At 69.6% G+C, this 54,912-nt stretch carries 60 protein-coding genes and 4 pseudogenes (2 of these 64 cut by a window edge); 41 read left to right on the top strand and 23 right to left on the bottom strand.

Annotated features, from left to right (window positions below; translation table 11 throughout):
• From FHR32_RS29350 to FHR32_RS29340, 4 genes and pseudogenes are all read right to left on the bottom strand, one after another.
• Positions 1–573 carry the start of a glycoside hydrolase family 3 protein gene (locus FHR32_RS29350; protein ID WP_312882750.1) on the bottom strand. The gene continues 1,764 nt to the left of window position 1, outside the view, so 573 of the gene's 2,337 nt are visible here — the first part of the coding sequence; its start codon is at positions 571–573; its stop codon lies off the left edge, out of view.
• 87 nt (positions 574–660) lie between these two features.
• Complete coding sequence (locus tag FHR32_RS43175) at positions 661–1,047, bottom strand: family 78 glycoside hydrolase catalytic domain (protein WP_221466261.1); 387 nt, start codon at positions 1,045–1,047, stop codon at positions 661–663.
• 313 nt (positions 1,048–1,360) lie between these two features.
• Positions 1,361–1,591 (bottom strand): annotated as a pseudogene (locus FHR32_RS47715) (glycoside hydrolase family 78 protein); the annotation flags it as partial.
• Positions 1,592–1,629: 38 nt separating this feature from the next.
• Entirely contained in the window at positions 1,630–1,779 is a 150-nt protein-coding gene (locus tag FHR32_RS29340) for a hypothetical protein (protein WP_184757717.1), read from the bottom strand.
• 198 nt (positions 1,780–1,977) lie between these two features.
• Between FHR32_RS29340 and FHR32_RS46805 the strand changes: the two genes are divergently transcribed.
• The 4 genes from FHR32_RS46805 to FHR32_RS29320 all read left to right on the top strand — a co-directional run bounded on the left by FHR32_RS46805 (position 1,978) and on the right by FHR32_RS29320 (position 5,740).
• Positions 1,978–2,988, top strand: coding sequence for a LacI family DNA-binding transcriptional regulator (locus tag FHR32_RS46805; protein ID WP_184757716.1), 1,011 nt, complete (start codon positions 1,978–1,980; stop codon positions 2,986–2,988).
• Positions 2,989–3,367: 379 nt separating this feature from the next.
• Entirely contained in the window at positions 3,368–4,699 is a 1,332-nt protein-coding gene (locus FHR32_RS29330) for an IS110 family RNA-guided transposase (protein ID WP_184757715.1), read from the top strand.
• Positions 4,700–5,183: 484 nt separating this feature from the next.
• Entirely contained in the window at positions 5,184–5,471 is a 288-nt protein-coding gene (locus FHR32_RS29325) for a type II toxin-antitoxin system Phd/YefM family antitoxin (protein ID WP_184757714.1), read from the top strand.
• Complete coding sequence (locus FHR32_RS29320; RefSeq protein WP_184757713.1) at positions 5,468–5,740, top strand: type II toxin-antitoxin system RelE family toxin; 273 nt, start codon at positions 5,468–5,470, stop codon at positions 5,738–5,740. Before FHR32_RS29325 ends, FHR32_RS29320 begins: the two co-directional genes overlap by 4 nt.
• A gap of 184 nt (positions 5,741–5,924) precedes the next feature.
• Here FHR32_RS29320 and FHR32_RS29315 read toward each other — a convergent pair whose 3' ends face one another.
• A complete protein-coding gene (locus FHR32_RS29315; RefSeq protein WP_184757712.1) occupies positions 5,925–6,815 on the bottom strand; it encodes a TIGR03620 family F420-dependent LLM class oxidoreductase in 891 nt (296 codons plus the stop codon).
• Positions 6,812–7,717 carry an NmrA/HSCARG family protein gene (locus FHR32_RS29310; protein WP_184757711.1) on the bottom strand — a complete coding sequence of 302 codons (906 nt, stop codon included), beginning with the start codon at positions 7,715–7,717 and terminating at the stop codon, positions 6,812–6,814. Before FHR32_RS29310 ends, FHR32_RS29315 begins: the two co-directional genes overlap by 4 nt.
• A 130-nt stretch (positions 7,718–7,847) precedes the next feature.
• Between FHR32_RS29310 and FHR32_RS29305 the strand changes: the two genes are divergently transcribed.
• Complete coding sequence (locus FHR32_RS29305) at positions 7,848–8,426, top strand: TetR/AcrR family transcriptional regulator (RefSeq protein ID WP_184757710.1); 579 nt, start codon at positions 7,848–7,850, stop codon at positions 8,424–8,426.
• A gap of 733 nt (positions 8,427–9,159) precedes the next feature.
• A complete protein-coding gene (locus FHR32_RS29300) occupies positions 9,160–9,741 on the top strand; it encodes a CBS domain-containing protein (RefSeq protein ID WP_184757709.1) in 582 nt (193 codons plus the stop codon).
• A gap of 238 nt (positions 9,742–9,979) precedes the next feature.
• Here FHR32_RS29300 and FHR32_RS29295 read toward each other — a convergent pair whose 3' ends face one another.
• Positions 9,980–10,120 (bottom strand): hypothetical protein, encoded by a 141-nt coding sequence (locus tag FHR32_RS29295; RefSeq protein ID WP_184757708.1) that lies wholly within the window; start codon positions 10,118–10,120, stop codon positions 9,980–9,982.
• Between the two features lie 43 nt (positions 10,121–10,163).
• On the bottom strand, positions 10,164–10,598 hold the full coding sequence (locus FHR32_RS29290) for an STAS domain-containing protein (protein WP_184757707.1): 435 nt from the start codon (positions 10,596–10,598) through the stop codon (positions 10,164–10,166).
• A gap of 270 nt (positions 10,599–10,868) precedes the next feature.
• Here FHR32_RS29290 and FHR32_RS29285 point away from each other — a divergent pair, with 270 nt between their 5' ends.
• The 5 genes from FHR32_RS29285 to FHR32_RS29265 all read left to right on the top strand — a co-directional run bounded on the left by FHR32_RS29285 (position 10,869) and on the right by FHR32_RS29265 (position 14,056).
• The gene (locus FHR32_RS29285) at positions 10,869–11,333 is read left to right on the top strand and encodes an SPFH domain-containing protein (RefSeq protein ID WP_184757706.1); all 465 of its coding nucleotides are present in this window, start codon (positions 10,869–10,871) and stop codon (positions 11,331–11,333) included.
• 90 nt (positions 11,334–11,423) lie between these two features.
• Complete coding sequence (locus FHR32_RS29280; RefSeq protein ID WP_184757705.1) at positions 11,424–11,858, top strand: OsmC family protein; 435 nt, start codon at positions 11,424–11,426, stop codon at positions 11,856–11,858.
• Positions 11,859–11,898: 40 nt separating this feature from the next.
• The gene (locus FHR32_RS29275) at positions 11,899–12,255 is read left to right on the top strand and encodes a saccharopine dehydrogenase family protein (RefSeq protein WP_184757704.1); all 357 of its coding nucleotides are present in this window, start codon (positions 11,899–11,901) and stop codon (positions 12,253–12,255) included.
• A gap of 203 nt (positions 12,256–12,458) precedes the next feature.
• The gene (locus FHR32_RS29270) at positions 12,459–12,896 is read left to right on the top strand and encodes a hypothetical protein (RefSeq protein ID WP_184757703.1); all 438 of its coding nucleotides are present in this window, start codon (positions 12,459–12,461) and stop codon (positions 12,894–12,896) included.
• Positions 12,893–14,056: an epoxide hydrolase family protein gene (locus FHR32_RS29265; protein WP_184757702.1), complete on the top strand. Its 1,164-nt coding sequence runs from the start codon at positions 12,893–12,895 to the stop codon at positions 14,054–14,056. Before FHR32_RS29270 ends, FHR32_RS29265 begins: the two co-directional genes overlap by 4 nt.
• A 183-nt stretch (positions 14,057–14,239) precedes the next feature.
• Here FHR32_RS29265 and FHR32_RS29260 read toward each other — a convergent pair whose 3' ends face one another.
• From FHR32_RS29260 to FHR32_RS29245, 4 genes and pseudogenes are all read right to left on the bottom strand, one after another.
• A complete protein-coding gene (locus tag FHR32_RS29260) occupies positions 14,240–15,157 on the bottom strand; it encodes a tyrosine-protein phosphatase (protein WP_221466259.1) in 918 nt (305 codons plus the stop codon).
• Between the two features lie 230 nt (positions 15,158–15,387).
• The gene (locus tag FHR32_RS29255) at positions 15,388–16,203 is read right to left on the bottom strand and encodes a family 1 encapsulin nanocompartment shell protein (protein WP_184757701.1); all 816 of its coding nucleotides are present in this window, start codon (positions 16,201–16,203) and stop codon (positions 15,388–15,390) included.
• The gene (locus FHR32_RS29250) at positions 16,200–17,252 is read right to left on the bottom strand and encodes a Dyp-type peroxidase (protein WP_184757700.1); all 1,053 of its coding nucleotides are present in this window, start codon (positions 17,250–17,252) and stop codon (positions 16,200–16,202) included. The genes FHR32_RS29255 and FHR32_RS29250 overlap by 4 nt, the downstream gene beginning before the upstream one ends.
• Positions 17,253–17,947: 695 nt before the next feature.
• Positions 17,948–19,156: pseudogene (locus FHR32_RS29245) on the bottom strand (RNA-guided endonuclease InsQ/TnpB family protein); the annotation flags it as partial.
• Between the two features lie 113 nt (positions 19,157–19,269).
• Between FHR32_RS29245 and FHR32_RS29240 the strand changes: the two are divergent.
• The 9 genes from FHR32_RS29240 to mdcH are packed head-to-tail and all read left to right on the top strand — an operon-like array spanning position 19,270 to position 26,850.
• Positions 19,270–20,151 carry an alpha/beta hydrolase gene (locus FHR32_RS29240; protein WP_221466258.1) on the top strand — a complete coding sequence of 294 codons (882 nt, stop codon included), beginning with the start codon at positions 19,270–19,272 and terminating at the stop codon, positions 20,149–20,151.
• A 48-nt stretch (positions 20,152–20,199) separates the two neighbouring features.
• The gene (locus FHR32_RS29235; RefSeq protein WP_184757699.1) at positions 20,200–20,676 is read left to right on the top strand and encodes a RidA family protein; all 477 of its coding nucleotides are present in this window, start codon (positions 20,200–20,202) and stop codon (positions 20,674–20,676) included.
• A gap of 46 nt (positions 20,677–20,722) precedes the next feature.
• The gene (gene mdcA, locus FHR32_RS29230; protein WP_221466257.1) at positions 20,723–22,402 is read left to right on the top strand and encodes a malonate decarboxylase subunit alpha; all 1,680 of its coding nucleotides are present in this window, start codon (positions 20,723–20,725) and stop codon (positions 22,400–22,402) included.
• A gap of 7 nt (positions 22,403–22,409) precedes the next feature.
• Complete coding sequence (locus FHR32_RS29225) at positions 22,410–23,312, top strand: triphosphoribosyl-dephospho-CoA synthase (RefSeq protein WP_184757698.1); 903 nt, start codon at positions 22,410–22,412, stop codon at positions 23,310–23,312.
• A complete protein-coding gene (locus FHR32_RS29220) occupies positions 23,300–23,593 on the top strand; it encodes a malonate decarboxylase subunit delta (RefSeq protein WP_184757697.1) in 294 nt (97 codons plus the stop codon). The genes FHR32_RS29225 and FHR32_RS29220 overlap by 13 nt, the downstream gene beginning before the upstream one ends.
• Positions 23,590–24,489, top strand: a complete 900-nt coding sequence (locus FHR32_RS29215; RefSeq protein ID WP_184757696.1) for a biotin-independent malonate decarboxylase subunit beta — start codon at positions 23,590–23,592, stop codon at positions 24,487–24,489. Before FHR32_RS29220 ends, FHR32_RS29215 begins: the two co-directional genes overlap by 4 nt.
• A complete protein-coding gene (gene mdcE / locus FHR32_RS29210; protein WP_184757695.1) occupies positions 24,486–25,292 on the top strand; it encodes a biotin-independent malonate decarboxylase subunit gamma in 807 nt (268 codons plus the stop codon). The genes FHR32_RS29215 and mdcE overlap by 4 nt, the downstream gene beginning before the upstream one ends.
• Positions 25,293–25,294: 2 nt before the next feature.
• Complete coding sequence (locus FHR32_RS29205) at positions 25,295–25,897, top strand: malonate decarboxylase holo-ACP synthase (protein ID WP_184757694.1); 603 nt, start codon at positions 25,295–25,297, stop codon at positions 25,895–25,897.
• On the top strand, positions 25,894–26,850 hold the full coding sequence (gene mdcH, locus FHR32_RS29200) for a malonate decarboxylase subunit epsilon (protein WP_184757693.1): 957 nt from the start codon (positions 25,894–25,896) through the stop codon (positions 26,848–26,850). The genes FHR32_RS29205 and mdcH overlap by 4 nt, the downstream gene beginning before the upstream one ends.
• A 135-nt stretch (positions 26,851–26,985) precedes the next feature.
• Here the strand turns inward: mdcH and FHR32_RS29195 are convergent, their stop codons facing one another.
• From FHR32_RS29195 to FHR32_RS29180, 4 genes are all read right to left on the bottom strand, one after another.
• Positions 26,986–27,168, bottom strand: a complete 183-nt coding sequence (locus FHR32_RS29195) for a hypothetical protein (protein ID WP_246467467.1) — start codon at positions 27,166–27,168, stop codon at positions 26,986–26,988.
• 126 nt (positions 27,169–27,294) lie between these two features.
• Complete coding sequence (locus tag FHR32_RS29190; protein ID WP_184757692.1) at positions 27,295–28,272, bottom strand: acetylxylan esterase; 978 nt, start codon at positions 28,270–28,272, stop codon at positions 27,295–27,297.
• A gap of 41 nt (positions 28,273–28,313) precedes the next feature.
• The gene (locus FHR32_RS29185) at positions 28,314–28,766 is read right to left on the bottom strand and encodes a TLP1 C-terminal extension domain-containing protein (RefSeq protein ID WP_184757691.1); all 453 of its coding nucleotides are present in this window, start codon (positions 28,764–28,766) and stop codon (positions 28,314–28,316) included.
• The gene (locus FHR32_RS29180; protein WP_184757690.1) at positions 28,685–29,986 is read right to left on the bottom strand and encodes an aspartate aminotransferase family protein; all 1,302 of its coding nucleotides are present in this window, start codon (positions 29,984–29,986) and stop codon (positions 28,685–28,687) included. Before FHR32_RS29180 ends, FHR32_RS29185 begins: the two co-directional genes overlap by 82 nt.
• Before the next feature lie 135 nt (positions 29,987–30,121).
• On the opposite strand from FHR32_RS29180, the gene FHR32_RS29175 reads away from it, so the two are divergent.
• The 7 genes and pseudogenes from FHR32_RS29175 to FHR32_RS47375 all read left to right on the top strand — a co-directional run.
• Positions 30,122–30,982, top strand: a complete 861-nt coding sequence (locus tag FHR32_RS29175) for a fumarylacetoacetate hydrolase family protein (protein WP_312882749.1) — start codon at positions 30,122–30,124, stop codon at positions 30,980–30,982.
• 17 nt (positions 30,983–30,999) lie between these two features.
• Positions 31,000–32,091: a helix-turn-helix domain-containing protein gene (locus FHR32_RS29170; protein ID WP_184757689.1), complete on the top strand. Its 1,092-nt coding sequence runs from the start codon at positions 31,000–31,002 to the stop codon at positions 32,089–32,091.
• Between the two features lie 67 nt (positions 32,092–32,158).
• On the top strand, positions 32,159–33,112 hold the full coding sequence (locus tag FHR32_RS29165; protein ID WP_184757688.1) for a BadF/BadG/BcrA/BcrD ATPase family protein: 954 nt from the start codon (positions 32,159–32,161) through the stop codon (positions 33,110–33,112).
• Positions 33,109–34,425, top strand: coding sequence for a hypothetical protein (locus FHR32_RS29160; RefSeq protein ID WP_184757687.1), 1,317 nt, complete (start codon positions 33,109–33,111; stop codon positions 34,423–34,425). The genes FHR32_RS29165 and FHR32_RS29160 overlap by 4 nt, the downstream gene beginning before the upstream one ends.
• A complete protein-coding gene (locus FHR32_RS29155) occupies positions 34,422–35,162 on the top strand; it encodes an SIS domain-containing protein (RefSeq protein WP_184757686.1) in 741 nt (246 codons plus the stop codon). The genes FHR32_RS29160 and FHR32_RS29155 overlap by 4 nt, the downstream gene beginning before the upstream one ends.
• A 72-nt stretch (positions 35,163–35,234) precedes the next feature.
• Positions 35,235–36,128 carry an IS982 family transposase gene (locus tag FHR32_RS29150; RefSeq protein ID WP_184757685.1) on the top strand — a complete coding sequence of 298 codons (894 nt, stop codon included), beginning with the start codon at positions 35,235–35,237 and terminating at the stop codon, positions 36,126–36,128.
• A gap of 346 nt (positions 36,129–36,474) precedes the next feature.
• Positions 36,475–36,561 (top strand): annotated as a pseudogene (locus tag FHR32_RS47375) (PEP-CTERM sorting domain-containing protein); the annotation flags it as partial.
• Between the two features lie 40 nt (positions 36,562–36,601).
• On the opposite strand, the gene FHR32_RS29140 reads toward FHR32_RS47375, so the two are convergent.
• Genes FHR32_RS29140 through FHR32_RS29125 form a run of 4 tightly spaced genes read right to left on the bottom strand, consistent with a single transcriptional unit; the run spans position 36,602 to position 40,857 of the window.
• Positions 36,602–37,414, bottom strand: a complete 813-nt coding sequence (locus FHR32_RS29140) for an amino acid ABC transporter ATP-binding protein (RefSeq protein WP_184757684.1) — start codon at positions 37,412–37,414, stop codon at positions 36,602–36,604.
• Positions 37,411–38,325 carry an amino acid ABC transporter permease gene (locus tag FHR32_RS29135; protein WP_184757683.1) on the bottom strand — a complete coding sequence of 305 codons (915 nt, stop codon included), beginning with the start codon at positions 38,323–38,325 and terminating at the stop codon, positions 37,411–37,413. The genes FHR32_RS29140 and FHR32_RS29135 overlap by 4 nt, the downstream gene beginning before the upstream one ends.
• Positions 38,322–39,275, bottom strand: coding sequence for an ABC transporter substrate-binding protein (locus FHR32_RS29130; RefSeq protein ID WP_184757682.1), 954 nt, complete (start codon positions 39,273–39,275; stop codon positions 38,322–38,324). Before FHR32_RS29130 ends, FHR32_RS29135 begins: the two co-directional genes overlap by 4 nt.
• A 13-nt stretch (positions 39,276–39,288) precedes the next feature.
• The gene (locus tag FHR32_RS29125) at positions 39,289–40,857 is read right to left on the bottom strand and encodes an amidohydrolase (protein ID WP_184757681.1); all 1,569 of its coding nucleotides are present in this window, start codon (positions 40,855–40,857) and stop codon (positions 39,289–39,291) included.
• Positions 40,858–40,966: 109 nt separating this feature from the next.
• On the opposite strand from FHR32_RS29125, the gene FHR32_RS29120 reads away from it, so the two are divergent.
• A complete protein-coding gene (locus FHR32_RS29120; protein ID WP_184757680.1) occupies positions 40,967–41,842 on the top strand; it encodes a LysR family transcriptional regulator in 876 nt (291 codons plus the stop codon).
• 141 nt (positions 41,843–41,983) lie between these two features.
• Positions 41,984–43,165, top strand: coding sequence for an amidase (locus tag FHR32_RS29115; RefSeq protein WP_312882763.1), 1,182 nt, complete (start codon positions 41,984–41,986; stop codon positions 43,163–43,165).
• A 3-nt stretch (positions 43,166–43,168) separates the two neighbouring features.
• Here the strand turns inward: FHR32_RS29115 and FHR32_RS29110 are convergent, their stop codons facing one another.
• Positions 43,169–44,212 carry an Lrp/AsnC family transcriptional regulator gene (locus FHR32_RS29110; protein ID WP_184757678.1) on the bottom strand — a complete coding sequence of 348 codons (1,044 nt, stop codon included), beginning with the start codon at positions 44,210–44,212 and terminating at the stop codon, positions 43,169–43,171.
• A 118-nt stretch (positions 44,213–44,330) separates the two neighbouring features.
• On the opposite strand from FHR32_RS29110, the gene FHR32_RS29105 reads away from it, so the two are divergent.
• Positions 44,331–44,504, top strand: coding sequence for a hypothetical protein (locus FHR32_RS29105; protein WP_184757677.1), 174 nt, complete (start codon positions 44,331–44,333; stop codon positions 44,502–44,504).
• Positions 44,501–45,169 (top strand): annotated as a pseudogene (gene cuyB / locus FHR32_RS44850) (cysteate racemase); the annotation flags it as partial. The gene FHR32_RS29105 and the pseudogene cuyB, both read left to right, overlap by 4 nt.
• Positions 45,170–45,192: 23 nt before the next feature.
• Here cuyB and FHR32_RS43165 read toward each other — a convergent pair.
• Together FHR32_RS43165 and FHR32_RS29095 are read right to left on the bottom strand one after the other, a co-directional pair.
• On the bottom strand, positions 45,193–46,314 hold the full coding sequence (locus FHR32_RS43165) for a DUF4158 domain-containing protein (RefSeq protein ID WP_221466256.1): 1,122 nt from the start codon (positions 46,312–46,314) through the stop codon (positions 45,193–45,195).
• A gap of 219 nt (positions 46,315–46,533) precedes the next feature.
• Complete coding sequence (locus FHR32_RS29095) at positions 46,534–46,986, bottom strand: VOC family protein (RefSeq protein WP_184757676.1); 453 nt, start codon at positions 46,984–46,986, stop codon at positions 46,534–46,536.
• Between the two features lie 21 nt (positions 46,987–47,007).
• Here FHR32_RS29095 and FHR32_RS29090 point away from each other — a divergent pair, with 21 nt between their 5' ends.
• The 10 genes from FHR32_RS29090 to FHR32_RS29050 all read left to right on the top strand — a co-directional run.
• Positions 47,008–47,610, top strand: a complete 603-nt coding sequence (locus FHR32_RS29090; protein ID WP_184757675.1) for a CGNR zinc finger domain-containing protein — start codon at positions 47,008–47,010, stop codon at positions 47,608–47,610.
• 5 nt (positions 47,611–47,615) lie between these two features.
• On the top strand, positions 47,616–48,011 hold the full coding sequence (locus tag FHR32_RS29085; RefSeq protein ID WP_184757674.1) for an SRPBCC family protein: 396 nt from the start codon (positions 47,616–47,618) through the stop codon (positions 48,009–48,011).
• A 205-nt stretch (positions 48,012–48,216) separates the two neighbouring features.
• Positions 48,217–49,215 carry a recombinase family protein gene (locus FHR32_RS29080; RefSeq protein WP_184757673.1) on the top strand — a complete coding sequence of 333 codons (999 nt, stop codon included), beginning with the start codon at positions 48,217–48,219 and terminating at the stop codon, positions 49,213–49,215.
• Positions 49,216–49,512: 297 nt separating this feature from the next.
• Entirely contained in the window at positions 49,513–50,082 is a 570-nt protein-coding gene (locus tag FHR32_RS43160) for a hypothetical protein (RefSeq protein WP_221465294.1), read from the top strand.
• A complete protein-coding gene (locus tag FHR32_RS43155; protein ID WP_221465293.1) occupies positions 50,079–50,504 on the top strand; it encodes a tyrosine-type recombinase/integrase in 426 nt (141 codons plus the stop codon). The genes FHR32_RS43160 and FHR32_RS43155 overlap by 4 nt, the downstream gene beginning before the upstream one ends.
• The gene (locus tag FHR32_RS29070) at positions 50,501–50,833 is read left to right on the top strand and encodes a helix-turn-helix domain-containing protein (protein ID WP_184753529.1); all 333 of its coding nucleotides are present in this window, start codon (positions 50,501–50,503) and stop codon (positions 50,831–50,833) included. The genes FHR32_RS43155 and FHR32_RS29070 overlap by 4 nt, the downstream gene beginning before the upstream one ends.
• The gene (locus tag FHR32_RS29065; RefSeq protein ID WP_184753528.1) at positions 50,830–52,413 is read left to right on the top strand and encodes a site-specific integrase; all 1,584 of its coding nucleotides are present in this window, start codon (positions 50,830–50,832) and stop codon (positions 52,411–52,413) included. Before FHR32_RS29070 ends, FHR32_RS29065 begins: the two co-directional genes overlap by 4 nt.
• Positions 52,331–53,737, top strand: a complete 1,407-nt coding sequence (locus tag FHR32_RS43150; RefSeq protein ID WP_312882762.1) for an IS701 family transposase — start codon at positions 52,331–52,333, stop codon at positions 53,735–53,737. The genes FHR32_RS29065 and FHR32_RS43150 overlap by 83 nt, the downstream gene beginning before the upstream one ends.
• A 164-nt stretch (positions 53,738–53,901) precedes the next feature.
• Positions 53,902–54,510, top strand: coding sequence for a helix-turn-helix domain-containing protein (locus FHR32_RS29055; RefSeq protein WP_184752715.1), 609 nt, complete (start codon positions 53,902–53,904; stop codon positions 54,508–54,510).
• A protein-coding gene (locus FHR32_RS29050; RefSeq protein ID WP_221465620.1) for an IS630 family transposase crosses the window boundary here: on the top strand, positions 54,396–54,912 show its 5' portion. Its footprint extends 125 nt past the window's final position; only the first 517 of its 642 coding nucleotides appear in the window; it begins with the start codon at positions 54,396–54,398; its stop codon lies beyond the right edge, outside the window. The genes FHR32_RS29055 and FHR32_RS29050 overlap by 115 nt, the downstream gene beginning before the upstream one ends.

Genomic DNA, 54,912 nt, shown 5'->3' with positions numbered 1-54,912 from the left:
CAGGAGCGGCCGGTTCTCGGTCATGGTGGTGCCGTTGACGCGGTTGTAGGCGGCCATCACCGCCCACGCCCCGCCCTCGCGCACCGCCGCCTCGAACGGCGCCAGGTACACCTCGCGCAGCGTGGCCTCGTCGATGCGGGCGTCGTAGGTCATCCGCTCGGTCTCGGAGTCATTGCCCACGAAGTGCTTGACGGTCGCCCCCACGCCCGCCGACTGCACGCCCTGGACGAAGGCGACGGCGATGCGGGATGTGAGCAGCGGGTCCTCGGAGTAGCACTCGAAGTGGCGGCCGCCCAGGGGCGAGCGGTGCAGGTTGACCGTCGGCGCGAGCAGCACGTGGATGCCCATCTCCCGGGCCCGGGCGCCCATAAGCCGCCCGGTCTGGCGGGCGGTCTCCTCGTCCCAGGCCGCGGCCAGCGACGTCGGGCTCGGGAACAGCAGCGAAGCAGGGGTGTCACCGCCGAAGGAGGTGCCGCGCGGCCCGACAGGGCCGTCAGACAGGGCCAGCGCGGCCAGCCCCGCCGAAGCCACCGGGGTCAGCGTCCAGGTGTCCGCTCCGGTCAGCAGAGCCACTTTCTCCTTCAACGTCATAGCGGCAAGGCGGCGCAACAGATCCGCCTCAGTGAATGAGGGCACAGACAAGTCCTTTCCGATAAGGGATCACAGGGAGATGGGCCCGCCGGACAGACCGGCGCCGACCCACGCGATTCGACATGCACCCCGGCCTTCGCGGCCCGGGGGGGGGGTGGGTGGCGGGCGCCGAACCGGTGCGGAAGCGCCCAGGATGTTGGGCACGATGTACAGCACCAGGCCGTCCGTGCCCTGCTCGGCGGCCAGGTCGGCCAGGTCGGCCAGGTCGGCCAGGTCGGCCAGCAAGGACGTCAGGAACCCTGCGCAGTTGTACAGGAACGACGCCGTCACCTCGTGCACCGAGCCGGAGATCTCGGCATAGCGGAAGCCGTGGAAGGTGAAGCGTGGCTCCCCCTCCTCCACGCCGCCGCACAGCGTGTAGACGTCGGTGGCCCGGGCGGTGCGCGGCGGAGCCACGCTCAGCTCGCCGTCCTGCAGCGCCTCGGCGTGGCGCTATGGTCTGCTCCCCCGCCTCTCCCCGGGCGGTGATCCGGAGCTGGCCGACCAGGTTCTGCCCGAAGTCGTAGATCGTCGCGCCGCTCGGGGTGGCGCGCCACTCCACGTACACGCCCAGCGCTGTGGCGTACAGACGGGCCGCGCGCACCTGGAACTCCCCACGCACCAGCGAGCCCTCCCCGGGGCCGACGGGCCGGGCCGACCGGTTCCTCGGCTCCAGCAATCCCGCTTCCACGTCCGTCGGCTCACTCCACGCCGACCAGCCGTCCTGGCCCTCCACCCGCCCCCGGACAGCCACGTGCTGCCGGCTGGCCAGGGGTGTGAACGGCCAGGGCGCCGGCATCGACTCAGCGGACTCGACCCGCACCCACTCGCCACGCGCCTCGACCTCGTAGGCCGTCTGCCGCCAACCGGGAGTGTCCGTCTCGATGGTCCAGGACAGGCGGGGCCTCGCGGTGCTGTTGCCCAGCGGCTCACGCAGGTGCTCGAATCGGATGGCGATCACGCGGGAGAACCCTCCATGCTTACACGTGTTAGTAGCCGTCACCGTACACCCCGGATGAGCCGTACGGTCAAACCACCGGCGATCGCGATCGCCCCCGCCACCAGGAACGAGCCGGGAGGTGGTGTGTCGCCGAGCAGGCCAATGACGGGCCCCACGACGATGGTGACCAGTGTGCCGACCCCGGACATCACACTCTCCGTTAGATCGTTTCAACAGCCGGGAGCGGCTGCGGGGGAATCGGGAGACGGGCGCGCGGTGGGGTGGCGGGGATGAAACGCGAGCGCGATTGCACTAACACGTATAAGTCCTGAATGCGAGGACGGTAACATCGTTGTCGTGTACCAGCAATAGCGTGCCGGGTCACGAAAGAGAAAAGGGGCGCCGGGGTGTCAGGGAAGAAGCCTGCTCGGAGGGTCACCAGCACCGACGTGGCACAGGCCACCGGGTTGTCGCGCGCAACCGTGAGCTTCGTGCTCAACGACACACCCAACCAGTCCATCCCCCAGGCCACCCGCGAGCGCGTGCTCCAGGCTGCCGCCAGGCTCGGCTACACCCCCTACGCCCCCGCTCGGACGCTGCGCAGCGGCCGCAGCGACGTCGTGGTGCTCGTGCTGCCCGGCTGGCCCCAGGGGCCCACCATGACGGACCTGGTCGACCACGCGACCGAGGCGTTTTCACAGGCCGGATACGCGCTCGTCACCCACGTGCACTCCGGCGATCCGGACCGCCTGGCGAGCCTGTGGGCGGCGCTCACCCCGGCCGCCGTGTTCGGCATGGAACCCTTCAGCGCAGAGGAAGCGGAAGGGATGCGTCGGGCGGGCATCACCGCTGTCGTGCCGCCGCCGACGTCCTCCCCCGAGGAGGACCTCGCCGCCAGCGTGTGGGTACGCGGCACCGGCCGGGCGCAGGCCGAGCATCTGATCGCCCGCGGCCACACCCGCCTCGCCTACGCACTGCCCGATGACTCCCGCCTGGCCGTGCTGGCGGCCGGCCGGGCTGCAGGCGCCGCGGAAGCGTGCGCCGACGCCGGGCTCCCGGCCCTGGCGGTCGCGACGGCCGCAGCAGACGCCGCGGCGGCGGCCCAGGTGTTGGCATCCTGGCGCGCCGCCCCCGGCTCGCCCACTGCCGTGTGTGCCTACAACGACGAGGTGGCCTTGGCCCTACTGGCCGGGATGCGTGAGCTGGATCTCGCCGCCCCGGCAGATATGGCCGTCATCGGCGCCGACGACATCCTCGCCGCCCGCTTCGCCGTCCCGCCGCTGACCACGGTCGCCATCGACAGCGCCGAACTGGGCGCTCGCATCGCCCAGGCCCTGCTACGCGTTCTGGCCGGCGAATCCGTGGACCCGGCGTTCTTCCCGCACGACGTCCGCGTGGTCCTGCGCGCCTCCACCTGAGCGGCGCGTGCGCCCTCCTTGGTGGGTGTTTGATCCTATTTATTCCGTTTTACCTGGCGTCCCCTCTGGGTGAGAGTCGTCCGCAAAGCCCGCCGTCATCGAGGCCGCCGAGGGTGTCTCGATCGCACCTTTGCAGGTCAGTCCTTCTGATCCCTGCCGGGAACGCCTTGCGGACGTGAAAACATGGGTGCGGCGCCTGCCCGCCGACCCCGATGGTTTCTTGGGACGCTGATCCCGCAGGTCAGTCTGGCGCCGGGGCCGCAGCGGGGCCACGCACTGTTGCCATCGAGCACGCCGGTCAGATTCAGCCCTCCCCGCCGGCCCCTTGGGCAGGCACCGCCCGGTACCTGTACGGACACGGCACGAAGGGGAGTCGCCCATGGCGGAACCGGACGGCGTCGAGGAGATCGAGCAGACCGGGGAGATCGTGGAGCGCGTCGCGGCGATCGACATCGCCAAGGCCTCCGGCATGGTCTGCGTGCGTACCCCGCACGAGGACAAGCCGGGCAAGCGCGTCCAGCGGGTCTTCAACACCCTCGCGACCAGCGGAGCGATCCTGGAGGCGGCCGACCACCTGATCTGCCAGGGGGTCACCCGCGTGGTGATGGAAGCGACCTCGACCTACTGGAAATCCTTTTTCCTCCTCCTGGAGTCCCGCGGCCTGGAGTGCCGGCCGGTCAACGCCCGCGACGTGAAGAACGTCCCCGGGCGTCCGAAGACCGACAAGCTGGACGCCATCCGGCTGGCCAAGCTCGCCGAACGCGGCATGCTCCGCCCCTCCTTCCCACCCCCGAAGCCGATCCGCGAGCTCCGCGACTTCACCCGGGCACGGGCGGTGATGACCCACGAGCGCACCCGTCACAAGCAGCGCACCGAAAAGCTCCTCGAAGATGCCCAGATCAAGCTGTCCACCGTCATCTCCGACATCTTCGGCGTCTCGGGGCGGGCCATGCTGGAGGCGATGATCGCGGGCGGGCGCAGTCCCAAAGCCCTGGCGGACCTGGCCCACGGCACCATCAAGGCCGGCCCCGCCGCCCTCGCCCAGGCACTGACCGGCCGGTTCGAGGAGCATCACGCGTTCATGTGCCGGATGCCGCCAGACACCGTGGACTACCTCAGCATCCAGATCGACAAGCTCACCGCCCGGATCACCACCCGCCTCGCCGGGCCGTCCACCACCGAAGACGACGACGGCCCCGGTCAGGGCACGCTGATGCCGATCACCGATGTCGAGCGCCTCGACGAGATCCCCGGCATCGGCCCGAACACCGCCCAGGTCATCCTCGCCGAGATCGGCCTGGACATGAGCGTCTTCCCCACCGCCGGCCACCTGGTCTCCTGGGCCAAGCTGTCCCCGCGCACCATCCGGTCCGGCGGGAAGAACACCTCAGGCCCCACCGGCAAGGGCAACCCCTGGCTCCGCGGTGCCCTCGGCGAGGCGGCCATCTCCGCCGCACGCACCGATACCTTCCTCCGCGCCCGCCACCGCCGCATCGTCAAACGCCGCGGCCACATGAAAGCCCTGGTCGCCGTCGCCCGCTCGATCCTGGTCTCCGTCTGGCACCTGATGAACAACCCCATCGCCCGCTACCGCGAACTCGGCCCGGACTACCACACCCGCAACCTCGACCCCACCCGGAAAACCCGCGACCTGATCCGTCAGCTCAAAGCCCTCGGCCACGACGTCACCCTCGCCCCGGCGACCGCCTGACCAGCCTCACCAGCAGTCGCGAACCAGCGGGAAAGAGCCCCCGGCCGTCACCGCCGAGGGGCTATCTCGCCGTACCCATCTGACCGTGGAGCTTTCCGGTCAGACCTATATGGTTATCCGACAATCGTGCCGCCGACCGACCACCGCTACCCGCACATGGGCTGACATCCCGCGGACCGGCCGGCAGCAGCCCAGTCTCGATAAGCTCGGCTATTCCGAGTAGCTCGCGACAGATGACGACGCCCGGGTCTTGCATTCGAGACCCGGGCGTCGTCCGTTGCGAAGCGGCATCCTGAGGACCTCACCGGAAGCCGCATCGGCGGGTCACGGGCTCAGGAGCTGCCTGCGCAGCGCCGCGATCAGATCGCCGACGGGTCTGTACCGCTTGCCGGCGGTGAGCCACTCGCTCGACCACGGGTCGCGGCATCGGGAGAATGGCCCGGACTTTGGCCGGTATTCCGGCCAAAGAGGTACCATGGACTCCATGGAGATCATCCCGATCAGCGAAGCGAAGGACCGGCTGACCGAGCTGGCCGACCGGGCTGCTCGCGAGCACGATCACTTCACGCTCACTCGGAACGGGCGGCCTCATGCCGTCATCGTGTCCGTGGCCGAGTGGGAGTCCCTGCAGGAGACGCTGGAGATCCTCGCTGACCCTGAAATGCGGGCCGACCTGGTCGAAGCCGCTGCCGCCGAGGCAAGCGGCGACGTGACCACCGAGGAGGAGATGGCCGCCATCATGGCGGCCCGCCTCGGCAAGGCGAGCGCGTGAGCGACCGATATACCGTCCTCCTGGATCCGCCTGCCCGCCGCGCGCTCGCCTCGGGCCTGCCCGAGACCGTGGCGGCCGCAGCCTGGGAGTTGATCACCGGTGCCATCGCACGCGAGCCGTGGCGTGTCGGCAAACCCCTCCAAGAGCCGTATGAGGGACTGCATGTCGCCCGACGTGGAACGTATCGCGTGGTCTACCGCATCGACGAGGACAAGCACACCGTGACGATCCAGACGATCAAACACCGCCGAGACGCCTACCGCCCATAACAGCTGATGGGCCGCATTCGTCGTGCGGTGACCGCCGTGCCGCCGATTGTTCAGGGACCATATAGGGGTGACATCCCTCAGAGCGGGTGGCAGCAGCCCAGCCTCAAGTCGCTGGGCTTCCCCGAGTAATCCCTCACGGCAAAGCGATGCCCGGGTCTCGAATCGAAGGCTCGGGCATCGCTCGTCACTGACGTCCGATCAGAAGTCGTTCGGCGAGTTCACGCCACTGACGCAGGGGTGGGGTCTGCGGTGTGGCCGTGACGACGAAGAGGCTCACATGGTCGGCTCCGGCCTCCAGGTGCTCCTCGACGCGGTGTGCGATGGCATCGGCGGGCCCGCGACTCACCAGCGCGTCGACAAGCCGGTCGTCGAGGGAGTCGACGTTCTCGAATCCCAGATCGTGCAGCAGTGCACGACGGTTGGGGAGGAGCGCGGCGGCATAGGAGCGGGCCAGGTCGGCGGTGGCGGAACGGTCCGGGTCCAGGACGACGAGCTGGGTGACGGCCAGCAGCGCGTCCGGACCGAGCAGGGCCCTGGCGGTCCTGGTGTGCTCGACCGGCATGCCCAGTGGGTGCGCCCCCCAGGCCCGCTCGCGGGCGAGGGCGAGCAGATCCGGACCCAGCGCGGCGAGCACCCGACGTGGCGCGGCAGGCGAACCGGGCGGCCCGAACGGGGCGGCATCCATCGTGTCGAGGTAGCCGCGCATGGTCTCCCGCGGAGGGCCGAAGCGATGGCCGCGGACGTCTTCGGCGAGGCTGGGGTGACTCTCCCAGAGCCCGAGCAGGAAGCGCCCGGGGAACGCCTCATCGAGGGTACGTTGCGCGGCCGCGGTGCTCACCGCGTCGCGCGCGTAGATGTCGGCGGTGCCGGCGGCCACCACGATCCGCCGGGTGGCCGCCAGCAGGATCCCGGCCTGCGCCATGGCCTCCCGCCCTGCCGTCTCGGGGAACCAGAGTGTCCCGTAACCGGAGTCCTCGATCGCCACCGCCGCCTCGCGGAGGGTGGCCGCGGGGTAGCTGTCGAAATCTCCCGCCCAGATCCCGATGTGCCCGAGATCGAGTCCATGGCCGTTCATGCGTCCTGCCGAGCGTCGAAGAAAGCTTCGATCTGAGCGGCGCCGGTCCGGTCGAGCCAGGTGTGCAGGTCCATCAGGCCGGGGTGGATTCGCCGCGCCGCAGAGATGTCGGCCCGCCAGCCGAGCGTGTTGAGCCACTCGTAGGCGAAGGCGAACTCCTCGCCGACCTGCCGGATCGTCTCGATCGGGAGCTGCATGTACGGCACGGGCCGCCCGATCGCCGCCCCGATGGCCTTCGCGATCCCCCGTGGGGTCACCTCGTCACCGGCCAGGTCGATCGCCCTGCCGATCCACTCCTCCGGGTGGGCGAACGCCAGGGCGGCGAACACGCCGACGTCGTCGACAGCCACGATCTGCTGCGGCACGTCCGGCTCGAACGCGGTGGTCACCGTGCCCTCGTGCAGGTGGTAGCCGCCGGTGTAGTTCTCCATGAAGGAGACCGGCCGCAGGATGGTCGCGGGCAGGCCGAGCTTGGCGATGTGCTGCTCGATTCGCCACTTGCTCACGACGTTGCGCGGCAGCACCTCTTCGTCGTGGCGGCCCGCGCCGGCGACGGAGGTGAAGACGAAGTGCCGGATGCCTGCGGCGCGAGCCGCTTCGGCCACGTTGACACCCCAGCGGACCTCGTCCTCGGCCGTGAAGTCCGGTGGGGTGCCGGGTGAGCCGACAGTGGGCTGGACGCCGAACATGCCGTAGGCGCCCTCGGCTGCCGCGACCAGAGAGCCAAGGACCCCCATCTCAGCGCGTACGAGCTCGGCTCCCGCCGCGGCCAGGGCCTGCGCCGATGCGCTGCCCGGATCGCGGGTCAGCGCCCGCACCCGCCAGCCGCCAGCGAGCAGATGCGCCGTCACGACCCGTCCCTGCAGACCGGTCGCGCCCACCACCACAACTGTCTTCCGCATACCCATACCTCTCCTGAAGCGTGCCACCCACATAAATGGGGGGGCACTCCGTTTGCGTTCGGCTAACATATGGGGGGCTACCCCGTTTAGCAAGTCGAGTGGAGATCCAGTGCCTCAAGAAGGTCGCCCGATGCGCGCCGACGCGCGCCGCAACTACGACCGGATCCTCGTCGCGGCCGGCGCGGCCATCGCTCAGCATGGAGCCGAGGCGTCCCTGGAGGAGATCGCCCGACACGCCGGCGTCGGCTCCGCCACCTTGCACCGGCACTTCCCCTCCCGTCAGGCGCTGCTGGAGGCCGTCTTCCGCGACCGGGTGGAGACCCTCTGCGCGAAGGCGTCCGAGCTGGCCGCCGACCTCGATCCCGGCCCCGCCCTGTTCACCTGGCTCCGCGCCGTGGGCACACATGCCGCGTCCAACCGCGGCCTGGCCGCGTCGCTGATGCACGGCGCCTACGACGGCGACCCGACGCTGGGCGCCACCTGCCACACGATGATCGTGAAGGCCGGCGGCGAACTGCTGGAGCATGCTCGCCAGGCGCACACCATCCGCCCCGACGTCGCCATCATCGATCTACTCAAACTCGTCAGCGCCATCTCGCTGGCCACTGAACAGGAACTCGGTGGTGCAGCCGAGGCCGACCGGCTGCTCGCACTCGCCATCGACGGCGTGCGCCCTCATGAAGTACCCCACGCCCACAGCGAGCAGTGAGCCCGCGTTTGTCATTCGGTGACTGCCGTCCCACCGACCGACCACCGCTACCCGCACATGGGCTGACATCCCGAGGACAGGTGGTCTGCGTTCCCATCCGCAGTCCAAACAGGATGATCGCGTAGACCAGATGGTCCTTCCATGAACGGGTTGGCGGTCAGGGGCGGCTCGGCGCCCACATGAGGACCAGCAGGAGGGTGCCGGTGACGGCGGCGACGCGGATGCCCGCGCCCAGGACCAGGGCGGCGCCGATGCCGAGCAGGCCGAGCATGAACAAACCAGCCGACCCAGGGCTGACCGGCCAGGCCTCCCACCTTCCCGTCGGCGTAGCCCGGCTGCGGCCGACCGGACGAGCCCAGGCCGGGCGGAGCGCATGCCCGGCTGTGACCCGCGCCCGGCATGGATGCCGAAGGTCGACCAAAGTCTCGTTTGTAAGGGCTTCCGCCTCTACTCCCCGGAAACTCGTGGAGATGGGATGCAGGTGAAGGCATCTGACGAAAGACGGGGCGGGCTGATGAGCACGCTCGTGCGCCGGGGTTCCACGGCATCGGCGCGGTACCGGTCGTCGACGGCGCCGACCACCTGGTCGGCGTGGTGTCGGAGGCCGGCCTGCTGCGCAAGTGGAGACCTCCGACGTCGGCGTCCACGTCACGCACGGCGTGATCGACAAGCTGGAGTGGAAACAAGCCGACCCTCCCAGCTGGAACGGACGGTGACCATGCTGGTCCGAGAGATGATGACCACAGACGTGATCACGGTCGGCCCGACCGATCCGGTACGGCGGGCCGTGCGCACCCTGTACGAGCACGGTGTCACCGCCGCACCCGTCCTGGACGAGCGCGGCCGCCTGGTCGGCATCGTCAGCGAAATGGACCTGCTGCGCGGCGAGTTCGAGCGCGATCCCCGCTCCAGCGCCCGGATCGTCCTCGGCCACTCCGCGCCTGTGCCGTACACGGTGGCCGACGTCATGACATCCGAGGTCACGACCGTGGCGGAGACGACCGACGTCACCGCCGCGATCGACCTCATGGTCTGCAAACGGGTCAAGAGCCTGCCGGTGAGCAGGAACGGCCGGGTGGTCGGCATGCTCAGCCGCCGTGACCTGCTGGCCCTGCTCGCCCGTCCGGACGAGGACATCCGCGCCGACGTGCTGGCCGCGTTGCGCGAGCAGTACCCTTCCGGACCGTCCTGGGAGGTGCGGGTGTGTGACGGGATGGTGGAGCTGCGCGGTCGGCACGCCGGGCGCACTGACGACATCGCCGACCTGCTCGCCCGCACCGTCCCCGGAGTGGCCCGGGTCAGACATCTCCAGTGAGGCTGTCGGCCCGTGCCGTGGAACCGGCGGCGGACTCGGCCAGGGATTCCATTAAGCGCCCACGCCGGTTTACGAGCGCGCGAAAGGTATTAAAACGCCTAGACGAGCTTGCCGTGGCCCGCGCGCCGGCGGATCTGCCGAGGAGGCTGCTCAGCGTCACCTCGGCCGACATCGCCCAGTTCGCCGGTCCTACCTCGTGGTGAGGGTCGCTTCACCCTCATGGTGAGGGCCGCTCAGATCACGCGGCGGGGATCAGCATGACGGGGACGTCCGCGTCGGCCACGATGCCGCGGACGGTCCTTGCTCTTCCCGCGCCGCCGTACTGGGACCATCCCAGAGTGATGAGGTCGATGTCCTCCTCGGCCGCCACGCCGATCAAAGGCCGGGAATTACCCGAATGTCGACGGGAGCGAAGTCCGCCGCTACTCACGATCGGACGAAGGTCGGCACGGGGGGCCGGATCGGCCGGATGCGCGGACGACGGGTGTGAAGGCACATCCGAGGCCGCTGATCTTCAAGAGCCACAGCATCCGCTCCGGCAGGCCGGTCAGCACCAGTGTGCCGCCCAGGGCTCGCGCGTCCTCGCCGCAGAGGTATAGCGCCTGCAAGCCTGATGTATCACAGAAAGTGACATCGGACAGGTCAAGCAGCGCATTCGGTGTATCGCGGGAGATGACCACGCCCACCAGTTCACGGAGCGGCCTTTCTGCGGCGATGTCCAGCTCGCCCCGTATCGAAAGCACGGTCATACCGTCTGATCCCACCTGCACGATCACCTGGAGTGGCACCCAGGAGGGCGGCAGCGTTTCGGCCCCGCCGGCAGGGCGGCCACTCGGCCTGAGTGTGGGTTCGTTCATCTCCATCAGGATCTCCGGTGTGAAACATCGGTCACCAGCATCTTTACGAGCGTGTCCGCCGGCCCATAGGGCCGAAGGTCCTGAAGATGGCGGCCGAGCGGGCCCGGTATCGGTTTGCCGGATCGGGCGGAAGCGTCCTTCGGAAAGCCGGTTGTCGGAACAGCCGGTCCCGGAGCTGACCTGGGACCGTACGGTCAGGGGCTTAGGTCCCTGGCATCCCGGCATGGGTCGGGTGCAGGGTGAGAGGGAAGGGCGACAAGGGGGGTTGCCGTGTCGAATCTTGGTATAGCGATCGTGCGGCGATACGAACGCGGGGTGGTGTTCCGGCCTGGACAAGTCCGCACGGTTCGCGAACCCGGGCTGCGGTTCATGATCCCGTTGGTGGACCGGATGCGTAAGGTGAGTCTGCGCACCGTGACGATGCCGATCCCGTCGCAGCAGATCATCACCCGTGACAACGTGTCCATCGGTGTCGCCGCGGTGGCCTGCTTCCGCCGGGTCGACCCGGCGAAGTCAGCCGATCACCCCATCGCGCTGCAGTTGCGCAACCTCCAAGTGCTGAGCGAGATCGCCGTGGAGCACGACTCCACCATCGTTTTCCCCGCCCAGTTCCTCACCCGCGTCCGTGAACTGTCCGACTTCGTCACCGCCGAACACGGCAAGGCCGATCCCCGTTCGCTCATGTCCTGGCGCGGCGCGGAGCAGCACAAAGGTGCGAAGGCTGACGTCTCATGAGAATGCGGACACGCCTCGGGTACGGGTGACGCTCCCACAGACCACCTCACATCCGGGCTCCTGAAATTCGAACACACCCGGGGAGCCGCTATGAAGCAGAACCACAACGGCACCGTGACGATCGTCTGGCAGGGCGGCGACCGCTTCGACATCCACATGCGCCAGCACACCGTCCGCGTCGACCAGCTCAAAGACTTCGGCGGTGGCGACACCGGCCCTGACCCGGTCGAGTTGCTCGTCGGGAGTATCGCCGCCTGTGCCGCCCACCGCGCCGAACGCTACCTTCACCGCTGCGAACTGCCCGCCGGTGTCACAGTCACCGCCCACTACGAACTCGGGCTGCGCCCGGCACGCGTCAGCCGGATCGAACTGGTCGTCGAAGCTCCAGGTGTGCCCGCGGGACTGTGGAACTCCTTCACCACCGCCATCGAGCACAGTGCCGTGTACAACTCCCTGCGACTGCCGCCGGAGATCACCTTCCGGCTCCAGGTAGAGGAAGGCCTACCTGCGGCGGGGCACACATAGCCCACAGGTCGTACAGGGTCTCCCGCAGAACGGGCAGCAGGTGCTCGGCCACCTCCGGTGGCACCCGGGTGTCCAGCGAGCCCTCCATATCACCCCGGCGATCATCGCCGGGCTGCCCGAGGGCCCCACCGAGGACAGCCGCCGCACCCAGCGGTTCACCTACGTGATCGACGCCACCGCCGTCGACGGCCGCCAGGCCCGTGGGGTGGTGGAGGGGCCCGATACCTACGGCACCACCGCGGTGATCGCCGTCGAGAGCGTCCGCCGTCTGGTCATCGACTCGGCCAAGCCGGGCGTGCTCGCTCCCGGTCAGGCCTACGACCCTGCCGGCTTCCTGGACTCCCTCCTCCCCCACGGCGTTCACTGGACCATCGACGAAGGCACGCCAGGGAACTGACATCGTCGCGTTCGACCGTCGCCGTACCGGGCCGACGCGGGGCATGGCGCGACGGCGCGGGTTGACCAAGCCGCTGGACTGGTTGCAGCGCCGGTCGGCGCAGCTCACAAACAGCTGACTACAGGAGACCCGCAAGTCGAAGTCAGATCAACTTGACGTCAAGAAGGCTTGACGTCAAGTTGATCTGACGAAATACTCGAGCGATGTCTACTCCCGACGAGCTTGAACGCCAGTTCACGCTGCTGACCGCAGCCGCGCGCTATGACGCGCTACGTGCCCGTGATGCCCTGGCGTCACCGGCCGATGAGGACGACTCCGCGCTCACGCCGCCTGATCCCGGAGCGGAGCCCCTGACACGGGGCGAGGCGCTGGAGCTTCTCGCGCTGGGTGAGGTGATCGCACGGAAGGCGGGCTACGGACGTCAGCTCTCCGTGCGCTCCGCCCGCCAAGCCGGTGCTTCGTGGTCGCAGATCGGTGCCGCGCTGGGAACCAGCAAGCAGGCGGCGTGGGAGGCCCACAGTCGATGGATCGACGAACAGGCCAAGGAGCACCAGCACAACGGCCACTGGGGCTGGGACGAGAACGACGTGGCGGCCGCACGCACGCTCGCCGGCGCCCCTGAAGGCGAGGGCGCGGGATGAGCGAGCGCGCCGAGACCGCCGTCCGCCCTTTCATCCTCGACATCCCGCAGGCCGACCTGGACGACTTGGCCGACCGCCTGGCCGCAACCAGATGGCCGGATGAGCCAGCCGGCGCCGACTGGTCCCAGGGCGTGTCGATGGCCTACCTCAAGGAGCTGACCGCATACTGGCGCACCGTCTACGACTGGCGGGAACACGAGGCACATCTCAACCGGTTCCCACAGTTCACGACCACGATCGACAACACCAACGTCCACTTCCTGCACATCCGTTCCGCCCAGACCGATGCGCTGCCACTGCTGATCACCCACGGCTGGCCCGGATCCATCGTGGAGTTCCTCGACGTCATCGGACCCCTGACCGACCCCCGGGCTCACGGTGGCGACCCGGCCGACGCCTTCCACCTGGTGATCCCCTCCATCCCGGGATACGGACTGTCCGGGCCGACCCACGAAGGCGGCTGGGATGTGCACCGGATCGCCAAGGCCTGGGCCGAGCTGATGCGGCGCCTGGGTTACCACCGCTACGGCGCGCAGGGCGGCGACTGGGGCCACGCGATCACCCGGGAGTTGGCCGCCATCGACACCGACCATGTCGTCGGAGTCCACCTCAACACCCTGCTGACGCCGCCTCCCAGCGACCCTGCCGAGGCCGCTGGACTCACCGATGATGACAAAGCACGGCTTGACCGGCTGATCAGCGCGGAACCGGAGATGTCGGGCTACGCGAAGATCCAAGGCACCCGGCCGCAGACACTGGCCTACGCGCTCACCGACTCCCCGGTCGGGCAGCTCGCCTGGATCGTCGAGAAGTTCAAGGAGTGGACGGACTGCGCCGACGTGCCCGAGGACGCGGTCTCCCGCGACCGGCTCCTGACCAACGTGATGCTCTACTGGCTTACCGCGACCGCCGGGTCATCGGCCCGACACTATTGGGAGGCCTTCCATCCCTCCCAACCACCGCGCACCGAGCCGTTGGCAACGCCCACCGCAGTGGCGGTCTTCGCCGCCGACCTGGCCCGCCCTGTCCGGCGACTCGCCGAACGCGACAACAACATCGTCCACTGGTCGGAGTTCGACCGAGGTGGCCACTTCGCCGCGATGGAAGAACCCGACCTGTTCACCGACGACGTCCGCGCGTTCTTCCACCAGTTCCGCTGACGGACTCCGAGGCAAGCCCAATTAACGCGGCCGTGATCGCGGAGGTCGGCGACCTGGCCTGCGCGACCGGACGCGACCTCGGGCGCATCCCGAGTCTCCGCCCGTTCGCCTGCTACGGCCGCACCAAGAACATGAACGCGATGTCCGTCTACGGCCTCGCCCGCAGGCTCGAAGGCACGCGGATCACGCGCTCAGGAGGTGTCCGCGCAACGCCACGATCAGTTCATCGTCGACGCCCAACTGCGTGACGGCGTAGTCGCGTACGGAACCGTGGTCGATGGCCAGGTCCGCCAGGAAGAGACGCATGATCTCGGCCGGCGCCTGACCATAACCGGGCCACGTCAACGTCCGGCCGGGGTTGACGGCGTGCCAGTCGGCGATGAGCCGGTCGGTGGCCAGCCCGGTGAGCGCGAAGTCAGCGATGACGGTGTCCTCATCCACCCCCAGCAGGGACAGGACGAGCGCGGCGAGCATTCCGGTGCGGTCCTTGCCCGAGGCGCAGTGGATGACCAACGGCGCGCTGTCATCCGAGGCGATGACCTCCAACGCCTGCCGTAGTTCCCCGACCCCGTCAAGAGCGACCTCTGCGTACCGGTCGGCGAGGAAGCGCGCGGTCTCGATGTCCGAGGAGAGTCCGGCCTGGTCGTAAGGGCGGTGTTCGATGCTGAGATTGTGGTAGGCGAGTCCGTCGTCGTGCGGGACACGCCCCTTGGCGGCGATCTCCCACGGATAGCGCAGGTCGATCACCGTCCGCACGCCCAGGTCGAGAAAACGGCTCCAATCCTCGCCTCGCAGCTTGGACAGCGAGTCAGATCGATACAGGCGGCCCCACCGCACCGTACGGCCGTCCTCGGTGCGGTAACCGCCCAGATCCCGGAAATTATGCAAGCGCTCGAACGCGATATGTCTCCTCACCCGGGACACTCTACGAGGCCGGCCAACCTCGCGACCACGTCCCCGGCACGCCTCCGGCCCGTACGCGACCGACGTGAGAGCGTCCAGCGACAGCGCGGACAGCCCCTCCGCCGGAGTGATCTGCTCCTTGGACACCTCCCGCACCCGCAGAGGCGGCCCGATCAGGAACCGCCACACCGAAGTCATGACACCCGCAGGCTTGAGCGTGCGCCCATGCGGTTGCGCCACCTGCTGCCAGCCGTACTGTGCGAGGAGTTCCTGGCCATACGCTTCGACACGGTGCCACCTGCGTTGATGTCGACCGTGCTGGGGCAGCGCCGTCGACTCCTCTTCGCCGCCTCTACATCACCAGCCACGCGAGAGGTATGCCGGTCATGCCAGGTAGCCATGCATGACCGCCGAGCCCGCCGCCCATTTCAACCGGCGGGCCGGGGCGGTACCGTGAGCGTCACCACGGCCTCGCCGGTGTACGCGAGGAAGGTCAGCGTTTCCTGGAAGTACAGCTGGATGCTCGTGGCGTCGTGGGACAGGTAGCCGATGGACAGGTCCTGGCCGATGCGCAGTTCGAAGTCGCCGCCGCGGGTGGACAGCAGGAAGGCCCCGTTGATGGCGGGTGCCCAGATGATGTCGCCGTCCAGCAGGCGGGCGATGTGCTGGTGGATCGGATAGCCGTGATCAGAGGTCTCGCTCACAGCGGTGTAGGTGTCGGCGCTGAGAGCCAATGTGTACGGGCCGTCGACGCCCGCCAGCCGGAGCGCGGTCACGGCCTGGCTGATGGCGTCGGGGTAGTCTCGCACCTCGGCGGGTAGCGTGATCGCCGGGTTGGAGGAGCTGTCGCGGATGCCGGTGATGTCGGCCGCGGCGTACCCTTCGAAGATCGCGCGGTCTTCTGCGAAGGCGATCTGGCGGGCGGCGTCCTTGACCGGCTGCCAGTCGGTGTCCTTGGCGCCGCGCTCGACGTCGTCGACCTGCTGCCGGTCGACGGTGAACGGCACGCGCAGTTCGACGATGGGCTGAAGGCGGCGCGTGCGGGCGACGACGCCCTCGGCGGGAGCGGTGACCGCCTCCAGGTGCCCGGTCGCGACCGACGACAGCTGGGCGCCTCCAGGGGCGGGAACGTCGACGATGCGGCGGCCGGCCACGTGGCGCTCGAAGGTGCGCCGGGCCTCTTTCTCAAGGTCGGCCCACGCGGCAGCGGAGATCGGCGCCAGTTCGCGGTGCAGGTTGTTCATCGGGCGGTGCTCCCTTTCAGATCGCCGATCCTCAGGGAACCCTCAGACGGGGCCCGGGTGTCGGCTGCCGTGTCGGCTCCGCTCGTGGACTCGGCCGTGGCGCCTGGCGGGTCAGGCAGGTCGTCGAGGAAGTCGGCGTCCGGGACGAAGAACAAGGTGCCGGTCACGGGGATGGAAAAGTCCAGGATCCGGTCGTGGCTCGCCGGCGGATCACCCAGGAACATCCGCTCCAGCATCCGCTCGGTGACCGCCGGTGTGCGCGCGTAGCCGATGAAGTACGTGCCGAACTCACCGCGCCCGACAGCGCCGAAGGGCATGTTGTCCCGCAAGATCTGCCGCTCGGTGCCATCGGGGTCGACGATCGTGGTCAGCGCGACGTGCGAGTCGGCCGGTTTGACGGCGTCGTCCAGTTCGATATCGGACAGCTTCGTGCGTCCGATCACCCTCTCCTGGGCTTCGACGGACAAGGCGTTCCACGCCCGCAGATCGTGCAGGTACTTCTGCACGATCACGTAGCTGCCACCGGCGAAGCCGGGGTCCTCGCCGCCGATCAGGACCGCCGCGTTCGCCGCCGGGCCGACCGGGTTCTCGGTTCCGTCGACGAAACCGAGCAGGTCTCGTACGTCGAAGTACTTGAATCCATGCACCTCGTCTTGGACCGTCACCGCGCCGTACAGCCGCTCCATGATCTCCGAGGCCAGCCCGAAGCACAGGTCCAGCCGCTGTGCCCGGATGTGGAACAGCAGGTCACCGGGCGTGGACACCGCCCGGTGCACGGGACCGACCAGTTCACGGAAAGGATGCAGCTCGGCCGGACGCGGCCCGCTGAACAGCCGGTCCCAGGCCTGCGACCCGATCGCGGCGACACAGCTCAGCCTGCCCTCCGGCACCCGGAAACCTACGGCCCGCTGCAACCCCGACACGTTGGACAGCAACTCCCGCGCGACGGACTCACCGCCCGGATCGACCGTCATCACCAGGAAGATCGCCGCCCTCGTCAGCGGGCTCAGCACCGCCTGCGGAACCGCCCCTTGGCCGGACTCCGTCATCGCGGCCCCCTCCTCATGTGTCTCGTATTCGAGACCAACCATGCGCCGAGGTCGTCGGCGCCGTCCCGATTTGGCCCGGGCCCGGCGGAGGCGCGTCCACGCACCATATGCATGGAAGACTACTCTGCGTTGTGATACCCCGGTGCTACCGGCCTGTTCATGGCTGTGCAAAAGTGGCTCCGGCTCAAAGTCCGGCCCCCGTTGGCGATTGCCACGGCGCGTGAAGCGCTGCCGACCGAGCCCGGTCTCCCTGCCATCCCCTTCGACCTCCAGTGCCGGCTCCCGGCTCATCTGCGCCATAACGCGCCCACAGATCGGCGATGGGCGACCTCACAGCCGGAGCGGCACCTGGTCCGGCATGCCCGGATCGCCGACGGCACCAAGCAGGCCGACGATTTCGGCTGGCTAATACCCCCAGTATGGAGGATTACGACTTTCTGGAGAGGAAACTCGAAGGTGAGACCCGCGACGAGAGCCGCTGGCCGCAAGCAGGAACCACTCAAACATCTCCAACTCGAGGCTCCTCTCGTCCTCGGCCTCCGTTTCCCGATCCTGCCGGCCCGCTATGAGCAACCGGTCCGGCCCAGCCATCCCCACTCACCGGAGATCTGAAGAGCACCTGTCAGACCAAAGGAGAAGAATTGACTTCCTCCCCACGGCTGAAGCCGGAGGATTCCCACCCTCACGGGTGGAGTTTCCTGCTTCACCGCCAGTCGCCCGCCGGGCCTGCGCCCTTGAGGTCTTACACCGGCTCCACAGGCGTTTCACCTCTCCGCCAGCCCGGCGGCGAGGATGTTCTTCGCGGCGTTCACATCACGGTCATGGACCACGCCACAGGCGCACACCCAGTCGCGGACGTTCAGCGGCATGAACCGCTGGAGCGCGCCGCACGCCGAGCACAGCTTCGAGGAGGGAAACCACCGGTCCACCACCAGCAGCTCCCGCCCGTACCACTGCGCCTTGTACTCCAGCATGGTGCGCATCTGCCGCCAGCTCGCATCGGAGATCGCGCGGGCCAGGCTGTGGTTTTTCACCAGGTTACGCACGGTGAGATCCTCGATCACGACCACTTGGTTCTCGCGGACGATCGCGGTGGTGAGCTTGTGCAGGACATCGCGGCGACGGTCGGTGATCCGGGCATGCACCCGGGCGACCTTCACCCTCGCCCTGTCCCGATTCGCCGACCCCTTCTCCTTGCGGGCCGGTATCCGCTGCGCGCGGGCGAGTCTCCTGCGGTCGGCGCGTTCGTGGCGGGGGTTGGTGACCTTGCCGTCGTCGTCGGTCACGCCCGGAATCGGACGCGACAGGGTGACCAGCGCGGTGATCCCGGCGTCCACCCCGACCATGTCCGAGGTCGGGTCCAGAGGCCGGACGGTGTCCTCACACAGGATCGACACCGACCAGCGCCCGGCCGCGTCCTTCGACACGGTCACCGTGGACGGATCGGCCCCCTCGGGCAGCGGGCGCGACCACACGATGTTCAGCGGGGCGTCCATCTTCGCCAGGGTGAGCCGCCCGTCGTGGTAGCGGAACGCCGAGCGGGTGTACTCGGCCGACAGCCGGGACTTCTTCCGGGACTTGAACGCCGGGTACCCGGCCCGCTGGGCGAAGAAGTTCGCAAACGCCGTCTGCAGGTGCCGCAACGCCTGCTGCAACGGCACCGACGACACCTCGGCCAGGAAATCCAGCTCCTCGGTGCGTTTCCACTCCGTCAGCGCGGCCGACGATTCCACGTAGGAGACCTTGCGGCCTTCCGACCGGTAGGCGCGGGTCCGCTCCTGCAGGGCCTTGTTGTAGACGAGGCGGACGCAGCCGAACGTCCGGGCAAGCTCATCAGCCTGCTCGGGGGTCGGGTAGAAGCGGAACTTGAACGCCCGCTTCACGATCTGCGCCACGCCTCGCATCGTACCGAACGATCAGCTAAAAATCGCGCGCATGTTCGATTTAAACCGTGCGGCACCGTGCCGCGTTTCCTCCCCAGGGCCAAAGCCCGGGGTCTCCACGCTGGAGGTTTTCGATGAAACCTGCACACACCGGGCGACGGCTCAAGGTGATCGCACCCGCAGTAGTGATCGCCACGTCGGCGGTGGCGTTGTCGATGACCAACGCCCCGGCGGCTACGGCGACGCGTGCGTCATCCACACTCACGAGCCGGCCGTTGCCCTGTCAATCGCCGGGCCGCTCCAAGCCCACGGTCGTCCTGGTGCACGGCGCCTGGGCCGACACTTCGAGCTGGAACGGCGAGGTGGACTCTCTGCAACGAGCAGGTTATGTCGTGCGGGCCATAGCGAATCCGCTCCGGAACCTCACCACCGACGCTGCGTCCGTCGCCGACTTCCTGAAGACCATTTCCGGCCCGATCGTGCTCGCCGGACACTCCTACGGAGGCTCTGTGATCACGAACGCCGCTGCGGGCATTCCGAACGTCAAGGCCCTCGTGTACGTCGACGCTGCGGCGCCCGATGTCGGTGAGACCACCGGCCGGCTCAGCGGCTCCGACTCCGCCCTCAACAAAAATCCTCAGTCCCTCTACGACATGGTGCCCTACCCGGGAGCACCCAAGGGAGCGACAGACCTCTACCTCAAGCAGAACACCTTTGTCCGTTCATTTGCCTCGGACCTACCCCAGAACACCGCCATCCGCCTGTGGGCCTCTCAGCGACCCGCCTCGACCAGCGCGTTCACGACACCGTCGAAGGCCGCAGCGTGGAAGACGATCCCCTCCTGGTACTTCATCAGCACCGGCGACCGGATCATCACCCCGTCCTCAGAGCTGTCCATGGCCCACCGGGCGCACTCGAAAATCACCGAGTTCCACGGCGGCTCCCACCTGACCTTGATATCGCATCCAGATACGGTGACGTCGGTAATCGGATCCGCAATCTGCTCCGTACGATAGGCGGCCCAGCTCACGATAGTGATGTCCACCCTTTCTGGACAGGAAGCCATGACTAGAGAACAGATCCGCACCAGCGGCGCACCCGCGCCAGGGGGCGCGTACTCGCAGGCCATCATCGCCAACGGGTTTCTCTACACCGCCGGCACGGGACCGCACGACCCCGCCACCGGGGAGGTCGTCGGTGACACCATCACCGAGCAGACACAACAGGTACTGCGAAACCTCAGCGCCCTGCTCGCCGCGCAAGGCCTCGATTTCTCCGACGTCGTTAAGGTGACAACGCACCTCGCCGACCTGCACCGCGACTACGACGCCTACAACGCCGTCTACGAACAAGCGCTGCCCAGCCCCTACCCGGTGCGGACCACCGTCGGCTCGACGCTGGACCGCAAGCTCGTCGAGATAGACGTGGAGCATCGCCACGGGCGGGCCGCCCATGGCGGCGACACCCGGCAAACGGAATTTTTTGTCGCCGCTTTGGCGTCCGTTGTTCTCAGACCCCGACTACCCGCTGCACTATTTTAGCTCTGTTTGAGTTAATTTCCCCATATTTCCAGGAATCCTGACCTCAGTGAACGCACGTAATCGGGGGCAGGCGATGGCATTCGGGGAGGCGGTCACCCGGGACTGGACGCAGCGGCGGACTGCGAAGCGGGAGCGGTTGGAGGCGGTGCGGTCCTTCGCCTCGGGCCGAGTGCTGGACGCCGGACGGATGCGTGATGCCCTGCAGGTGTTACTCCATCCGGGCGACCGGGTGGCCCTGGAGGGCGACAACCAGAAACAGGCGGATTTCCTCGCCGGGGCGTTGGCCGGATGTGATCCGAATGTGGTGCATGACCTGCATATGTTGATTTCCTCGATCAGCCTGCGTGAGCATTTGGACGTTTTCGAGCGCGGCGTGGCCCGCCGTCTCGATTTCGCCTACGCCGGTGAGCAAAGCGTGCGCATGGCGCAGTTGCTTGCCGATGGCAAGGTCGAGATCGGAGCGATTCACACCTATGTCGAGTTGTACGCGCGGATGTTCGTCGACCTCATTCCGGACGTCGTGCTGCTCTGCGCCGAGCAGGCCGACCGCGAGGGAAACCTGTACACCGGCCCCAACACGGAAGACACTCCGACCATCGCCGAGGCGGCCGCATTCCACGACGGTGTGGTACTGGTCCAGGTCAACGAACTGGTGGACAAGGTTCCCCGGGTGGACATCCCCGGCGACTGGGTGGACCTGATCGTGGAGAGTCCCCAGCCGTTCGCGCTGAAGCCGCTGTTCACCCGGGATCCCCGCCACATCGGCCAGGTGGAGATTTTGATGGCCATGATGGCACTGCGCGGGATCTACGAGCGGCACGGGGTGACCACGCTGAATCACGGGATCGGCTTCGACACCGCGACGATCGAACTCATCCTGCCCACCTACGGTGAGGAACTGGGCCTGCGCGGGAAGATCTGCAAGCACTGGACGCTCAACCCGCATCCGACGCTCATTCCCGCCATCGAGAGCGGCTGGGTTGAGTCGGTGCACTGCTTCGGCGGGGAACCCGGCACGGAGCGCTACGTCGCCGCCCGCCCGGACGTGTTCTTCACCGGTGGCGACGGATCGCTTCGATCGAACCGGGTGCTCTGCCAGCTCGCGGGCCAGTACGCCGTGGACATGTTCATCGGGTCGTCGCTGCAGATCGACGCCTGCGCGAACTCCTCGACGGTTACCGAGGGCCGCCTGGCCGGTTTCGGTGGAGCGCCCAACATGGGACACGATCCACACGGCCGCAGGCACGCCTCCCCCGCATGGCTGAGCCTGCTGACCGGCGAGGCCCCCGCGCTGCGGGGACGCAAACTCGTGGTGCAGATCACGCAGACCTTCCGCTCCGGCGGCGCTCCGGCGTTCGTGGAGTCACTGGACGCCGTCCAGGTGGGCAAGGACGCCGGCATGCCCATCCCACCGATCATGATCTACGGTGACGATGTCAGCCACGTGGTGACCGAAGAGGGAGTGGCCTATCTCTACAAGGCCACCAGCCTGGCCGATCGGCGTGACGCGGTGGCCGCGGTCGCAGGCGCCACCCCGGTTGGCCGTAACATGGACGAGCGGCGCGTGGAAAAGCTGCGCCGCGAAGGTTTGGTCGCACTGCCCGAGGACCTCAAGGTCGACGTCCGCAAGGCGGACCGCTCCTTGCTGGCGGCCCGCAGCATCGAAGATCTCGTCGCCTGGTCCGGAGGCTTGTACGATCCGCCCGCCCAGTTCCGGACCTGGTGATCCGCCGATGATCGTCATAAGTACCGGACCTCCGGCAAGGGCACGAAGGTCGAAGCTGTCGGCGGCCCTGCTCGCCGACATGGCCGTCCGGGCGCTCCGCGAGGAGGCACAGCTGAGCCCCAAGCCTGGCCTGGTCGACCGCCGTGGAGGCGGCGCACACGACGACATGGATCTGCCGCTTCTCCTGGCTTCGGCCGAGGCGCTACGCCCCACGTTCTGGTCCATCGCCGACGTGGCGGGGCGAATGGCCGTCGGGGTCGAGCTTCGAGAAGAGTTGGGCCGTCTCGGCCGCGTGGGCGAGGCGACCATGCTGCGGATCACACGGGGGGTGAACACGCACCGCGGGGCGCTGTGGACGCTCGGGCTGCTGGTCGCCGCCGCCGCCGACGCCGACGACGAGCGGGAGGCCGCCCGCCACGCGGCTCGGCTGGCCACCCTTCCCGACCGGCACGTCCCACCAGGGGTGGTCTCCCATGGCGAGCGGGCCCGGCAGCGATATGGGGTGCGCGGTGCTCGCAGCGAGGCCGAGGCCGCCTTCCCCCACGTCGTCGAGGTCGCCTTACCGCGGCTGCGCCGGGCCAGGACGGCCGGGCTTGCCGAAGAGGTGGCCCGGTTGGACACGTTGCTGGAGGTGATGAGCCTTCTGGACGACACCTGCGTCCTGCACCGTGGCGGCCTTGAAGGCCTGCGCATCGTACGGTCCGGTGCCGAGCGTGTCCTGGCCGAGGGGGGCGCAGGTACGGACTCCGGCCATGCCACCCTCATCGAGCTGGACGAGCGGCTCCAAGCACGGCGGTTGTCGCCGGGCGGGAGCGCCGACCTGCTGTCCGCCGCGCTCTTCCTCGACATGGTGCCGTGGCCAGAGCACGTTGCCCGAGCCGAACGGAAGGTGCTCGCGTGCAAACGCTGAACTACGAGTTCGCCGCCGGCCGGCTGTCTGGCCGGCAAGCGCACGTCGGGGTGGTCGGCTCAGGGGATCTGGAGGTCTTGATGACCCCGGAGTCGACCGGCATCGCCCGAGTGCGCGTACGCACCAGCGTTGACGGATTCGACACGGTGTGGCGAGCCGTGTTGGAGCGGTTCTTCGCCCGCCACGGTGTCGCCGGAAGCTTCGAACTCAACGACTTCGGAGCAACACCCGGCGTGGTCACCCTGCGCCTGCGGCAAGCCATCGAGGAGAGTAAGACATGACCTCCGCAGCGAATCCAGAGGACACGCACACGGACTGGACCGCGCTGCTCGCCCGCACCAGCTTCATAGAGCTGGGCGCCCGAGCGCGCGCCACCGCGCTGCCCGACAACGGCACCGCTCGCGAGCTGTGTGGTCCCTTCGACCGGATCGAGTCGCCCTGGCTGGAACCCCAGGGCATCGTCCCGGAGTCCGATGACGGCGTTGTCGTGGTCAAGGGAGAGCTCGACCGGCGACCCGCGGTCGTGATCGCCATCGAACAGGCTTTTCAGGGCGGTGGCATCGGTGAGGTCTCCGGCGCGAAGATCGCTGCCGCACTGTCCCTGGCCGCCAGTGACAACCGCAACGGCACCCCGACGGTCGCGGTCCTGCTGTTGGAGACCGGAGGCGTACGCCTGCAGGAGGCCAATCTGGGCCTGGCCACGATCGCGGAGGTGTGCTCCGCGCTGCTGGAGTTGCGCGCCCTTCAGCCCGTCATCGGCGTCATCGCCGGAACGCTGGGCTGCTTCGGCGGCATGAGCATCGCCGCCGGGCTGTGCACCAGACTGATCATGACCAGAGAAAGCCGTCTCGGACTCGACGGTCCCGAAGTGATCGAGTCCGAGGCCGGCCTCGCCGAGTTCGACGCCTCCGACCACACGCTGATCTGGTCGATCGATGGCGGCACGCAGCGCACCAAGACCGCTCTGGCCGACGTGCTCGTCCTCGACGACGTCACCGCCGTGCGATCCGCCGTGATCGACGCCGTAGGACACGGCGTGCCCGACAAACACCGCTCCCAGCGAATCGGCGAGCTGCGGGCCCGCCTCGAAGCCGTCGACCCGGCCAATCCGCCGCAGCCGACCGACCTCGCGGCGCTCTGGGCGAAGGCCGTACCGCCGAAGGGAGACAGGCGATGAGTCGCGGCCAGAACTGGACACAAGCGCTCGCCGACGGCGACGTAAGCAACGTGGTCCCGTCTGTGATCACGGCAGACGCCACGCTGGGCGGCGACACCGCCCGCCTGATCGCCGTCGTACCCGACCCGCAGAGCCCTTACCACCGAGCCCGCAAGGGTGAGATCGGCCTCCGCGAAGGGCTCACGCTCGCCGAGACGGTGACCGAAGTCGTCACCAAGGACGCACATCTGCCCGATGATCGCCGCCGCCCGATCGTCGCCGTTGTCGACGTCCCCAGCCAGGCCTACGGGCGCATCGAAGAGATGCTCGGCATCCACCACGCTCTGGCCACCGCCGTGGACGCCTACGCCTCCGCTCGCACCGCCGGACACCCTGTGATCACACTCATCGTCGGAACGGCGCTGTCCGGCGGACTACTCGCACATGGTTCACAGGCCAACCAGATGCTGGCACTCAACGACCCTGACGTGGTGATTCACGCCATGCACAAAGTAGCCGCCGCAGAGGTGACCCTCCGGACCGTCGACGAGCTCGACGAGCTGGCACGGAGCATCCCCCCGCTGTCCTACAACGTCACCGACTGGGCGAAGCTCGGCCTGTGCGACGAACTCCTGGACGTCGAGAACGCCAACGACCCGACCGACGGGGACGTTCAGAGGACAAAAGGCGCGCTCACCGCCGCCATCGAACGGGCCCGCCGCGGCCCCCGCGACCTGAGCAACCGCCTCACCTCGCCCGGAGCTCAGCAAACCCGGGCCGCCTCCCGCCGCATCCACGAAGCGCTTGCCGCCCAATGGCAGTAACCGTGCGCCCACACGATCTGCTGTGGCTCACCGGGGCTGCCGCGCTCGAAGACACGCTCCCGGACTGGGCCTCCGCGTCGCTTGCCGCCTGCCCCTGGGGCGTCGTACGGCGGGCATCGCACCCAGCCGGCTTCATCCCGGTAGGTGTACGCGGACCCGAGCGATGGCAGCGCCATGCCGCCCTCGTTCCCACCGACACGGTCACCCGCTCCGTGCCACCCGAAGAATTGAAAGAACGGCGGCCCCGCCTCCCCCGGCTCGCCACCGCCCTCTCCGCCATCGCCCTGCGGCTGGCGACCGAGTTGGAAGGCGATACCGCGTGGGGCCCGATCGGCAGTGTCGGCTTCGAACTGGCTACCGGGCAGCCGACCACCCACCCTGGAAGCGACCTGGACCTGCTGATACGGACACCGCGCAGACTGGAGCGGGCCCGGGCCGCGCGGCTGGTAACCGCCTTCGCCACTCTCCCCAGCACAGTCGACTGCCAACTGGAGACTCCCTCCGGTGGGGTCGGTCTCACCGAATGGGCCCGCCCCGACGGTCCTGTCATGGCCCGCACCGACCACGGCCCGGAACTGGTGAACGACCCGTGGGCCCCCGCATGAGGGTCGCATTCTTGTACCCCGGCCAAGGCACCCAGCGACCCGGGATGCTCCATGGCCTGCCCGACCACCCAGCCGTCACCGCGACCCTCACCGAAGCGGAGCAGATCCTGCCCGGCTCGTCTCAGCAGGACACTGCAGAGGCGTTGAAATCCACCGTCACCGCACAAGTCGCGCTCTGCATCGCCGGAGTCGCCGCGACCCGCGCCCTCGCCGACGAAGGCGCCACTCCCGATGCCGTGGCCGGGCACTCCTCCGGAGCATTCCCCGCCGCCGTCGCCGCCGGGACCCTGACCTTCGCCGAAGCTCTCGCGGCCGTGCACCACCGCGGCGAACTGATGCGTGACGCATACCCCTCCGGATACGGCATGGCCGCTGTCCTCGGGCTGACCGTTCCCCAGGTCCGGCGCGTGGTCGAGTCAATCACCACCGACGACGACCCGGCCTACGTGGCCGTTATCGACACCGACCAGCAGATTGTGGTCGCCGGCAGCACCCGCGCCCTGGAACGCCTCGCCGCGACAGCCGCCCAGGCCGGCGCCCGGCGCGTACAGCACCTGGACATCAGCGTCCCCTCACACTGCCCGCTGCTCGACCGCGTCGCCGACGCCATGGCAGACCACCTCGCCAAGATCCCCCAGCGCCATCTCACCGTCCCCTACCTCGGCGACGCCACAGGTCGCCTCCTCCACGACACCGACGCCGTCCTCAACGATCTCGCCCGCAGCATCGCCACCACGGTGAAATGGCGCGACGGCACCGCCCTGCTCGGCGAACTCGGCACAACCCTGTTCATCCAAACACCCCCCGGACACGTCCTCGCCCGGATCGCCCAAGCCGCCCACCCACACGCCCGTGTCATCACCCTCGCCGACACCAGCATCGCCGACGCGGCACTACTCACCCGCCGCGCCCACCTCCCGACTCGCCCGCCTACCCGCCGAGGGACCGGATGAAAAGGGGCTGTCCAGTTACCCAGGTAACTCGATTCCGGATAGCCAACCCTCACAGGACGGGTCTGATCTCAAGTCAGAGGTCGGGCCCGCCTTTTGGCCCGGAGGCGCCCGGAGCCGACGGTCAACGCCGCCCAGTCAGCGCCCGCCTCCCTCGCCGCCCATGATGACGAGGGTCCCGCGGGGAGTGAGGGCCCGTCGCAGGCGAGACAGCGGGCGGTTGCCCGCGATGTCGAGAATGAGGTCGTAGCGGGGCGACCGGTCGGCGAAGATCTTCGCGACGGAACCGAGCGCGAGGGCCGCGGCCACGACGCGGAGCACGATCGCGGCGAGGATCGCGGACGGCGCGGTGCAGGGGCAGCGGTTCAGGACCGGGGAGGGGTACGCGGCGGAGCGGGCGGCCCCGGGAACGTCGTCCTGCAGTCGCCCGCGAAAGACACGGATCCGCTACCTGTCCGACAGGAGTTTGTGCAGGTAGCGGAACTGCTCCTCCTTCTGGAAGCCGCCGCCGCCCTCGTGGTTGTTCCACGGCCAGACGGCGATCTCCTTGGGGCCCTGCCAGTGGTTGTAAGCGGCGAACACCGTGGACGGCGGGCACACGTCGTCCATCAGCGCCACCGAGTACAGAGCCGGCACCCGGCCGCGGGCGGCGAAGTTGAGCCCGTCGAAGTACGACAGGGTGCGGAACACCTGGTCGGCGCTGCCCCGCTGGGTCGCCAGGAAACGGACGATCTCCTGGTACGGGTCCCGACCGGTGATCTCCACGGCCCGCCGGAAGTGGGTCAGGAACGGCACGTCGACCAGCGCCGCCCGGACCTCCCCGCGCAGTGCGGCGACCGCCTGGGCGATGCCGCCGCCCTGGCTGCCGCCGGACACCACGATCCGTCCGCCGTCCACCGCCGGGTGCGCCGCCGCCACGTCGACGGCCCGGACCGCGTCGGTGAACACGCGCCGGTAGTAGTAGTCCTCGGGGGCCAGGATGCCCCGGGTCATCATGCCGGGCGCCTGCGGCGAGCCGCCGCCGTGCGGGTCGGCCGTGGCTCCGGGCGCGTTGATGTTCGCGCCGCCCTGGCCCCGGGTGTCGACCACCAGGACCGCGTAGCCCGCGGCGGGCCAGGCCAGGTGGTCGTGCGGGAAGCCCCGCCCACCGCTGTAGCCGATGTACTGCACCACACACGGCACCGGCCCGTCCGCCTTCGGGACCACGAACCAGCCGTTGATCCGGTGACCGTCCCAGCCGGCGAAGGAGACGTCGAAGACCTCCACCGCCGGCAGCGGGATCTCGTACGGCGTGAAGACGGGGGCCAGGTCGAGCGCGGCGGCCTCGGCGAGGGTCCGCGCCCAGAAGTCGTCGAAATCGGCGGGCTCGTCTCGCTCGGGACGGTACTCGCGCAGTCGCTCAAGCGGCAGATCGAACAGGGGCATAGGGGGCTCCGATGTCGGTGATCCATGGATAAGGGGAAACGCTATCCGGTGCCCCGGTCGCAGTCGTCCTCAAGGCGCTCGATATCGCCCTCGCCGAGCGGGACGGCGGGCCGTACGCGGCCAGCGTCTTCCAGCGGCGGTTCGACTCCGGCGCCCTCGCCACCGTCGTCGACAGCGCCCTGCTGGACGCGCTCGGCGGTCATCGCCAGAAAGCGGCGGCCGTCGGCCTCCAGCCGACCGATCACGATGCCGGTGCGGTCGCCGTGTCCGTACTTGACGGTGTAGGTCTCGATCGTGCCCCATCCATCGGCCTGGACGGCCTGCTCGACGGCGGGCCCGGCACCGATCTCGGCCTGCAGCGCTGCGCTGCCGTCCGAGCGCCACCCGGAGCGCGCGGTACATCGCCCAGCGATCAGAGAGCGCGGAGCGCCCCGGCGAAGGCGTCGACGGTGGCGGCGATGTCCGCCTCGGTGTGCGCGGTGGACAGGAACCACAGGCCACGTGGCACCATGTTGACTCCGCGGTCGAGTAGCTCCGTGTGCAGCCGGGCCATCATCGCCCGGTCGGTCGCGGCGAACCCGCGATAGTCACGCACGGACTCGGCGTCTGTGAAGTAGGTCTGGAACACCGGCCCGGGACCGTCCACGAGCAGCGGCACACCCGCCTTGGCGGCCGCGTCCCTGATGCCCTCCATCAGCGCCGCGCCCCGGGCGAACAGCGTGCCGTAGACCTCGTCCCGCTGCTCGTCGAGGATGCGCAGCGTCGCCTCGGCCGCCGCGATGCCGACGGGCTGGGAGTTGAACGTGCCCGCGTGGGCGACCTTCCCCGTCGAGATGTGGTCCATGACGGACGCCTTGCCGACCAGGGCCGAAACCTGCATGCCGCCGGCCATGGCCTTGCCGAACACCGACAGGTCCGGGGCGATCCCGAGGTACTCCTGCGCGCCGCCGGGCGCGAGCCGGAAGCCGGTGATGATCTCGTCGAAGACGAGCAGGCTGCCGTGCTGGTCGCAGAGCTTCCGTACGGCTTCGAGGTAGCCGGGGTCCGGCAGGATCGCCCCGGTGTTGCAGAGCACCGGCTCGGTGATCACTGCGGCGATCTCGGCACCGTGCCGGTCCATCAGGCGGGTCAGGGCCTCGAGATCGTTCCACGGGCAGAGGATGAGGTCCTCGGCATGGCCCTGCTGCTGCCCCGCCGTACCGGGGACCGCGACGGGCGCGTCGGCCGGGCCGGCCAGCTCCAGGGCGGGGTGCACGCTGTAGAGGACGGGGTCCAGCCAGCCGTGGTAGTGGCCCTCGAACTTGAGGATCTTGGAGCGGCCGGTGAAGCCACGCGCGAGCCGGAGGGCGGCGTGGACCGCCTCGGAGCCGACGGTGTTGAAGCGGACCCGTTCGGCCGAGGGCACCATCGCGCACAGCCGCTCGGCCACCCGCACCTCCGCGGCGTGCTGGGCCGAGTAGACCAGGCCGCGCGCGGCCTGGGCCGAGATGGCCTCGACCACCTCGGGCGGGCAGTGGCCCAGCAGCGCGGGGCCCTGGCCCAGGATGTAGTCGATGTAGGCGTTGCCGTCCACGTCCCAGAGGTGCGCGCCCTGCGCGCGGTCCACGTAGAGCGGGACGCCGGTGGTGCGGCGAGCGTCGCTGGAGACCCCTCCAGCCAGGTACTGCTGCGCGGTGGAGTAGAGGTCGCGGCTGACGTCCAGATTGCGGGTCATGACGACCATCAAAGGACGCACCGCCCACCGCGGACAAGGAAGAGCGCAAGGGAGAGGTCGTCATCGCAAGGATGGGTTCTTGTGAGGCCCAGGCCGAGCTGGTGAGCTGAGGCACAACCCTCAGGAAGGAATGCCGTGTATCTCGGGCGTATCCGGCGGATCCCCGCCGACCAAGTCGAAGTAGTGGCCTGGCGCGAGGGCGGCGAGCTTCTCAGCCTGTCCGGCCTCGACGGGCCCGCCGATCCGGTGGCCCTGCTGAACACGTACGGGCTCGAGCGGCTCACCGAGGAGGTGGACCGGCTCTGGACCACCGCTCCGGCGCTGCTCGAGGAGTCGTCGGTGTTCTTCGAGCCGCCGGTGGCCACCTGCACCAAGATCTGCTGCCTGGCGCTCAACTACCTGGAGCACGCCGAAGAGAGCGGGCTGGAGGTGCCACCCGTGCCGGTGCTGTTCTTCAAGCCGCCGTCGGCGCTGACCGGCCACAACCGCCCCGTCGAGGCCCCGGCGCGTACGAAGCACCTGGAGCACGAGGTCGAGCTGGCCGTCGTCATCGGATCGACGACCCGCGACCTGCCGGCCGAGCGCTGGCAGGAGGCCGTGGCCGGCTACACGGTGATCAACGACATGACGGCCCGCGACCTGCAGCTGGCGAACATCGACCGCAACGTGCCGTGGGACCAGGCCAAGGGGTTCGACACCTTCGCCCCCACAGGGCCGTATCTCGCCACTATGGACGAGGTGCCCGATCCCCAGGCGCTCGAGCTCCGCCTGGAGGTGGACGGCCAGGTGCGGCAGCGGGCGAACACCAAGCAGATGGTGTTCGGGATCCCCCAGCTGATCGCCGACCTGTCGGACGGGATGACACTGGAGCCCGGTGACCTCATCGCGACCGGCACCATCGCCGGGATCGCCCCGCTCCAGGAGGGCGACGTCATGCGGGCCACGGTGGCCGGCGTCGGAACGCTGGTCAACAGGGTTACATTTAGGACCGCCTAAATAGTATTATTCGGCGCATGAACGCGCCCTTCGTGGTCGCCGCGCTGGTCGACATCGATGACTTCGTCGCCTCGCGGCGGTCGCGCGGGCAGCCGTGGGCCCGCCGCCAGCTCGACCGGGCCGAGCGGGCGGTTCAGGCGGTGACGTACGGCCGGCCGGCGGCGAGCTGCCGTTCGATGCCTCCTGACGAGTGGCTCGTGCTTCTGACCGGCGACGACCCCCACGCGCTCATGACCGACGCGGGCGGACTGGCAGAGGAGCTGCGCACCCGCATCGTGCGTGAGACCGAGCTCACCGCGACCGTCAGCCTGGGCACTCCGCGCAACGGGCCGGGCGGGGTCGCGGCGGCCGAACAGGACGCCCGATGGACGAACTCCTACAAGCTCCTGCTCGGCGGGGACCGAGTGATCACCTCGCCCACACCGGACCGGCCGGGCTCGCCGCCTCCGGTGCGGATCGAGCCAGAGCTGGCCCGCCGGATCCAGGCCGGCGACGCCGGCGGCGCGGCCGGGCTGCTCTCCAGCTGGGTGGACCGGTGCCTGCAGGAACGCGACCTGGACCCGAAGACCCTGCACAACTGGCTCATGGGCGAGCTGCTGTTCGTCGTCGACGTGGTCAACGGCTCCCGGCTCACCGGCGGCTCCACGGACTGGCTGGACGCCTGCGCCCGCCTGCCGATCGAGAAGCTGATCACCGTAACCGAGATCCACGAGCGCTCCTATCTGCACATCTGGCTGGAGGAGACCATCAGGCGGCTGGTGCGGAGCGACAGCGCGAAGGACATCCTCACGATGGCCGAGAGCTACCTGACCGCGCACTACACCGATCCCCGGCTCAGGCTCTCCACGGTCGCCGAGGCGATCTCCGCCAGCCCCTTCTACATCTCACACCTGTTCGCGGAGGAGCGCAGGACCACGTTCCTGCGCCACCTCACCGGACTGCGCCTGCGCCACGCGCGGACCCTGCTCAGCACCTCCGCCCTGCCGGTCGACGTGGTCGCCGCCGAGTCGGGCTACTTGAGCGCGAAGGCCCTGCGGAGCGTGTTCCGGCGACACGTCGGCTGCTCACCAACCGAATATCGACGCCAGACATATCGGGCGCGACCATAAATCAGAGACGCTTACATTATCGCGCAATATATTGATTAAGGCCCCCACCGAAATTAGGCTGTTGCACATGGAACTGGCGGTCGACGGTGGACAGAGCGGGCTGCGGCTCGGGCTCGCGTCCGGCGGGCGGGTGCTCCTGACCCGCGAGGAGCCGGGCCTGGCCTACGCGAGCGGATCCACGGTCGACGGCGTCGCGCGGAAGGTGCTGGCGGCCTGGCGGACCCTGGCTCCGGCGGACGCCTCGGTCCCGCCGGCGGCGTCGGACGTCCGGGTCGGCGCGATCTGCCTCGGGCTCACCACGCTGCTGGGCGGGCCCGCCGCCGACCGGGAGCTGGCCGGGCGCCTGTTCGCCGGGATCGGCACCCGGCGCGTCCTGCTCACCAGCGACGTCGTCACCGCGCACGCCGGCGCCTTCACCGGGCGCCCCGGCGTCGTCCTCGCCGCAGGCACCGGTGCGATCGCCCTGGGGGTGGCCCCGGACGGCCGCACCCGGCAGGTGGACGGCTGGGGATACCTGTACGGCGACGCGGGCAGCGGCTTCTGGATCGGCCGGCGCGGCCTCGACGCCGCCTACCGGGGATTCGACGGCCGCGCAACCCCGGGCCCGCTCACCGACCGCGCCCGGCAGGTGTTCGGCGATCTGGGAACCACGCCCCGGCGGCTCTACCTATCCGCCGATGCCGTCGCCCAGGTCGCGGGCTTCGCCGTCCACGTGCTCGACCTGGCCGCCGAGGACGCGACCGCGCGGGCGATCGTCGAGGAGGCCGGCCGCGAGCTCGCGATAAGCGTCGCCGCCGCCGCCCGCTGCCTTCCCGACGATGAGCCGGTGCCCGTCTCCTGGACCGGCCGCCTGCTCCGCGCACCGGCCCTGCGAGCGGCCTTCCAAGCCGAGCTGATGGCCCGCCTGCCCCGGGCACTGCCGGCGGCCCCGGCGGGCGACGGCCTCGCGGGCGCCGCCTTCCTTGCCGCCACCACCGAGCTCGGCCACTACCGGACGCTCATCCGGACGGTGGAGCGATGAGAGTCGGGCATGGGGCGGCCCGCCTGCCCGTCCCTCCCGGCACGCCGATGGGCGGCTACCTCGACCGGCCCGGTGACTCGGCCGGCGAGCTCGACCCGCTGCAGGTGGGCGTGATCACCTGGTTCGACGGGCGGCGGCGCTTCGCGCTGGCGGTCGCGGATGTGATCTGTGTCAACGACGACCTCTGCCGGCAGGCCAGGCAGACGGTCTCAGCGACCTGCGAGCTGTGGCTGGCCGCGACGCACACCCACGCGGGCCCGGAGACCGGATGCGTGCCCGGCGGCGGGCCGACGCCGCAGCCCTGGCGCGACCGGATCGTCGAAGCCACCCGCACCGCCCTCGCGCGCGCGGTCGTCGCCGAACAGCTCGCGGGGGGCTCGGCTCACCAGGGCGGGCTACACGACGTGGGCGCCGCCCGCAGCACGCCGTCGGCCGAGCCCCTGGTGCCGCTGGACGTTCTGGCCGTCCGGGATCCAGCGGGCCGCCTGGCGGGCGTCCTGGTCGTGCTCCCCGTTCACCCCACGGTGCTGCCCCCCGGCAATCTCCTGGTGAGCGCCGACCTCGCCGGCGCGGTGCGCGGGGCCGTGCGGGCACGGCTGGGGCCGGACGTCTGGGTCCTGGTCGCGACCGGTACGGCCGGCGACATCAGCACCCGCCACACCCGCCATGGCCAGGACGCCGCCGAACTCGACCGGCTCGGCGGCCTCGTCGCCGATCGGTGCGCCGAACTCGTCGACACCGCCCCCGCCGCCGAGGCCTGGACCCCCGGCTCCGCGATCGGCTGGGCGTCAAGGCGGTGCTCCCTGGCCCGCGGCTCCTCGGTCGCCGACCCACAAGCCCTCCTCGCCATGCTGCGCGCCGCCCACGAGCAGTCCCTCGCCACCGGCGACGCGATCGCCACGCGCATGGCCCTGAGCCGCCTGGATGGCGCCCGCCTCCTCACCGAAGCGACCCCGGAGCTCGTACCCGGCACCGCCGAGACGGGCACCGCCCACCCACCGGCCGAAAAGCCGCCGAAGCCCGCGCCCATCACCACCGAGGTGAGCGCCGTGCGCCTTGGCAGGCTCGCGCTGGCCGCTCTGCCGGGTGAGCCCTTCGTCGCCACGGGCGAGGCCGTCCGCCGGACGCGGCCGGACCCGACGTTCGTGCTGGGATACGTCAACGGCTATCCAGGCTACCTACCGACAGCCGACGCCTACGCCGGCCAGGAGTACGAGGTGCTGGCCGGCCGGGTCGCGTCCGGCAGCGCCGAGTACCTCGCCACGACCGTCGCAGACCTGCTGCACGACCTCGACACCCCGGAGGACCCATGATCGGCCAGACGGCGTATGCGGAGGTCGCGCGGGCGGCGGTCGACCGGCTGCTCACCAGGGAGCACGAGGCGATCGCGCATGCCGGGGAGACGGTCTTCCGCTCGCTACGAGCAGGCGGGGTGCTCCAGGCGTTCGGCACCGGACACTCCAGGTCGGTCGCCCTGGAGCTGGTGGGCCGGGCCGGCGGGCTGGTCCCCGCCAATCAGCTCGGCATCCGCGACGTCGTCTACTACGGCGACGTCGCCCCCGTGGCCATCCTCGACCCGAAGATCGAGCGCGAGCCCGGGCTGGCGGAGCGGATCTGGGAGCTGGCCGACATCCGGCCAGAGGACGTCTTCGTGATCATCTCGAACTCGGGCGGCAATGCCTCGGTCGTCGAGATGGCCCGCCTCGCCGCCGGCCGCGGGCATGCCGTGATCGCCATCACCTCCCGCGCGCACACGAGCCGGATCACCGGGCGAGAGAGGCTTGCCGACCTGGCCCACGTGGTCATCGACAATGGCGCGCCGTACGGTGACGCGACCGTGGAGCTACCCGGCGGGGACGCCGTCTGCCCGGTCTCCAACCTCACCGGCGTCCTGATCGCCCAGCTCCTGGTCGCCGAGGTGGCCGGCCGGTACGTCGCTGCGAGCGTATCGCCGCCCGTATTCAGGTCGGCCAATACCCCAGGCGGCGACGTCCACAACGACCTGCTCCTGGCCGGGTACGGCCGGCGGGTGCGGCTCGGCGACGCGTGACCGCTAGACGAGTAAGTCCGATGTCTGGGGGCCGGTGAGCGGGCATGAAGAGAGGGCGTCCAAGATCATGTTGTGACGCAAGACCTGAACACCCTCCTGACCGCACTATATGTGAAGATCGACGACGAGATCGGAGGAACCCGGTGGATGGGCAGACCGCCGCTGCTCAGCGACTCCGAACTCATCTGCCTCGCGGTGGCCCAGGCCCTGCTCGGCCACCACTCCGAGGCCCGCCGGCTGCGCTTCGCCCGCACGCACCTGTCCGGCATGTTCCCGTACCTGCCCCAGCAGTCGGGCTACAACAAACGCCTGCGCGCGGCGTTGCCACTGGTCAAGCGGATAATCCGGGAACTGGCCACCGACAGCGACTTCTGGTTCGACAACCACTGGATCACCGATTCCACGCCGGTGCCGTGCGGGATGTCACGTCCGACCGTGCAGCGTTCGAACCTGGCCGGCTGGGCCGGGTACGGCTACTGCGCCTCGCACTCGCGGTTCTTCCGGGGCCTGCGGTTGTACCTGGTCTGTACGCCGGCGGGGATGCCCATCATGTGGGCGCTTGCCAACCCGAAGATCGGCGAGCGCGAGGTGCTGGCCGCGATGCTGGAGGTCGACGCAGGCCTGGTCGCCGCACGCGAGGGCATCGTGCTCATCTCCGACAAGGGTTTCGCCTCCAAGCCGTTCGAAACCGACCTCGCCGAGCAGGGCATCGAACTGCTGCGTCCCTCACGCAAACGCGAGAAGGCCCGCTACGGCGAACCGATGCTCAAGAAGGTCCGCCGGCTCATCGAGTCGGTCGACGACACCCTCAAAGGGCAACTCGACCTGGAACAACACGGCGGACGGACCTTCGAGGGCGTCGCCGTACGCGTCGCCCAGCGCATCCTCGCGATGGCCGCGGCGATCTGGCACAACAACAAGACCGGAGCCCCGGTCACCCGCTCGCTGATCGCCTACGACCACTGATCACATCGGACTTACTCGTCTAGAACTCCTGGCCGCCCAGCCCTGGAGGGCCTGGAAAGGGGCAGAGCTGGCCGCCATCCTCGGCATCGAGAACATCAACAGCTTCCGCGTCCAACTGTCCCAATGGTCCCACCAAGGCTACATCAACAAGATCGGACCAGCCCTCTACGGACCCATGCCCGCGAGCACTTAAGCCTTCGTCAGCAGGCTCTAAGGAACGATCTTGAAGACGGAGCGTCTTCTCGTGGCGTGGCCTGCGACCTCACCGCTCCGCGATCCGCGCCGGCCGACGCCCGGCTGGGACTGACCGGATGAGAGAGGAAAAGGAGCTCAGCCGCCGACTGCTCCTGAACCGCTTTCGCTGGCTGGGATGGGTCTGGGTCTGCTGGGCGGTGCTGCCGCCCGCCGCTCCAGCCGGCGGGCGAACTGCTGATGCACGGCGTCGACGGCCGCCCCGGCCACCTGGCAGAGCACTACTGGTGCTCCTGGCGCTCCTTCGGGTGGAGCACGCTGGACAGGAAGGCCCTGGTCCGCTCGTGACCCGGGTTGGCCAGGAGTTCGCGGGGCCGGCCCCGCTCGACGACCACGCCGTCGGCGAAGAAGGTCAGCCAGTCGCCGACCTCCCTGGCGAAGGCGATCTCGTGGGTCACCACGACCATCGTCATCCCCTCGGCGGCCAGGCCCTTCATGACCTCCAGAACCTCGTCGACCAGCTCCGGGTCCAGGGCGGAGGTGGGCTCGTCGAACAGCATCAGCGCCGGGTTCATCGCCAGTGCCCTGGCGATGGCCACCCGCTGCTGCTGGCCGCCGGAGAGCTGGTGGGGCCGCTTGTGCGCGTGGTCGGCCAGGCCCACCCGCTCCAGGTGCTCCATGGCCAGCACCCGTGCCCGGTCCGCGGGGGTGCCCAGGACGTGGACGGGACCGCAGGCGACGTTCTCCAGCGCGCTGTGGTGGGCGAACAGGTTGAAGCGCTGGAACACCATGCCGATGTTCCGGCGGAAGGCGGCGAACTCCTTGGGCGTCCAGGGGTGGTACCTGTCGCCGCGCAGGGTGTGGCCGACCTCCTGGCCGAGCACCCGCAGGCTGCCGCCGAGCACCGGCTCCAGCCCGTTGATGCACCGCAGGAACGTGGACTTGCCCGAGCCCGACGGGCCGATGACGCAGCTCACCTCGCCGGCGGCGACGGTGAGGTCCACGCCGTTGAGCACCTGCACCTCGCCGTAGCTCATCCGGACGCCCGAGGCTCGCACGACCTGCTTGTCCGGCTGCTTGTCCGGCGCGTTCATGCGGCCGCCTTCGGCAGGATCCTGGCGGCCAGGCCGCCGCCGCGCACCAGCCGTACGGCCTCGGAGCCGAAGCGGCGCTCCAGTCTGCCCTGCAGGAAGGTCGCCACGGCGGTCATGAGCATGTACCAAAGGCTCGCCACGATCAGCAGCTCCATGATCCGGTTGTTCGCCTTGTAGATCTGGCTGGCGTTGGTCATCAGGTCGTGCCCGGCGACCACGTAGACCAGCGAGGTGGTCTTCAGCATGGAGATGAACTCGTTGCCGGTGGGCGGGATGATGATGCGCAGCGCCTGGGGCAGCACGATGACCCGCATCCGCTTGGCCGGGGTCATGCCCAGCGCGTACGCCGCCTCGGTCTGGCCGTTGTCGACGGCCTGGATCCCGGCGCGCACGGTCTCGGCGAAGTAGGCCGCCAGGTTCAGCCCCAGCCCCAGCATGGCCGAGGTGAAGCCGGTCATCACCTGGTTGGTGTCCCACTTGACGCCGATCATGGTGAACGGGATCTTGAGCACCAGCTCGGGGAACAGGAACGCCAAGTTGTACCAGAAGATGAGCTGCACGAGCACCGGCGTGCCACGGAAGAACCAGATGTAGAACGTGGCCAGCCCGCTCAGCACCGGGTTGTGCGCCAGCCGCATGATCGCGACCAGCACGCCCAGGACCAGCCCGAGGGCCGTGGCCAGGACCGAGATCTCGATGGTGACCCAGACCCCGCTCAGGATCCGCTCGTGGAACACGTACTCGGCGACCTTGCCCCAGTCCAGGTTCGGGTTGGCCACGATGAGGTAGGCCAGCTGGGCCGCGACCGCCAGCGCGACCGCCGCGGCCAGCCAGCGGCCCCAGTGCCAGGTCCGCGCGACGGGGATCGACCTGCCCGACGCGTCGGTGATCGGTTCGGTCCGCACGGTCACTTACCGCCGTTGATCACAGCGGACTGGACGGCCAGCTTGTCGAGGTTCCACGCCGCGAGCAGCTTGCCGTACTCCCCGCTCTGGATGAGCGCGTCCAGCGCGCCCCTGACGGACTCGATGAGCTCCTTGTTGGCCGGCTTCATCCCGATGCCCCACGGGCTCTCGGTGCCTTCGAGGGCGATCGCCTCCATGGCGAGCTTGGGATCCGCGGACTTGTAGGCGGCCACCACGTAGTCGGTGACGATGGCCTGCGCGCGACCGTTGCTCACCTGGAGCATGGCCTCCGTGTCGCCGGGGAACTTCAGGATGTTCACCGCGGTCTTGCCGTCCTTCTTGCAGTCGGCGTCGTAGCTCTCGGCCAGCTCCATCGAGGAGCCGTTGTCGACGACGGAGACCGTCTTGCCGCACAGGTCCTTCGGCCCGGTGACGCCGGCCGGGTTGCCGGCCTTGACCAGCATCCCCGAGCCCGCCTGCACGTAGTCGACGAAGGTGACCTGGCCCTGCCGCTCCGGGTTGTCGGTCATCGAGGAGATGACGAAGTCGTAGCGGCCGGTGAGCACGCCGGGGATCTGCGAGTTGAACTCCTCGTCGGTGATGGTCACCTTGACGCCGAGCTTCCTGGCGATGGCCCTGGCCAGGGCGGGGTCGAAACCGATCGGGGTCTTGCCGTCGCTGGCGAACAGCTCCATCGGCGGGTAGCCCATGGAGGAGACGACCTTCAGGCCGCCGGACTTCACGCTCGCCGGCGCCTTGGCGGCGAGGTCCTTGTCGGGGGTGATGGCGTTGATGACGTCGGCCGCCTTCTCATCGGTGGGAGCCGGGTCGAGGACGACGTCCGGCGCCGTGGCCGCCGCGCCGGACGTTCCGCCGTCCAGGGACTGGGCGCCGCAGGCCGTGGTGGCGGCCAGCAGTGCGCCGGCGGCGAGCGTGGTGAGAATCCGGGTGTTCAACGGGGGTGCTCCTTCAGGAGTGCTGCCAGCGGACTTCGCCGCCGACGACAGTGGTCATGACCTTGGTACGCAGCACCGCGTCTGGCGACTCCACGAAGGGGTCGGTGTCCACCGCGATGAAGTCGGCGAGCTTGCCGGGGGCGAGGACACCCTTGCGGTCCTCCTCGCCCGCGGCGTAGGCCGCGCCGAGGGTGTGGGCGGTGAGGGCCTCGCCCATGCTCAGTCGCTGCTCGGGCTGCCAGCCACCGGCGGGCGTGCCGTCGGTGCGGGTACGGGTCACCGCGGCGTACAGCGCGGCGAAGGGGTTGGGGTGCTCGACCGGGGCGTCGGAGCCGAAGGCCAGCGCGACGCCGACGTTCAGCATCCCGCGCCAGGCGTAGGAGGCCAGCTCGTGCCCGGCCAGCAGGGAGTCGACCAGGTCGATGTCGCTGGTGCAGTGCACGGGCTGCATCGAGGCGGCGATGCCCAGCCTGGCCATCCTGGTCAGGTCGCCGGTCCGCAGGTGCTGGGCGTGCTCGATGCGGTGCCGCAGCCCCGCCGTACGGCTGAGGGCCTCGTAGGCGTCGATGACCAGGTGGTTGGCCTGGTCCCCGATGGCGTGCGTGGCCACCGCGATGCCGGCCCCGGCGGCCGTGCCGAACAGCTTGACCAGGTCCTCGTACGGCGTGACCGCGATGCCCACGTTGCCCTGCTCGCCGGCGAAGGACTCGCCCATGTGGCAGGTGTGCGAGCCCAGCGCCCCATCGCTGAAGATCTTCACGGGCCCGGTGCGGAACCAGTCGTCGCCCTGCCCGGTGCGGCGCCCCTCGGCGATGGCCGCCTCCAGGTGGATCATCGGGATCGCCTTGTGCACGCGCAGCTTCAGCTCACCGGCCTCGCGCAGCTCCAGGTAGGCGGCCCGGCAGTCCTCGCCGTCGATGTCGTGCACGCTGGTCAGACCGAGTGCGAGCAGCTCCTCCTGCCCGGCGCGGAGCTGGTCGCGCAGGTCGGCGGAGACCATGAGGTTGCGCAGCGGGTAGGAGGCCGACTCGCGCAGGATGCCGGTGGGCTCCCCGCTCGCGTCCCTGACGATCTCGCCGCCCACCGGGTCGGGGGTGGTGGCGTCGATGCCGGCCAGCCGCAGGGCGGCGGAGTTGGCCCACACCGTGTGGCCGTCGACGCTGGGCAGCGCGACCGGCAGTTCGGGGCAGACCGAGTCCAGCGCGTACCTGTCCGGCTGCGCCGGCGGATCCCAGGTGTTGCTGTTCCACCGGCCGCCGAACAGCCAGGCGCCCGGTCGCAGCCGCGCAGCGTGCGCGGCCACCCTGGTCAGCGCGTCGTCCAGGGAGCGCACGTCGCGCAGGTCCACCGCGTCCAGGCTCTGGGCATACTGCGCGGTGTGGATGTGGGCGTCGTAGAGCCCGGGGAGCACCGCGGCGCCCTCCAGGTCGATCAGCTCCGCTCCCCGGCCCGCGGCCTCGCGTACCTCCGCCTCTCCGCCGACGGCCAGCAGCCGCTCGCCGTCCACGGCCATGGCCCGGGCCAACGGGTTGCCGCTGTCTCCTGTGCGGATGGCGGCGTTGCGGTACACGCGGATGCTCATGTGACTCTCTAGGGCTCGATTGACGGTGGCCATCACTGTAGGAGTGGCGGAAAGAAGACGGAAGCGCTATAAACACGACATTTAGCAAGCCTGAGAGCAAGGAACTCTAATGCTGAAACCGGAACACCTGCGCACTCTCCGTGAAGTCGTTCAGCTGGGGTCCTTCGCCGCCGCCGCCAACCGGCTCGGTTACACCTCATCGGCCGTCTCCCAGCAGATGGCCGCGCTGGAGCGGGAGATCGGCGTGAAACTGTTCGCCCGCGCCGCCCACAGCGTGCTGCCCACCAGCGCCGCCGAGGTGCTGGCCAGGCAGGCGGAGACCGTGCTCATCGACATCGAGCGCATGGTCGCCACCGTCCAGGCCGTACACAGGAACAGCGAGCGGCAGATCCGCCTGGGCATCTTCCCCAGCTTCGTCGACGTGCTGACCGGAGTCCTGCGGCGGATGGAGCCCGAGGAGCGCGCCGGCATCAGGGTCTCCGTCGCCGAGTCCTCCCAGCTCATCCCGCGCCTGGGCGCCGGCGGTGAGATGGACGCGGCGATCATCTACCAGGTGGGGAACTCCGGCCTGTCATGGCCGTCGGCGCTGGGCCGGCGCTGGATCGCCGAGGACCGCTACAAGCTCGTCCTGCCGCGCAGCTGGCCCGACCTGGCCCCCTACCGGGCCGAGCAACTCGTCGACCTGCCGTGGATCATGCACCACCCGGCGACCAGCGACGCCTCCCTCTTCGAAGGCCTGTTCGCCCACTGGGGCCTGCACCCCCGGGTGGCCTGCCACTCCGACGACTTCAAGATCACCATAGCCATGATCGGGGCGGGGATGGGCGCGGCGCTCGTCCCCGACCTCGCGCTGCGCGGCCACGGCCCGGACGTCGTGGTCGTCGACGTGCCGTGGCTGAACATCAGCCGCAGCATCTTCACCCTCGTCCACCCCGACCGCGAGACCGCCCGGCTGCAGTCCTTACTGGACGCGCTGACGGTCTGACCGCTCCTGCGCACTCGACTGGGCACGGCGGATCTGCCAGCATGTGCCGGATTACGGGCGCGGCCGGTGACGGACCCGGCGCGCTGGTCGTCACCGGCCGGCTCCCCTACGGCTGGGGCGGGCGTTAGGAGGTCCTTGACCGTGGAACACGAGGCGGCGATCGCCAGGTCCGCCGAGGCCATACGCCTCCACAGCGGGCACAACATCCTCATCGAGTCCGGTGCCGAGCCGGTCATCGACCGGCTCGCACGCCGCGACCGGCCGGTGCCCGCCACCCCGCCCGAGCTGTGGGCCTGGACGTTCGTGGTCAAGGACATGATCGATGTCGCCGGGCTCCGCACGACCCGGGGGTCCGTCCTGTACGGGAGCGAGGAGGCGCTGACCACCGCGCCGTGCGTCGAACTGCTGGAGCGCGCCGGGGCGCTGCTGGTCGGCAAGGCGAACCAGCACGAGTTCGCCTGGGGCGTCACGAGCGAGAACCCGCACTGGGGCGATGTGCGCAACCCGCGCCACGAGCACCTGGCTCCCGGCGGGTCGAGCGGCGGCACGGCCGCGGCGCTCGCCGCCGGGATCGCCCGGGTCGGCCTCGGCACCGACACCGGTGGCTCGGTGAGGATCCCGGCGGCCTGCTGCGGCGTGGTCGGACTGCGCCCAAGGGCCGGCGTCCTTCCCTCCGAGGGGGTCGCGCCCCTCGCCCCGATGTTCGACGTGGCCGGGCCGATGGCCACCTCGGTCGCCGACTGCGCGCGCGTGTGGCGGGTGCTCTCCGGGGAGGCCGTCGAGCCACCGCGCTCGCTGTCGGGGCTGGTCGTCGGCGTCGCCGACGGATGCGCGCAGGCCGGGGAGTTCGCGGACCTGGGCGCCGAGGTCCGCGAGATCGCCCTGCCGTACGAGATCCTCGCCCCGTACTGGACGATCGTGGGCGCGCAGGCCCGGCGCACCCACGAGGCCACCTACCCGGTGAACGCCGCGAGCTACAGCGCGGGCGTGCGGCGGAAGCTGGAGGACGCCGCCGGGATCGGTCATCGGGAGTACCGCCGGGCCGTGGAGGAACTCCTGGCCGTCCGGGCCGGGTTCTCGGCGGAGATGTCCGGCGTCGACGTCCTGATCACGCCGACGCTCGGTGGCCCCGCGCCGCGGGCCGGCTGCGACGAGGCCGCTGTCCGCGGCGAGGTCGGCCGGATCACCTCCGTCGTGTCCGCCCTCGGCCTGCCCGCACTGGCCATCGGAGACCTGCAGGTGGTGGGACGCGGCGAGGCCGACGTGCTGCGGGCCGGCCTGTGCTGGGAGGCCGGCGGAGGCGCGATCCCCGCGCCGCGCTGAATGTCAGATGCGCGGCGACAGGCTCCACGGGTCCACCGGGACGACGCCCGTGCAGCGGCCGAAGGGGTCGAGGACCCGCCCGTAGAGCTTCGACTGCCTCAGGACGATCTGCCGGTCGGCGATGCTCACGTACGGAAACCGCTCCTCAAGGCGCATCACCAGCGGATGCAGGTCGGAGATCCCGTGCAGGCCGACGGTGAGGAGCATGTTGCGGGCCCCGGCCAGCGCCGCGCACGTCCGCGTCTCCGGCCAGTCGAGCAGCGCCCGGCCCGTCTCCTCCAGCAGGCCGTCCGGCATCCGCAGCCACAGCACCGCCGAGGAGTGCCAGCCCGCGTGCGAGCGCGCCAGGTCGCAGCGGAAGTCGATGTCGCCGGTCGCGACCAGGCGTGACAGCCTGCGCTGCACCGTGCGCTCGGACTTGCCGACGGCTTCCGCGAGCTCGGAGTAGGTGGCGCGGCCGTCGGCGAGCAGGGCCTTGAACAGCAGCCGGTCGATCTCGTCCATCTGTCTGGTGGACTCCGCCGGCCCGGGCCGCCTGGCCAGCACGCCCGCGGATCGCGGCGGCAGCACCCGCAACCGCCAGCGGCACGAGGCCTCGAAGACGCGCGTGGCGACATGGGTGCGCACCTTCGCCACGCCGGGCACCCGCGGCAGATCCGCGAGCAGGTAGTCCGCCAGCGCCGGCATCGACGCGGCGACGGCGATCACGAACAGGTCGTGACCGGCGGCGACGTGCTGCACGGTGATGAGGTGGCCCGCCGCCGCGAGCGTGCCGGCGACCTCGACCGCCGCCCCGGCCTCGCAGTCGATCTCCAGGAAAGCCATGCTCATCGCGTGCATCTGGCGCTGCCCCAGGGCGACGGTGGTCCATGCCTCACCCGTGCTGTTCAGCCGCTGCCAGCGCCGCGCCGCCGTCACCGGATCCGCGCGGGTCGCCGTCCCGACGTCCACCCAGCTCGCTCGCGGGTTGATCTGGAGGGCGTCGATGAGTTCGAGGTCGGTCTCCGACAGCAGCCGCTGAGGCTCAATGCCGGAATCCTGCACCATCACTCCTTCGATGTCACATTGCTGCGTCTGAACACCGGGTTCACCTTATACCTCGATCCTTGTGCGGGTAGCCGCCCCTGGCTCGCCCAGCTCACCGCACGGGAGAGGACGCTTCCCAATGACCCAGCTCCACGATTGCGCCCCGGTGCCGGCCGGGGGACGGGCCGTCGATCCCGGGTCCGGCCCGCACGCGGTCGCGGACCTGGCCGTCGTGGCCACAGGCGGGCGTCCCGTGTCGCCCGGCGCCGGCACGGCGCTGCCCGGCCACGGCATCGCCGGCGGTGCCCGGTGAGCGAGACCCGGCTGGTCGGCGTCCTGGGCGGCATGGGCCCGGCAGCCACCGTCGACTTCTACGGCAAGCTCGTGGAGGAGACGGCGGCCACCTGCGACCAGGGACACGTACCCGTCGTCATCTGGGGCGACCCCCGCGTCCCCGACCGTTCCCTGAGCCTGCTCGGCGGCGGCGAGGACCCGACCCCGTACCTGCGGCGCGGCATCGAGGGGCTGAAGCGGGCGGGGTGCGAGGTGCTCGCCGTGCCCTGCAACACCGCCCACGCCTTCGTCCCGCGGCTGGCGGACGAGGCCGGGCTGGAGCTGGTGAGCATCATCGAGGTCACGGTCGACGCCCTCGCCGCCGACGGCGTCCGCGCGGCCGGCGTGCTGGCCACCTCGGGCACCCTGCACACCGGTCTGTACGCGGAGGCTCTGCGACGGCGCGGCGTGGCGGTGATCGAGCCGGACGAGCCCGGCCAGCGGCAGGTCACGGCGGCCATCGGCGCTGTCAAGAGCGGCGGCGCCCAACCGGCCCACCGGCGGGCGCTGGAGGAACTCTCCCGTTCCCTCGCCGATCGCGGAGCGGAGCGGGTCGTCACCGCGTGCACCGAACTCGTCCTGGCTCTGGACGGCTCGCGCGTCCCCGTCCCGGTTCTCGACCCCGCCCGCCTGCTGGCCCGCCGGGTCGTCGACATGGCGCTCGGCGCTCAGCGCCTCCTGCCGCGCCGTCGAACGGCCAGCCACAACACGACCATCATGGCCAGCGCGCCCACGGCGGCTCCGGTGAGCAGGCCCAAGATGGCGTCGAGGCTGTCGTCGGAGCCGTCGATCTCCGCTCCGGCGGCCCGCAACAGCGGCACCAGGGCCACCGCCGTCAGCACCAGCAGGGCGGAGACGAAGGCGTAGAACTTCGGGCTGAGGAAGACGTTGCGCCGCGGAGTCCGCGGCGGGGCGGTCAGCTCGGCGGCGGGCCCCAGGCTGGCGGCCCTGGGCCGCTTGAAGTACTCAAAGCACACCCACGTGCCGCACGGCTCCCAGCCGTCGGGAGCGAGCAGGTCGAGCACACTCCGGCGGCGGCCGGGCGTGACCAGCTCTCTTCTGTACTCCCACTGCTGGGGGTGCTCGGGGTCGCGGGCGCTGACGAACAGGCCCTTCGCGTCGACCCTGTCGACCTCCCAGCCCTGCGCGCCGTACTCGTTGAGCATCTTGACGTCGTGGAACAGGTCGGCGGTCCAGCGCCAGGCGCGGACGTCCACGGCGGGCTCGGCGGACGGGGCCGCGGCGAGGGTGGCCCACAGCCGTTTCTCGGCCCGCTCGCGGGTGCCGGAGACCAGCCGTTCCAGCACGGTCACCCCGGGCAGCACCACCTTCTTGTCCACCAGCCGCTTCGTGACGAGGTCGAACAGCAGGGTGGGGCGTTCGTTGCCGATCCAGGCCCGCTGATACAGCCAGCGAGCGAGCGCGAACCACTGGTCGAACTCGAACTTCGTGTACCCGTAGCCCTCGCGGATCTGCTCCTGGTGGTCCCAGCGGGCCTCGCTGGTGCCGTACCCGGCGAAGTCATCGGGCTCCAGGCCGAGCTGCTCGGCGACGTAACCGAACACCACGGCGGGGACCTTCTCAGGATTTTCCAGGAAGGTGCCCAGGTAGCGGATGGTGCCGAGCTGGACGGCCCAGCCGATCCGGTTCCGCGCGCCGCGGGCGGCCATCGCCCTGCGGCGTGCGGTCTGGTCCAGCAGGAAGGACCCGGCGAGCTGTCCCTCGTCCGGGTCCTCGGTGAAGTGGCCGAAGCGCCTGCGCTGTTCCTCGCTCAGAAAGCTGGTGGGCACCGCCCGCTCCTTGATCTGTCGGCGTGATTCGCGCGAGACGGTGCCAGGCAAACTGCCGGAGTGTGAGGTGATCCCCTATTCCAGCCCAGAGCATTACCCCATGTGATAGATGGGGTAGCCCGGACGGGAGGGGTGCGCGGGGTCTTCCGGGCGGCCGCCCGGCGGAGCCGACGCACCGCGCTCGCAGCACGGTGATGTCGAGGGCGGTCGCGGCCCGACCTACGCCGCGCAGAACTCGTTGCCTTCCGGGTCCTGCATGATCCACCAGTGCCCGGCAGGTCCCTTGTCGACCTCGCGGACGCGGGTTGCCCCCAGCTCTTCCAGTCGGGCCACCAGCTTGCCGAGGCCGCCGGGCTCGCTGTGGACGTCGAGGTGCAGACGGTTCTTGCCCACCTTGCCCTCGGGCACGTCCTGGAAGAGCAGCCGCCGGCCGCGGCCGACGCCGCTGGTCTGATCGAACGGGTCCTCGGGGTGGCGGATCGCGGCGTAGCCGCGGAAGGTTTTGCGGCCGCCATGTTCGACGACCGCCTCCTCGCCGATGTGGCCGACGGCCAGTAGCTGCTCGATGAGAGCGCTGGGGTCTTCCACCTCGTACTCCAGGGCCGCAGCCCAGAAGTCCGCGAGAACGGACGCGTTCGTGCTGTCGATGACCAACTTCCAACTCAATGCCATGTAACCAGTTATATTGGTTACATGGACTTCTCCGCAACCAAGGGGCTGACGCTGCACTCCCATACCGGTGTCGCCTACCGGTTCGACCCCGGCGCGCTGTGCCTGGAACTGCTGACCACCGGCGGCCCCGGCCCCTACCGCCGGTACGAGGTCTTGCATGAGCCCGCCGACCTGGCCGCCTGGGCGGACCGGTCGCGGCTGACGCCGACGCCCGTGCTGGAGATCTCCGAAGCCGAGGTGGCGGACGCGCGAAGGCTGCGCGACGCACTGTTTCGGGTGGTCATCGCCCACATACGCGGCGAGCCGCACCCGCCCGGTGACCTGGAGACCATCAACGAGGCAGCCGCCTGTCCAGACCTGACACCCGCCATCGCGCCGACCGGGAAGCGGCAGTGGGCCGGAACCTCCTGCGGCACCCACCTGGTGGCCACCGTCGCACGGGACGCCGTCGAGTTGCTGACCGGCCCCTTCGTGCACCGCATCCGCACCTGCGCCGCCGTGGACTGCCACCTCGTCTACGTCGACACCTCACGCCCCGGCCGCCGCCGCTGGTGCTCCATGGAGCACTGCGGCAACCGCCACAAGGTAAGGGCGCTGCGCGCCCGCCACTCCGAGGAAGGATGACCCCGATGCCCACTGGACTCACCAAAGACGCCGGCTGGCAGATCGGCGTGTCCCGCACGCTGCCCCACCCCGCGCCCATCGTCTGGGACTTCATCAGCAGCTCCGAAGGGCTCGCCCTCTGGCTCGGCCCCGGCGCGGTCCTCACCCCGGAACGCGGCGCCCCCTACCGGACGGCCGCAGGAGTGACGGGCGAGGTGCGCGGATACCGCCCGGCAGACCGCATCCGCGTCACCCACGGCACCACCACGGTCCAGGTCGCCCTCGCCCCCACCGCCGACGGGGCTCGGACGATGCTCCGCTTCCACCAAGAGCACCTGGCGAGCGCTGAAGAGCGCGAACAGCAGCGGGCGCACTGGCAGCGCATCCTGGACCAGGCCGCTGCCGTCCTCGACCGGCAGTGACGGCAGTGCGCGACACCTGACCGGAGGTCGGCGCCTCAAGCGCCCCCGAGACGCCGAACTCTCTCACAAACGGTCCTTTGCCCGAGCAAGATCAAAAAGAGCCGCACGGAGATCGCGAAGTACCGGATCGGTTCGCAGAACTCGTTCTCACTCAAAGATGGGTTCGGGATACTTCTGAGAAATGTCTGTGACAGCATCCGTGGGCATGACGGTCCCTCACGAGGCTTCCCCGAGCGACGCCGACGACGTCGAGCGGCACCCCTGCCCGCGCTGCAAGGCCGACCCCGGCTCGCCGTGCCGCTCGCGCTCCGGCGCGGTCGCCGGCACCTACCACACCGGCCGCTTCACCAAGGTGCCCCGGCTCGCCAAGCTTCTGCGCGTGCCGACCCCCGCCGACCGCGGGCCCGGCCAGCCGTGGCGCCCCGGCACCCCCGTCCCGCTCGCCCTCGCACCGGACACGCCGACCGCCGACATCCGCATCGGGTACGCGAGGTGCTCGACGCTCACCCAGGAACTCCAGTCGCAGCTGGACGCCCTCGCCAAGCACGGCATCCCGCGCGACAAAGTGTTCTCCGAGAAGATCAGCACCCGCGTGCGCGTCCGGCCCCAGTTCGAAGCCGCGCTCGCGCTGGCCCGCCAGATCAAGGCCCATGCCCCGCACTGCCGGGTCATCTTCACCGTCTACGAGATGAAGCGACTCGGCCGCGACGCCGCCGAACTCACCGCGCTCGCCGACCACCTCACCGCCCACGGCCTGGTCCTGGAGATGCTCGCCGATCCCCTGCCCGGGATGTACGACCCCAGCGGGCCCGGCCGCCTGCTGTTCGCGTTCTTCGCCGCGATGGCGGAGACCGAGCGGGAGAACATCCGCGAATCGACCCTCGAAGGACTCGACGCGGCGGCCCGCAAGGGCAAGCACGGCGGCCGACCGCCCGTCATCACCGAGGACATGCTGCACACCGTGCTCCGTCGCCGCGCGAACGGCGAGTCGGTTGAGCAGATCCAGCCCGACCTGATCATCCCCACCGGCAAACGCAAGGGCCAAGCCCCCAGCGTCGCCAGCATCTACCGCGTGCTCGCCGAGCACGAGAAGAAGGAGGCATACCCCGAGGCCGTCGCCCAGGCGCACGCCGACTTCGCCGCCCTCAAGGGCAGCGCGCGGCCCGGGCCCCGACCCGCGGCCTCCGACCCGGCGATGCGATGACCAAGCATCTGGCCACACCGTCAAGAATTTTGACAGCTACGCCGGTTTTCTGTTCCGTTCCCACGAGCGACCGCTATTTCAACAAATGAAATACAGATCAGTGTGCATTACGAGGGGTGGTGGTCCGGTCCCTGCTGGTTGACGTGAGACGTGGGCCGGCCAGTACGAGAAGACTGCACTCTATCGAGGCGCCAGCATGGCCGGTCTCTACCCCTTCCTACCTGGGGACTTGCGCAAGCGATTACATCTAATGAAAGATCTCTTCGTCTGATGTAAGTGGCGGAGGGTGACTGAGACATGCGTGGTGAGGCTCCGGGGACTGCCCGGTTGCAGCTGGTGGGCGGGTTACCGCTGTTGCGTCCCGAGGAGCAGGTCTTCGAGGCGATGCTGGACGGGTGGCGGAATCAGCAACTGGCCCGCAACTTGGCGTTCTCGACGATTGAGGGTCGAGAGGCGACGGTGAGAGGCTTCGCCGGGCACGCGGACGCGTTCCCGTGGGAGTGGACCGCGCAGGCGGTGGATGAGTGGTGCGGTGACCTTCGGGCGGTGCGGAAGGTGAAGCAGTCGACGCTGCGCAACTACTCCGGGTCGGTCCGCTCGTTTTGTCAGTACGTCACCGACCCAGCCTACGGCTGGGCCGAGCAGTGCGAGACCCGGTTCGGTACCCACCCGGTTCAGGTCGTCCACGAGTGGAACTCCGCGGTGCACGCCCAGGAGTACGAGGGCGACCCGTCCAAGCGGGCCTTCACCCTGGACGAACTGCAAGCGCTCTTCGATCACGCCGATGAGCAGGTGACCCAGGTCCGCGGGCGGGGCCGGAGTTCGGCGAGTACGGCGTCTGCTACGTCCGCTTTGGCAAGGCTATGAAGGGTTCGCCGCCCAAACGCCGCAGCGTGCTGACCGTCTGGGACTGGATCGCCGAAACCGTCGAACAATGGGAGACCGAGGTGCGGCCGCTGTTCACCACCGCCGATGCCGGGGCCTTGTGGCCTTCTGAGCGCGGCCCTCGAATCGGGTTCTCCCAGATGAACACCCGGCTCGCCACCTACCGCGACGCGCTCGGCCTGGACGCCGGGCTGGACTTCCACTCATTTCGCCGCTCCTACGTCACCCACCTCATAGAAGATGGATTCGACGCCCGTTTTGTTCAAGATCAAGTGGGCCACGAGCACGCTAGCACGACCTCTATTTACACCTGCGTCTCGTCCGACTTCCGCACGCGGACACTGCGCCGGGTGCTGGACACCACGATCGATGCCGCCCTGCGGCCCGCGAGGAGCATGCGATGAAACGGCAGGTCAGCTACCAGTGGCGGCTGCGGGAGATGATGGCCACCCACGGCATGTTCAACGCCACCGACCTGGCGCCGTTGCTTGTCGACCGCGGGATCCGTCTGTCGTCGGTCCAGGTCTGGCGTCTGGTCACCCAGACCCCTGAACGGTTGTCGATGCCCGTGCTGGCCGCGCTCTGTGACATCTTCGAGTGCACCCCGGCCGAACTGATCGTCACCAAGGCCGAGAACACCACCAGGCGGCGCACCGCCACCTCGGCTGCCGGCGGTGACGTCGACCTGGCCGCGATCATTCGGCCCAAGCGCGCCCGCGTCCGACCCGAATGACCACAGACACGCAGCCCGGCGTGGCCGGTGATCCACAGGTCGCCGTCCTTCGCGGAGCCGTCGACCACTTCATCGACGAGATCATCGGACGATCCCCGGCTGCCCGCCTGCGACTGCTCACCGAACTTCGACACGAGCTGAACGCGTCACTCGATAGTGCGCGCGTCCAGGCAATGACCGACGCCTCGGCCCAGGGCTGGGGCTTACGCCGGATCGCTGAGCAGTGCGACCTGTCCCACGAACAAGTACGACGCTTACTCGCAGGCAGTGTGGACGCTGCCAAGAGCGCCCGCAGCAAGTACAGCAAGAACCAGGGGATCTGCCGGGAGTGCGCGGGCATGGCCCGGCGCTTCTGCACCCGCTGCGGAGAAGAGGAGGGGCCTTTGCCCGCAGGCCTCTGTCAACGCTGCACCCTGGCAGATGCTCTCTGTCTGGTGCTGGATGACGGCAACGGCCAGGTCAGTCCACCCCTGAAGCCCTTGTTCGATGGTCTGTGCGCTGCGACAGAACCGGGAACGGTTCTGGAATGGCTGACCGGGCAGGTCCGTGACCTCCTCGAAGGGCTGGCCACCGGACGCATTGGCCTTACCCATGAAGCTCTCAACTCCCTGGAGCCGGTACGCACCGTCGACCACCTGCGAGATCTGCTGGTGCACCACGGGGTACTACCGCCGCTGGACAAACAGCTGGCGCTGTTCGAACGCTGGCTGCCACGCTATCTCGACAACCTCGCCGAGCCGGTGCATGCCCGGCTGGTCGGCCACTTCGCGACCTGGCACGTTTTGAACCGCATGCGGCGCCGGGCCGCTAAACGCCGTCTCGTCCCCAGCGCCAATGACCACGCCAAGCAGCAGGTCTCCCAGGCCGCTGCACTGCTGACCTGGCTCGATGGTCGCGGCCGGTCCCTCGGCAAGCTCGGCCAGGCCGACGTGGACGCCTGGTTCGCCGAGAGCACCGCCACCCGTCGGCCCTCTCTGGATTTCCTGCGCTGGTGCGCCGAGACCGGGAGAACCTCCAAGCTCACGCTGCCTACGGGGAAGGTGACCAACCCGGCCCCGATCACCCAGCATCGCAGGCTGGAGCTGATCCGCGTCCTGCTAACCGGTGACCGCGCGCCGCTCTTCGTCCGCGTCGCGGGCCTGATCGTGCTGCTCTATGCCCAGCCTGTCAGCCGTCTGATCCGCCTCACCACCGACGACCTCACCGAGAATGACACCGAGATGCTCCTCCGGCTCGGCGATCCGCCTGTCACCGTCCCCGATCCTTTCGCCGCGCTCCTGCGGGGCTACCTCAAGCAGCTCCCCAGGCAGATCAACAGCACAAATCCCAGCAGTGCCTGGTTGTTTCCTGGTCAGCGGGCCGGACAGCCAGCCAGCGTCGGCGGCGTCCGCGACGCCCTTCGCGAGGCAGGGATCCCCACGCTCGCGGCCCGCAGCGCGACACTCCGACAACTCGTCCTGCAAGCCCCCGCCCCGGTGATCGCGGTCATGCTCGGCTATCACCACACCACCACGACCGGCACCGCCGCCGAAGCCGGATCTCCCTGGAGCAAGTACGCCCCCGGCGACCACAGTAAGTAACAATCGCCACTTCGACGAGCAGAACACCGACTACTCGATCACCGACTCTTGCCAGTCTCGGACCCCATATCTGGCCGGGTTGTTGCTGCCGCGGGACCGGAACAAGACGCTGACCTGTCTGGCCGGGGCGGAGCCGGTGGTCGGAGCGCAGAACGCGGCGGTGCAGCGGCTGCAGTTCTTCCTGACCGAGTCGCCGTGGGAGCCGGAGACGATCAACACCCGGCGCCTGGATGTGCTGCGGTCCGACCCGGTGACCGCGCCGCATGCGGGCGGGGTGTTGGTGGTCGATGACACCGGCGACCGCAAGGACGGCACCGCCACCGCGCATGTCGCCCACCAGTACCTGGGCTCGGTCGGGAAGATTGAGAACGGGATCGTGGCGGTGACCACGCTGTGGGCCGACGAGCGGATCTACCACCCCCTGCACGTGGTGCCCTATACCCCCGCCGGTCGGCTGCCGCGCGGCCGAAGCGATCCGGCCTTTTATACCAAGCCGCAGCTCGCGACCGCTCTGGCGGGCCGGGCCCGGGCCGCGAAGGTGCCGTTTCGGGCGCTGGTCGCCGACTGCGCCTACGGCGACAATGCGGCCTTCACCGCTGAGCTGTGGGCCGCCGGGCTGCCGTTCGTGCTCGCGCTCAAGCCGAACAAGGGCTCCTGGGCCCCGGCCGATGCGGCGCACACGCCGGTCGATGCCGCCCGTGAGCTTGCCTGGACGGGCCCCGAGGCGCCGGACGCCTGGACCGCGGTCGTGCGGCGCTTTCGCGACGGCCGCACCACAGTGTGGTGGGCCGCGGACGCGGTCCTGGCCGGCTATGGCCCCAACCAGGCGGTCCGGCTGATCGTCGCGACCGCCGACCCGGCGACCCTGCCGGCCAAGGCGACCTGGTATCTGGCCACCAACCTGCCCCGCCCTGGCAGCGCCCGGGCGGCTTCCAGCCCGCATCCGGCCGCCGACCTGGCTGAGATCGTGCGCCTCTACGGCCTGCGCACCTGGATCGAACAGGGCTACAAGCAGGTCAAGGACGAACTCGGCTGGGCCGACTTCCAGGTCCGCTCCGACGTCGCGATCCGCCGCCACTGGACCCTGGTGATGTGCGCGTTCACCTTCTGCCGGCACGCCCGGCCCATCGATCCGCCCCCATCACCGCAGGCCCTGTCTGCCCCAGCCGAGGCCGACGGCGGAGAGAGGGGGGTCTACCGCCAGAGCGCGACCCGGGCCACTGTGCTGGCCTCAGAACATCCGCCATGTCCGCGGCTGGCTGACCCCACATGCACTGCTGCAACGCTGGTGGCGCAACTGGTCGAGCAGGCCCCCGCCCGCTGAACTACAGGCCCTGGTCACAGCCGTCACCGCAGGACATCCCCTCAACCTCTACGCCCCGCCTTAACAAACCACCGTAGTGCTGGGTTCCTCAAAGGGTGTTGAGCTGAGCGGTGGCCAGCCATCCTGATCAGGGGCATCGTGGATGACAGGGAGGTGGTGTCATCATGCCGAAACTGCTGCACGCTCGAGCGCCGCGAGACGGCGAGGAGGAACGCCAGATCCGTAAACTCGCCGGTGCCCGGCACGCCCCGGCCGACTGGATCCAGCGCGCCCAGATCGTCGTGTTGAGCTGGGAGGAGATGCGCGGCCCGGCCATCGCCGCGATGCTGGGCTGTCATCCGGAGACCGTGCGCCGCCGGTTGCGCCGCTTCAACGCCGAAGGCATCGACGGGCTTGGTGACCGGCCCGGGCCCGGTCGCAGACCGCGGATCACCCAAGCCGAACGATCGCGGCTCATCGCGCTGGTCAAGACGATACCGCCCGGGCGGCTGCGCTGGGAGCCCTGGGGTGAGCTGGAGGCCGACGACGAGGATGGGCCGGCGGTGTGGACCCTGGATGCCCTCACCGCCGCCGCCCGTGAGCAGGGCATCGACATTCACCGTTCCCAGGTGCGCCGGATCCTTCTGAAAGAGGGGGTGAGATGGCGCCGCACCCGGTCCTGGACCACCAGCAAGGACCCGGACTTCGCCGCAAAAGAACGCAGGTCGTCGGCCTGTACACCGACCCGCCGGACGGCGCGGTCGTCGTCTGCGCCGACGAGCTGGGGCCGGTGACCCCGCGTACCTTCGGCCCCGCGCCCGCCTGGTCCGCCGACGGCCACCGGATCAAAGCGCCGCTGGAATACTTCCGCGGCCCCGACAAGACCTGGGTGTACGGTGCGCTGCGCGTCGCCGACGGCGCCGCGGTCACCATGACCGCCGCCTCCCGCAACAGCGACTGCTACCAGCGGTTCCTGCAACGACTCGAGGACGCCAACCCCGGCCACGGTGACATCTGGGTGATCGCCGACAACCTGTCCGGTCACAACAGCCTCGCCACCCGCACATGGCCGGCCGACCATCCCCGCATCCAGCACGCGTTCATCCCCGTCGGCGCCTGCTGGCTCAATCTGCAGGAGGCGTGGTGGCGGATCTTCCGCCACCATGCCCTGGCCGGAGTGTCCTTCGCTGATAGCA

It is taken from the genome of Streptosporangium album (assembly GCF_014203795.1).
GTDB classification, from domain to species: Bacteria; Actinomycetota; Actinomycetes; order Streptosporangiales; family Streptosporangiaceae; genus Streptosporangium; species Streptosporangium album.
This window is presented reverse-complemented; position numbering and strand designations above follow the sequence as displayed.

Bases quoted from the DNA above. Each gene is read 5' to 3' on its own strand.
- FHR32_RS29120 (WP_184757680.1), top strand. From the start codon at position 40,967: ATGCTGAAACCGGAACACCTGCGCACTCTCCGTGAAGTCGTTCAGCTG.
- FHR32_RS29265 (WP_184757702.1), top strand. From the start codon at position 12,893: ATGAGCGAGCGCGCCGAGACCGCCGTCCGCCCTTTCATCCTCGACATC.
- mdcE (WP_184757695.1), top strand. From the start codon at position 24,486: ATGAGTCGCGGCCAGAACTGGACACAAGCGCTCGCCGACGGCGACGTA.
- FHR32_RS29190 (WP_184757692.1), bottom strand. From the start codon at position 28,272: ATGCCCCTGTTCGATCTGCCGCTTGAGCGACTGCGCGAGTACCGTCCC.
- FHR32_RS29065 (WP_184753528.1), top strand. From the start codon at position 50,830: ATGACCACAGACACGCAGCCCGGCGTGGCCGGTGATCCACAGGTCGCC.
- FHR32_RS43155 (WP_221465293.1), top strand. From the start codon at position 50,079: ATGAAGGGTTCGCCGCCCAAACGCCGCAGCGTGCTGACCGTCTGGGAC.
- FHR32_RS29125 (WP_184757681.1), bottom strand. From the start codon at position 40,857: ATGAGCATCCGCGTGTACCGCAACGCCGCCATCCGCACAGGAGACAGC.
- FHR32_RS29080 (WP_184757673.1), top strand. From the start codon at position 48,217: ATGACGGTCCCTCACGAGGCTTCCCCGAGCGACGCCGACGACGTCGAG.
- FHR32_RS29280 (WP_184757705.1), top strand. From the start codon at position 11,424: ATGAAGCAGAACCACAACGGCACCGTGACGATCGTCTGGCAGGGCGGC.
- FHR32_RS29315 (WP_184757712.1), bottom strand. From the start codon at position 6,815: ATGAACGGCCATGGACTCGATCTCGGGCACATCGGGATCTGGGCGGGA.
- FHR32_RS29215 (WP_184757696.1), top strand. From the start codon at position 23,590: ATGACCTCCGCAGCGAATCCAGAGGACACGCACACGGACTGGACCGCG.
- FHR32_RS29240 (WP_221466258.1), top strand. From the start codon at position 19,270: ATGAAACCTGCACACACCGGGCGACGGCTCAAGGTGATCGCACCCGCA.
- FHR32_RS29340 (WP_184757717.1), bottom strand. From the start codon at position 1,779: ATGTCCGGGGTCGGCACACTGGTCACCATCGTCGTGGGGCCCGTCATT.
- FHR32_RS29090 (WP_184757675.1), top strand. From the start codon at position 47,008: ATGGACTTCTCCGCAACCAAGGGGCTGACGCTGCACTCCCATACCGGT.
- FHR32_RS29330 (WP_184757715.1), top strand. From the start codon at position 3,368: ATGGCGGAACCGGACGGCGTCGAGGAGATCGAGCAGACCGGGGAGATC.
- FHR32_RS29105 (WP_184757677.1), top strand. From the start codon at position 44,331: ATGACCCAGCTCCACGATTGCGCCCCGGTGCCGGCCGGGGGACGGGCC.
- FHR32_RS29235 (WP_184757699.1), top strand. From the start codon at position 20,200: ATGACTAGAGAACAGATCCGCACCAGCGGCGCACCCGCGCCAGGGGGC.
- FHR32_RS29305 (WP_184757710.1), top strand. From the start codon at position 7,848: ATGCGCGCCGACGCGCGCCGCAACTACGACCGGATCCTCGTCGCGGCC.
- FHR32_RS29225 (WP_184757698.1), top strand. From the start codon at position 22,410: ATGATCGTCATAAGTACCGGACCTCCGGCAAGGGCACGAAGGTCGAAG.
- FHR32_RS29170 (WP_184757689.1), top strand. From the start codon at position 31,000: ATGAACGCGCCCTTCGTGGTCGCCGCGCTGGTCGACATCGATGACTTC.
- FHR32_RS29260 (WP_221466259.1), bottom strand. From the start codon at position 15,157: ATGACTTCGGTGTGGCGGTTCCTGATCGGGCCGCCTCTGCGGGTGCGG.
- FHR32_RS29300 (WP_184757709.1), top strand. From the start codon at position 9,160: ATGATGACCACAGACGTGATCACGGTCGGCCCGACCGATCCGGTACGG.
- FHR32_RS29255 (WP_184757701.1), bottom strand. From the start codon at position 16,203: ATGAACAACCTGCACCGCGAACTGGCGCCGATCTCCGCTGCCGCGTGG.
- FHR32_RS29055 (WP_184752715.1), top strand. From the start codon at position 53,902: ATGCCGAAACTGCTGCACGCTCGAGCGCCGCGAGACGGCGAGGAGGAA.
- FHR32_RS29290 (WP_184757707.1), bottom strand. From the start codon at position 10,598: ATGAACGAACCCACACTCAGGCCGAGTGGCCGCCCTGCCGGCGGGGCC.
- FHR32_RS29325 (WP_184757714.1), top strand. From the start codon at position 5,184: ATGGAGATCATCCCGATCAGCGAAGCGAAGGACCGGCTGACCGAGCTG.
- FHR32_RS29165 (WP_184757688.1), top strand. From the start codon at position 32,159: ATGGAACTGGCGGTCGACGGTGGACAGAGCGGGCTGCGGCTCGGGCTC.
- FHR32_RS29180 (WP_184757690.1), bottom strand. From the start codon at position 29,986: ATGACCCGCAATCTGGACGTCAGCCGCGACCTCTACTCCACCGCGCAG.
- FHR32_RS43160 (WP_221465294.1), top strand. From the start codon at position 49,513: ATGCGTGGTGAGGCTCCGGGGACTGCCCGGTTGCAGCTGGTGGGCGGG.
- FHR32_RS29250 (WP_184757700.1), bottom strand. From the start codon at position 17,252: ATGACGGAGTCCGGCCAAGGGGCGGTTCCGCAGGCGGTGCTGAGCCCG.
- FHR32_RS29155 (WP_184757686.1), top strand. From the start codon at position 34,422: ATGATCGGCCAGACGGCGTATGCGGAGGTCGCGCGGGCGGCGGTCGAC.
- FHR32_RS29270 (WP_184757703.1), top strand. From the start codon at position 12,459: ATGTCTACTCCCGACGAGCTTGAACGCCAGTTCACGCTGCTGACCGCA.
- FHR32_RS29095 (WP_184757676.1), bottom strand. From the start codon at position 46,986: ATGGCATTGAGTTGGAAGTTGGTCATCGACAGCACGAACGCGTCCGTT.
- FHR32_RS29085 (WP_184757674.1), top strand. From the start codon at position 47,616: ATGCCCACTGGACTCACCAAAGACGCCGGCTGGCAGATCGGCGTGTCC.
- FHR32_RS29160 (WP_184757687.1), top strand. From the start codon at position 33,109: ATGAGAGTCGGGCATGGGGCGGCCCGCCTGCCCGTCCCTCCCGGCACG.
- FHR32_RS29110 (WP_184757678.1), bottom strand. From the start codon at position 44,212: ATGGTGCAGGATTCCGGCATTGAGCCTCAGCGGCTGCTGTCGGAGACC.
- FHR32_RS29140 (WP_184757684.1), bottom strand. From the start codon at position 37,414: ATGAACGCGCCGGACAAGCAGCCGGACAAGCAGGTCGTGCGAGCCTCG.
- FHR32_RS29310 (WP_184757711.1), bottom strand. From the start codon at position 7,717: ATGCGGAAGACAGTTGTGGTGGTGGGCGCGACCGGTCTGCAGGGACGG.
- FHR32_RS29070 (WP_184753529.1), top strand. From the start codon at position 50,501: ATGAAACGGCAGGTCAGCTACCAGTGGCGGCTGCGGGAGATGATGGCC.
- mdcH (WP_184757693.1), top strand. From the start codon at position 25,894: ATGAGGGTCGCATTCTTGTACCCCGGCCAAGGCACCCAGCGACCCGGG.